This window comes from Amycolatopsis sacchari (assembly GCF_900114035.1).
Classification (GTDB): Bacteria; Actinomycetota; Actinomycetes; order Mycobacteriales; family Pseudonocardiaceae; genus Amycolatopsis_E; species Amycolatopsis_E sacchari.
The window spans coordinates 504,727-546,041 of record NZ_FORP01000002.1; the positions used below are offsets into that span (position 1 = coordinate 504,727).

The 41,315-nt window shown below is 71.0% G+C and carries 30 protein-coding genes and 1 pseudogene (1 of these 31 running past the window's edge); 14 read left to right on the forward strand and 17 right to left on the reverse strand.

Annotated features, from left to right (window positions below):
- Positions 1-424, forward strand: partial view of a TetR/AcrR family transcriptional regulator gene (locus BMZ92_RS06530; protein ID WP_091504784.1) — the 3' portion only. It extends 761 nt beyond the left edge of the window; only the last 424 of its 1,185 coding nucleotides appear in the window; its start codon lies off the left edge, out of view; the stop codon is at positions 422-424.
- On the opposite strand, the gene BMZ92_RS06535 is transcribed toward BMZ92_RS06530, so the two are convergent.
- Positions 417-1,316 carry a fumarylacetoacetate hydrolase family protein gene (locus BMZ92_RS06535; protein WP_091504785.1) on the reverse strand — a complete coding sequence of 300 codons (900 nt, stop codon included), beginning with the start codon at positions 1,314-1,316 and terminating at the stop codon, positions 417-419. The two genes, BMZ92_RS06530 and BMZ92_RS06535, sit on opposite strands and share 8 nt — an antisense overlap.
- 111 nt (positions 1,317-1,427) lie before the next feature.
- Between BMZ92_RS06535 and BMZ92_RS06540 the strand changes: the two genes are divergently transcribed.
- Both BMZ92_RS06540 and BMZ92_RS06545 read left to right on the forward strand, forming a co-directional pair.
- Entirely contained in the window at positions 1,428-2,717 is a 1,290-nt protein-coding gene (locus tag BMZ92_RS06540; protein ID WP_091504786.1) for an acyl-CoA dehydrogenase family protein, read from the forward strand.
- Between the two features lie 30 nt (positions 2,718-2,747).
- Positions 2,748-3,959, forward strand: a complete 1,212-nt coding sequence (locus tag BMZ92_RS06545) for an acyl-CoA dehydrogenase family protein (protein ID WP_091504787.1) — start codon at positions 2,748-2,750, stop codon at positions 3,957-3,959.
- Positions 3,960-4,210: 251 nt separating this feature from the next.
- Here the strand turns inward: BMZ92_RS06545 and BMZ92_RS38775 are convergent.
- A pseudogene (locus BMZ92_RS38775) lies at positions 4,211-4,630 on the reverse strand (DUF6924 domain-containing protein); the annotation flags it as partial.
- A 546-nt stretch (positions 4,631-5,176) separates the two neighbouring features.
- On the opposite strand from BMZ92_RS38775, the gene BMZ92_RS36780 reads away from it, so the two are divergent.
- On the forward strand, positions 5,177-6,841 hold the full coding sequence (locus tag BMZ92_RS36780) for a hypothetical protein (protein WP_143249807.1): 1,665 nt from the start codon (positions 5,177-5,179) through the stop codon (positions 6,839-6,841).
- Positions 6,842-7,302: 461 nt separating this feature from the next.
- Here BMZ92_RS36780 and BMZ92_RS06555 read toward each other — a convergent pair whose 3' ends face one another.
- The 3 genes from BMZ92_RS06555 to BMZ92_RS06565 are packed head-to-tail and all read right to left on the reverse strand — an operon-like array spanning position 7,303 to position 9,391.
- Complete coding sequence (locus tag BMZ92_RS06555) at positions 7,303-7,515, reverse strand: hypothetical protein (RefSeq protein WP_091504789.1); 213 nt, start codon at positions 7,513-7,515, stop codon at positions 7,303-7,305.
- On the reverse strand, positions 7,515-8,552 hold the full coding sequence (locus BMZ92_RS06560) for an alpha/beta fold hydrolase (RefSeq protein ID WP_245782939.1): 1,038 nt from the start codon (positions 8,550-8,552) through the stop codon (positions 7,515-7,517). Before BMZ92_RS06560 ends, BMZ92_RS06555 begins: the two co-directional genes overlap by 1 nt.
- Before the next feature lie 2 nt (positions 8,553-8,554).
- Positions 8,555-9,391 carry an SDR family oxidoreductase gene (locus BMZ92_RS06565; RefSeq protein ID WP_091504790.1) on the reverse strand — a complete coding sequence of 279 codons (837 nt, stop codon included), beginning with the start codon at positions 9,389-9,391 and terminating at the stop codon, positions 8,555-8,557.
- Positions 9,392-9,518: 127 nt separating this feature from the next.
- Here BMZ92_RS06565 and BMZ92_RS06570 point away from each other — a divergent pair, with 127 nt between their 5' ends.
- Positions 9,519-12,335, forward strand: coding sequence for an AfsR/SARP family transcriptional regulator (locus tag BMZ92_RS06570; RefSeq protein ID WP_177228556.1), 2,817 nt, complete (start codon positions 9,519-9,521; stop codon positions 12,333-12,335).
- 914 nt (positions 12,336-13,249) lie between these two features.
- Here BMZ92_RS06570 and BMZ92_RS06575 read toward each other — a convergent pair.
- The 5 genes from BMZ92_RS06575 to BMZ92_RS06595 all read right to left on the reverse strand — a co-directional run bounded on the left by BMZ92_RS06575 (position 13,250) and on the right by BMZ92_RS06595 (position 19,662).
- Positions 13,250-14,404, reverse strand: coding sequence for an acyl-CoA dehydrogenase family protein (locus tag BMZ92_RS06575; protein ID WP_091504792.1), 1,155 nt, complete (start codon positions 14,402-14,404; stop codon positions 13,250-13,252).
- Positions 14,401-16,332, reverse strand: a complete 1,932-nt coding sequence (locus BMZ92_RS06580) for an acetyl/propionyl/methylcrotonyl-CoA carboxylase subunit alpha (protein ID WP_091504793.1) — start codon at positions 16,330-16,332, stop codon at positions 14,401-14,403. The genes BMZ92_RS06575 and BMZ92_RS06580 overlap by 4 nt, the downstream gene beginning before the upstream one ends.
- 2 nt (positions 16,333-16,334) lie before the next feature.
- A complete protein-coding gene (locus tag BMZ92_RS06585; RefSeq protein ID WP_091504794.1) occupies positions 16,335-17,918 on the reverse strand; it encodes a carboxyl transferase domain-containing protein in 1,584 nt (527 codons plus the stop codon).
- A 69-nt stretch (positions 17,919-17,987) separates the two neighbouring features.
- Positions 17,988-18,776, reverse strand: a complete 789-nt coding sequence (locus BMZ92_RS06590; protein ID WP_091504795.1) for an SGNH/GDSL hydrolase family protein — start codon at positions 18,774-18,776, stop codon at positions 17,988-17,990.
- Positions 18,777-18,882: 106 nt separating this feature from the next.
- Positions 18,883-19,662: an SGNH/GDSL hydrolase family protein gene (locus tag BMZ92_RS06595; RefSeq protein WP_091504796.1), complete on the reverse strand. Its 780-nt coding sequence runs from the start codon at positions 19,660-19,662 to the stop codon at positions 18,883-18,885.
- Between the two features lie 135 nt (positions 19,663-19,797).
- Here BMZ92_RS06595 and BMZ92_RS06600 point away from each other — a divergent pair, with 135 nt between their 5' ends.
- Both BMZ92_RS06600 and BMZ92_RS06605 read left to right on the forward strand, forming a co-directional pair.
- Positions 19,798-20,385 carry an SACE_7040 family transcriptional regulator gene (locus tag BMZ92_RS06600; protein WP_091504797.1) on the forward strand — a complete coding sequence of 196 codons (588 nt, stop codon included), beginning with the start codon at positions 19,798-19,800 and terminating at the stop codon, positions 20,383-20,385.
- 106 nt (positions 20,386-20,491) lie between these two features.
- The gene (locus BMZ92_RS06605) at positions 20,492-20,905 is read left to right on the forward strand and encodes a hypothetical protein (protein ID WP_245782940.1); all 414 of its coding nucleotides are present in this window, start codon (positions 20,492-20,494) and stop codon (positions 20,903-20,905) included.
- A 9-nt stretch (positions 20,906-20,914) separates the two neighbouring features.
- On the opposite strand, the gene metX is transcribed toward BMZ92_RS06605, so the two are convergent.
- Positions 20,915-22,039, reverse strand: coding sequence for a homoserine O-acetyltransferase MetX (metX, locus tag BMZ92_RS06610; protein ID WP_091504799.1), 1,125 nt, complete (start codon positions 22,037-22,039; stop codon positions 20,915-20,917).
- Positions 22,036-23,340, reverse strand: coding sequence for a bifunctional o-acetylhomoserine/o-acetylserine sulfhydrylase (locus BMZ92_RS06615; protein ID WP_091504800.1), 1,305 nt, complete (start codon positions 23,338-23,340; stop codon positions 22,036-22,038). Before BMZ92_RS06615 ends, metX begins: the two co-directional genes overlap by 4 nt.
- Positions 23,341-23,472: 132 nt before the next feature.
- Here BMZ92_RS06615 and BMZ92_RS06620 point away from each other — a divergent pair, with 132 nt between their 5' ends.
- The 3 genes from BMZ92_RS06620 (at position 23,473) to BMZ92_RS06630 (ending at position 27,837) form a co-directional block, all read left to right on the forward strand.
- Positions 23,473-25,005 carry a PucR family transcriptional regulator gene (locus BMZ92_RS06620; protein ID WP_091504801.1) on the forward strand — a complete coding sequence of 511 codons (1,533 nt, stop codon included), beginning with the start codon at positions 23,473-23,475 and terminating at the stop codon, positions 25,003-25,005.
- Between the two features lie 19 nt (positions 25,006-25,024).
- Positions 25,025-25,738, forward strand: a complete 714-nt coding sequence (locus BMZ92_RS06625) for an MOSC domain-containing protein (protein ID WP_091504802.1) — start codon at positions 25,025-25,027, stop codon at positions 25,736-25,738.
- A gap of 71 nt (positions 25,739-25,809) precedes the next feature.
- A complete protein-coding gene (locus tag BMZ92_RS06630; protein ID WP_091504803.1) occupies positions 25,810-27,837 on the forward strand; it encodes a hypothetical protein in 2,028 nt (675 codons plus the stop codon).
- Positions 27,838-27,839: 2 nt separating this feature from the next.
- Here the strand turns inward: BMZ92_RS06630 and BMZ92_RS06635 are convergent, their stop codons facing one another.
- Positions 27,840-28,772 (reverse strand): zinc-binding dehydrogenase, encoded by a 933-nt coding sequence (locus BMZ92_RS06635; protein ID WP_091504868.1) that lies wholly within the window; start codon positions 28,770-28,772, stop codon positions 27,840-27,842.
- A 162-nt stretch (positions 28,773-28,934) separates the two neighbouring features.
- Here BMZ92_RS06635 and ald point away from each other — a divergent pair, with 162 nt between their 5' ends.
- From ald to BMZ92_RS06655, 4 genes are all read left to right on the forward strand, one after another.
- Positions 28,935-30,050: an alanine dehydrogenase gene (ald, locus tag BMZ92_RS06640; protein ID WP_091504804.1), complete on the forward strand. Its 1,116-nt coding sequence runs from the start codon at positions 28,935-28,937 to the stop codon at positions 30,048-30,050.
- 451 nt (positions 30,051-30,501) lie between these two features.
- Positions 30,502-34,236, forward strand: coding sequence for an ABC transporter ATP-binding protein (locus BMZ92_RS06645; RefSeq protein ID WP_245782931.1), 3,735 nt, complete (start codon positions 30,502-30,504; stop codon positions 34,234-34,236).
- A 74-nt stretch (positions 34,237-34,310) separates the two neighbouring features.
- Positions 34,311-34,823 carry a SigE family RNA polymerase sigma factor gene (locus BMZ92_RS06650; protein ID WP_091504805.1) on the forward strand — a complete coding sequence of 171 codons (513 nt, stop codon included), beginning with the start codon at positions 34,311-34,313 and terminating at the stop codon, positions 34,821-34,823.
- Positions 34,813-35,388 carry a hypothetical protein gene (locus BMZ92_RS06655; protein WP_091504806.1) on the forward strand — a complete coding sequence of 192 codons (576 nt, stop codon included), beginning with the start codon at positions 34,813-34,815 and terminating at the stop codon, positions 35,386-35,388. The genes BMZ92_RS06650 and BMZ92_RS06655 overlap by 11 nt, the downstream gene beginning before the upstream one ends.
- Here BMZ92_RS06655 and BMZ92_RS06660 read toward each other — a convergent pair.
- The 4 genes from BMZ92_RS06660 to BMZ92_RS06675 form a co-directional block, all read right to left on the reverse strand.
- Complete coding sequence (locus tag BMZ92_RS06660; protein ID WP_091504870.1) at positions 35,372-36,751, reverse strand: FAD-binding oxidoreductase; 1,380 nt, start codon at positions 36,749-36,751, stop codon at positions 35,372-35,374. The two genes, BMZ92_RS06655 and BMZ92_RS06660, sit on opposite strands and share 17 nt — an antisense overlap.
- Before the next feature lie 22 nt (positions 36,752-36,773).
- Positions 36,774-37,106: a hypothetical protein gene (locus BMZ92_RS06665; protein WP_143249810.1), complete on the reverse strand. Its 333-nt coding sequence runs from the start codon at positions 37,104-37,106 to the stop codon at positions 36,774-36,776.
- A complete protein-coding gene (locus tag BMZ92_RS06670; RefSeq protein WP_091504808.1) occupies positions 37,106-37,489 on the reverse strand; it encodes a hypothetical protein in 384 nt (127 codons plus the stop codon). The genes BMZ92_RS06665 and BMZ92_RS06670 overlap by 1 nt, the downstream gene beginning before the upstream one ends.
- Positions 37,486-41,315, reverse strand: a 3,830-nt coding sequence (locus BMZ92_RS06675; protein ID WP_091504809.1) for a DUF6531 domain-containing protein, incomplete at its 5' end; no start/stop codon positions are given. The genes BMZ92_RS06675 and BMZ92_RS06670, both read right to left, overlap by 4 nt.

Consider the following 41,315-nt stretch of genomic DNA (forward strand, 5'->3'; position numbering starts at 1 on the left):
CCCCAGCAAGGCGAGCCTGCTCCACGCGATCGCGCGCCGGGCGGCCGACCGCCTCGCGCTCGGCACGGAGGAGGCGCTGCGCGGGAGCTCGGACGAGGCGGAGGCGCTACGCCGGCTGGTGGACTCCTACGTGCGCGTGCTCACCGGATCGGCGGAGCTGAGCGTGTCGTTCTCCATCGACGGCGTGAACCTGGCCGAGCAGGAACGCGCCGAGCTCGTGCGTGTGCAGCGGGACTACGTCGCCCAGTGGGTGAACCTGCTGTGTGCCGCCCGGCCGGAACTCCCCCCGCGCGAAGCCAAGATCACCGTGCACGCGGCGCTCACGATCGCCAACGACCTCGCGCGCACGCGCCGCCTCAACGCCCGGCCCAACCTGCCCGCGGAGCTGGAGGTCCTGATGAAGACGGTGCTCGAGGTCAGCTGATCGGGTGTTCGATGGCGCCGACTCCCTCGATTTCGAGCCGGAGGGTGTCGCCCGGTCGCAGCCAGTGCCCGTTCTCCATCCCGCTCCCGCCCGGCAGCGTGCCGGTGGCGAACAGCTCCCCGGCGTACAGGTTCTCGCCGCGTGACGCGTGCGCGAGCAACTCGCCCAGCGAATAGCGGGCGTCCGCGCTGCGGGGCTCCGCCACGACCTCGCCGTTGATCCGGACGGCGCCGGTGAGCTCGCGCCAGCGCACGGCGTCCGCGGTGACGGCGGTGGCCGACAGCGAGTTGACGAAGTGCTTCGACTTCTGCGGGCCGAAACCACTGCGCATCTCCGGGATCTGCACGTCCCTGGCGCTGAAGTCGCACAGCACGACGAACGCCGCGATGGCCTGCTCGGCCTCCTCCGGCGTGGCGTCCCGCAGCGGACGGCCGAGCACGAAGCCCAGTTCGAGCTCGTAGTCCAGTGCCTGCGAGTACGGCGGGCAGGAGACCGGCGTGCCGCTCGGCACGAACGTCAGCGCGTTGCTCATGTAGTAGACGGGCTGGCGGTACCAGAGCTTGTTCGGCTGGAACGCGGGGAACACCCGCCTGGTCAACGCCTCGTACCCGCCCGCGAGGCGCGACACGGCTGGCAGGAAGCGGCGGGCGTAGCCGCGTCCGGCGTCGACCACGTGCTGCTCGTAGATCATGAAGTCGCGGAACGACAACGGCTGGAACGGCAGGACGACCGCGCCGTCCGCCGGGCGGAGGCGCTCGATCTCCCATTCGTCGCCGAACGGTGGCGGGTACCCGAGCGGGTTCTCGCCGGCAGGCTGCCACTCGTCCGCCGGGCCCTGGCGGGTCTGGAACTCGATGCGGCCAGGGGCGCGGTGCAGTCGTCGGATCTCCATGCGGGCCAAGCTACCGGGATCCGTGCTAACCTACTCGCGAGTAGGTAACGGCCGACCAAGGAGTGCCAGGTGGCAGCGCTCAACGGAACACCGCGGCGGAAGCGGGATGTCATGGGGGCGGGGCTCGCCGCGTTGACCAAGCTCGCGGGCAGCAGGACGCTCGAACGCGCGGGGCTGCGCGTGCCCGTGCAGAACCTCGTGGGCGCCGCGACGAAGAACGGGTTCCGCGCCGCGGGCGCCGCTTCGCGGGCGTTCAAGTCGGCACGGGTGACCGGGAAACCGGCACGTCCGGGCAGGCCCGAGGACAAGGGCCTGTTCGACGTCACGCCCACCGACGAGCAGCAGATGATCGCCGAGACGGTGCGCGAGTTCGCCGCCGAGCAGCTGCGGCCTGCCGCGCCGGAGGCGGACGCGAAGCTCGCCCCGCCGGACGGCCTGCTCGCGCGTGCCGCCGAACTGGGCGTGACGCTCATCGGCATCCCCGAGGAGCTGGGCGGCGCGGGCACGGAGCGTTCGGTCGTGACGAGCGCGCTGATCGCCGAAGCGCTCGCGCACGGCGACCTCGGGCTCGCGGTGGCGGTCCTGGCGCCGTCGGCGGTGAGCACGGCGCTCGTCCTGTGGGGCGACGCGCAGCAGCAGGCCGACTACCTGCCCGCGTTCGTCGGGGAGAACGTGCCGGCGGCGGCGCTCGCGCTGCAGGAGCCGCGCCCGCTGTTCGACCCGTTCAAGCCCGCCGTGAAGGCGCGCCGCACGCCGTCGGGGTACCAGCTGGACGGCGTGAAGTCCCTGGTGCCGCGTGCCGCGCAGGCGGAGTTGTTCATCGTGTCGGCCGACCTCGAAGGCCGCGGGCCGGCGTTGTTCCTCGTCGAGTCCTCGTCGCAGGGGTTGACGGTCGAGGCCGAGCCCGCGATGGGCCTGCGCGGCGCGGCGACCGGAAAACTGTTCCTGGACAAGGTGAAGCTGCCCGCGGGCGCGCTGCTCGGCTCGCCCGACGTGTTCGCCGACGTGGTGCGCCTGTCGCGGCTGGGCTGGGCCGCGCTGGCGACCGGGACCGCGAAGGCCGTGCTGGACTACGTGATCCCGTACGTCAACGAGCGCACGGCGTTCGGCGAACCGATCAGCCACCGGCAGGCGGTGGCGTTCTCGGTGGCCGACATCGCGATCGAGCTGGAGGGCATGCGGCTGGTGACGCTGCGGGCCGCCGCGCGGGCCGAGCAGGGCAAGCCGTACGCGCGTGAGGTCGCGCTGGCCCGGAAACTGGCCGCGGACAAGGGGATGCGGATCGGCAGCGCCGGGGTGCAGCTCCTCGGCGGGCACGGGTTCACGAAGGAACACCCCGTGGAGCGGTGGTACCGCGACCTGCGGGCGATCGGCATCGCCGAAGGCGTCGTCCTCCTCTAGCGCTCCTCCTGCTCCCAGAAAGGCTTTGCTGTGATCAACCTCGAGCCCCCGAAGAAGGCCGGCGCGCTGATCAACCAGGCGTACCAGGCGGCTTCCCAGGTGCTGCGCCCGATTTCGCGGAAGTACGACCGCGCGGAGCACGCCTACCCGAAAGAGCTGGACATGTTCGCCGCGGTCCTCGACGGTTTGAACTCTTCCGGGGAAGGTGGTGCCGGTGCAGCAGGCGTCCGGCGAGAATCTTCCGGGAAAGACTCTTCCGGTAACCGCAACGGCGGCAACCTGAGCACGGTCCTCGGCACGATCGAGATGTGCTGGGGCGATGTGGCGCTGCTGTTGTCGATGCCGCGGCAGGGCCTGGGCAACGCGGCGATCGCGTCGGTGGCGAACGAGGAGCAGCTGGCGCGGTTCGGCAGGCTGTGGGCGGCGATGGCGATCACGGAGCCCGACTGCGGTTCGGACTCGGCGGCCATCACGACAACGGCCGTCGAGGACGGCGATTCGTACGTGCTCAACGGCGAGAAGATCTTCGTGACGTCGGGCCAGCGCGCGGACGCCGTGGTCGTGTGGGCCACTTTGGACCGGTCGAAGGGTCGTGCGGCGATCAAGTCCTTCGTGGTGGAGAAGGGCACGCCGGGCTTCGAGGTCGTGCGCCTGGAGCACAAGCTGGGCATCCGGGCGTCGGACACGGCGGTGCTGCGGTTCGACAACTGCCGCGTGCCGAAGGAGAACCTGCTGGGCTCGCCGGAGATCGACACCAAGAAGGGTTTCGCGGGGGTCATGCAGACCTTCGACAACACCCGTCCCTTGGTGGCCGCCATGGCGGTCGGCCTCGCCCGCGCCGCGCTGGAGGAGACTGCGCGGATCCTGTCCGAAGCGGGCGTGGAGATCGACTACGACAAGCCGGCGAACCTCCAGCACGCCGCGGCGGCGGCGTACCTGGAGCTGGAGGCCGACTACGAGGCGGCGTACCTGCTGACGCTCGAATCGGCGTGGATGGCGGATAACCGCAAACCGAACTCACTGCAGGCCTCGATGGCGAAGGCCAAGGCGGGCCGTTCGGTCGTGGACATCACCCTGAAGTGCGTCGAACTGGCGGGGGCGTTCGGGTACACGGAGGAGTCCCTGCTGGAGAAGTGGGCCCGGGATTCGAAGATCCTGGACATCTTTGAGGGGACGCAGCAGATCCAGCAGTTGATCGTGGCTCGGCGGGTGCTGGGGAAGACGAGCGCGGAGCTGAAGTAGTTGGTGCACCGCCCGGTCGCTGCGAACAACGGCGGCCGGGCGGTGCCGCGTTCATGCCTCCGGCGGCACACTCCGCTGCGCCGGCTCCGCCCGCTGCCCCGGCTGCGGGGCTCCGCGCGGCGACCCGGCTGCGCGGGCTCCCCAACCGATCCGCTCCGGCCCAGGGCGACGGCACGGCTGGTGTCTACCGACGAAAAGCCACCGAGCGCCGCCAGTGCCTGGCGGTGCCGGTCCGAGAGCTGGTAGACGCCCGACGCGCCCGCGGAGTCGATGTAGTCGTCGAAGGTCCGATTCTGGATGCTCAGGTTGCTGATCATCGACCGCGCCCCCTCGGGGGTGGCGCGCAGCGTCCGGCCGGGTTCCTCCACCACGTCGACCAGCAGCACCGTGCGCTCGCCAGCGGAAAAGTCGTCGGCGATCACGAGCACCGGGTAGAGCCTGCTGTCCGGGACCAGTGCCACCAGGTCCGCCACGGACAAGCCCCGGTACGCGGGATCGTCCACCACGACCACCCAACCGTCCCCGATTTCGCCCAGCAACGCCTGCCACGCCGCGTCGTCGCTGAAGTCGGTGCGGACGAGCGGGGTGCGATCGCTTCCAGGCAAAACAGCCACGAAAACCTCCTGAAGCCGTCGAGGGGCGCCAGGATATCGGGACGGGTTCTCCGGCATACGCGCATCGTGGCACACGGTGGGAAAGCAAGGCGAGCGGCTGGCCCAGCGACAGAGCAACTCACCCTACTCAGGCGCGCACCAACAGCTCCGGTTCGAAGCCAACGGCAAGCACACCGTCACCGAAGGCGGCCTGGTCGTCGTCCGCGCCGAGGCACCGGGACGGCCGCGAACCGGGACCTGCCGGAGTGAACGACCTCGGTTTGGACACGCCTCAATGGCGAACCGTCAAGCGTTCGGCCGAACTCAGCCGACGACTCGGCCGGCTTCCGCGCCCAAGCACCTCGCGGCCCGGTCGACATGGCAGACGGTCCCGAACGCCTGCCGAATATTGGCTCTCGAAACACAATTGCCTCTGCTCCGAACGCCCGCCATGCGTCCGCTCGTCATGCCGCTGGTGAATGCACGGGTGACAAACAAGCGCAGGCAAGACCGCACAGCATCCGATGCACCGAAGAGGCGGGTCACCCGCCGTGGTAGTGTTACCCGAAATCTGCTCACCTAACCACCATATGCATGAACCGGGCTGGGCAGGAGCCGTCAAATATGATCAAGAAAATCGTCCGTTACTTGATCGTTCTGGGCGGCGTTGCAGTCTTCCTGACTGCCGCCATACTTCTTCCCGCAGGACTGAGCGGCGGAAGTATCGACTGGTTGTGGCTAGCGATCGTCATACTTGTCGGCATACCAGGGTTGGCCCTATATTCATATTTGTTTCATGCGAAGAAGTTTCGAGAGCAGCCACTCAAACCGTTCGAAAAGAATCGTCAAGTGGCCGCTAGCCGCTCACGAGAACTACAGAACTTGGCGAGCTTGTCGAAGCGGTTGACCCTGACACAGGCACAAGTCTTCGCAATCGGGATTGTTCGACCTGCGCAGATAAACCAACGCCTGGTTGAGCGCTATACGCCCGACAGGCGCACGCTGAGATGCTCGGTCTCGGTCGACGTGAACATTCCCAAGCGGTTGCTGCATTCGACAGAACCCCAACGGGTCTATCTGCCGGCGATCATCGCTAAGAAGGGCGAGTTGCACGACGACCTGATGATGAAAAACAAGGTCGGCGAACCCATAACCTGGCTTTCGTATCGCGAATACGTGACCTTTGTCGCCGAAGTGCTGCATCTTCTGCTTCTGGCTTCATACGGACTCGCCAGGGGGACCAACCTACCCGACGACGCCCGAACAGCCGAAGAAGTGTCCCTGCGCACGATCGTAAACCGCAATCTTGACAAAGAAACAGCGGATTACAGCGGTGTTGACCTACTATCCAAGCTGATTCCCAACAACAATAAACCTAGAGATCTCGCGATACTGCTCGTACGCAGACTCGTCACACATTATGCGATCACCGCGCTAATCGACATCAACCCGAGCACCCCCACACGGTACTCCTACGAGCACATTCTGATCCCCCGAGTGAAGATGACCGGCCCAAAGAACAAGCGCAAGTCGTGGTCACTCTTCGGCGCTTTACGAATCGGCCTCGGAGCACGTCCAGTCGAGATTACGATAGATATCGACAAGAGCGCGGCGTGCAAAAGTTATCACTTGCATCTGGACTGCCCCGACGACGTTTACCTAGCCCGCCAGCGAGTATTCGGTCTCGAGGCGGCGGTAAACCGGCGGGCAGAGGACTCGCCATCGCTTCCACAATGTCGTTTCAGAAGACGACTCGGTCAATCGCATGCCCATTTTTACTGTCGCTATATGCCACAATTCAAAGAAAACGAACAGCCGCAGATCAGATTTGACTACTTCGAGGTTCCGCCCGGTTCGATGCTTCGCGCCGCAATAGCTGCGGTGGCGTGCGCAGCAATCGTCTGGACAGTAGGTTTGCTAGTATCGCGATACGCAAACCCGGACACGGACGCCCCCGCCTTCTTCCTTGCTTTTCCGGCCCTTGCCGCGACCTGGCTCGGTTTCGATCCGCGGGGAAACCGCCTACTGGAAGGAACTCTGTCGGCGCGCGTTTGCCTGATCGCCACGGCGGTACTGTCGATCACGGCAAGCGGTCTGTTTATCGCCCACAAGAGTGCCCAAACCGACGACTGGGCCAAACTGCCGGAGGCGGTGTCCTTCCTGGGCATCCACTACGTCGATTGGGCGATCGTGACGGCAATCGCTTGCCTCAACGCGCTACAGAGCGTGTACAAGACATGCATCCGAACGTGGGAATACTCGATCCTTCTCACAAAGCCACATGGCTGAAAAGGAGACGTGCGTCTATCTTCGGGCAAGTGGAGGTGTTACCGTTGTCCCGAATCACCGCCCGCGTGATCAAAGAATGCGCTCCACTCAGGAAGGGGTCTACCGTGCAAGTGAAACCGGAAAATACCGATACCGAATATACCGGATACAGAGTCTACTCTTGTTCCGTTCGAGAATCGAAACAGGATCCGGAGATGTCGCTTGAAGATATTTACGAAGCTCTAGACGACCTGGCCGTACCGTTCAACAGCGAAAATTCGACTTCCGACAGCCAGCAGTCCATATGACGAGTCGACCCGCCACGCAATCCAGCGGGCAGGAGAAACGCCAAAACCCATGACATGCTCGCACTGCTAACCGCGATTTCCCCGGCCGCGCCCGGAGCCGAAACCGGCACGCTCACGCAGGCCGGCAATTCGGCCTCGACGGCGTAACGATATGTCGGCCGCATACCCTCGAACTCAGCGCTCCTCCGCCTCCTCGCGAGGAGAACCCAGCCGGTCGCTGGAGGTGTCCCAGGCGATCGGCGACATCCGGATCAGGCCCCGCGCCCGCCGGTCACCCCAGCGCGGCATCAGCACCTTCCGCTCACCGCCACGCCGCCGGTCCCGCAGGTCCACGACCAGCGCGATCCCGAGCAGCACCACGACCACCGCCCCCAAGCCGAGCGCCATCACGAGCCTCCCAGGAAAGCGTCGAGGTGAGCCCACGTGGTCGTCCGGGCCCGGCGCCCCGTGAGCACCCCCAAGTGTCCTCCCGGGGCCACCACGAAGTCCACCGAAGGCGCCGACGGCAGCAGGTCCGTCAGCCGCTCCACGGCCCGCCGCGGGGCGATCGTGTCCGACTCGCCCGCGACCACGAGCACCGGCACGCGCACGCCGCTCAGCGAGATGATCCGGCCGTTCAGGTCCAGTTCCCCGTCCGCGAGGTCGTTCGCGCGAAAGAACCGGTGGTACAGCTGGCCGAACGTCCGCCCCGGGTACGCGAGCATGTTGTCCATCAGGTGCTCCACGGCCTCGAGCTGCGCCAGGAAATCCCGGTCGTCGAGGTTGCGCAGGATCGCCAGCGGCTTCGTGATCTCCTTGTCTATCCCCGTCGCCCAGAACACGCGACCGACCACATAGGACGGTGCGCCGCCCAGCAGCCGGTAGAACGGCGTGAGCAGGTGCCCGCCCGTCGCCGCCACGAGCGGGCGGAACGGGGCGATCAGCGGGATCGCGGTGAAGTCCACCGGCGAGGCGATCGTGGCGATCGACGCGATCGGCAGCGACGGCCGGTCCGCCGCCGTGAGCAGCGAGAACAAGCCGCCGAGGCACCACGCGACCACCCGCACGTCCTGCCCGCCGGAGTCCTCGCTGACCTTCCGGATCGCCGTCGGCAGCACCTCGTCGATCCAGTGCTCCACGCCGAGCCGCCGGTCGGAGAACGCCACCGTGCCGTAGTCGACGAGGTACGTCCGCCGCCCCTGCTCGACCAGGTGCTCGGCGAGGCTGCACCCGCGCCGCAGGTCGAAGCACAACGCGGGCGCGGCCAGCGGCGGCACCAGCAGCACCGGCGGCCCGTCCCCGCCACCGTGCATCCGGTACACCGACCGGTTCGGCCCCTGGTCGATCAGCGTGCGCGGCACGGGGCGCAGGTCCGCCACCCCGCCCCGCAGCTTCCCCGCCACGTTCGCCGCCGCGGCCGCCAGGCTCACCGGAGACAGACTCAGACTCAAGACCGCCGCACCCTCGCCTCGTACTCGGCGCGCGCACCCGCGTGCGCGCGCAGGAACACCCTGTCCGCACCGACCGCCCGGAGGAACCACTCCGACGCCGCCCTCGGCACGAGCCGCCCGAGCCGGCCCGTCCAGTCCAGCGAACGCGGTACGTACACGTCGAACCGCGGCCGGCGCACGACGTCCACGATCGCACGCGCCACGTCCTCCGGCCGCAGCGACTTGAACAACTTCGTCTCGACCAGCCCGTCGGCCAGGTGGGTGCGCACCACCGCGGGCATCACGCACGCGATGTCCACACCGGACCCCCGCAGCTCGAGCCGCACCGCCTCGGACAACCCCACGACCGCGTGCTTCGTCGCGCAATACGTTGCGGCGCCGGGAAAACCGGCCTTGCCCGCCATCGACGCGACGTTCACGATCAGCCCCGCGGCACGCGGCCGCATCCGCTTGACCGCCTCGCGCGTCCCGTGGATGACGCCGTGCAGGTTGATCTCCAGCTGCCGCGTGGTCGCGTCGTCGTCCTCCTGCTCCAGCGGCGCGAGCAGCATGATCCCGGCGTTGTTGATCAGCACGTCGATCGGCCCGAGCCGTCGCTCGACCTCGTCGAGGAACTCGCCGAACGCGCGCCCGTCGGTCACGTCGAGTGGCAGGGCCAGCGTGTCACCACCCAGCTCGGCGGCGGTTTTCTCCGCGCCCACCTGGTCGATGTCGCCGATCGCCACGCGCGCGCCCAGCCGGACCAGCGCTCTGGCCGTGGTCGCGCCGATCCCCTGCGCACCTCCGGTGATCACGATGACCTTGCCCCGCAGCTCCGTTGCCATGGCGCTCATCCTGCCGGGCAGGAGACAGATTTTCCAGCAGTGTCACAGCGGGCCGCGGCCTCCGGGACGCGTGTGGCCCGCCTCCGACCTGCGCACGTATGGTCTTGGTGAACGCGATTCAAGGGAGATCACGACCGTGGCCAAGGCAGCGTGGCGCTTCCGCCTGCTCGGCCGGTTCTCCGTCTGCGCCGACGGGGAGCCGGTGCGCATCCGCTCGCGCCTGCACCAGACGCTCCTCGCCACGCTGCTCGCCCACCCCGACCAGGTCGTGCCCGCCGACGACCTCGTCGACGCCATCTGGCACCGCCGCCCGAAGAACGCCAGCAACAGCCTGCACGTGCTCGTCAAACGGCTGCGGGCCGCGCTCGGCGACCCGGACCGCGTTCGCGCCGAACCGGGTGGCTACCGGATCGTCGTCGCGGAGGACGAACTCGACCTGCTCGAGTTCACCACCCTCCTGGCGAAGGCGAGGGAGGCCGGAGATCCGGCCGCGGAACGCGCCCTGCTCGCCGAGGCGCTCGGCCTGTGGAGTGACGAGCCCGTCCCGCTGCCGCTGAGCGAGGCCGACCGCCGCGAGCTGGAGGAGCTGCGACTGACCGCGCTCAGCCGCGCCATCGCGCTCGACCTGGAGGCCGGCCGCGCGGCCGAGGCGATCCCCGAACTGCGGAGGCTCACCCAGCGCCACCCGCTGCGCGAGAGCTTCTGGGCCCAGCTCATGCGGGCCCTGCACCAGATCGGCGCGCAGGCGGAGGCGCTCGCGGTCTACGCCGAAGCGCGTGCCGTGCTGGCCGAGGAGCTGGGTGTGGAACCGGGTGCGGAGCTGCGGGACCTGCACGCCGCGGCGCTCTCCGGGGACTCCTCCGGCGAATGGGCGCCGGTGTGCCAGCTCCCGTCCCGCGCGGAAGACTTCGTCGGCCGCGAGGACGTGCTCGAACGGCTCGAACAGCTGCTGGAACCGGCCGAGGCGGCGCGGGTCGTGGTGGTGTGGGGGCAGCCCGGCGTAGGCAAGAGCACGCTCGCCGTCGAGGCCGCGCACCGGCTGCGTGAGCGCTACCCGGACGGGCAGTGGTTCGCGGCGCTCTACGACCGGCACGCCGGCCGGACCTCCGCGCACGAGCTGCTGGAACAGTTGCTGCTGGCCAGCGGCGTGCCCGCCGGGCAGATCCCGGCGCAGACCGGTGCCAGGGCGGCAGCGCTGCGGGCCCGGCTCGCCGACCGCCGGGTGCTGCTCGTGCTGGACGACGTGGCGGAATCCGCGCAGATCGCGCCCGCGCTGCCCGGCACCGGGCGGTGCGCCGTGCTCGTCACGTCCCGGCGGTCCCTGCTCGACCTGCCGAACGCCCGGCGCGTCCGGGTCGACCCCCTGCGCGGGGACGGCGGGATCGACCTGCTGACGCGGATGATCGGCGGCGCGCGGATCGCGGCGGAACGGGCGCACGCCGAGGAGCTGGTGCGGCTGTGCGGCGCGCTGCCGCTGGCGTTGCGCATCGCGGGTGCCAGGTTGTCGCTGCGGCCCGAGGCGCCGCTGGCCGCGCTGGCGCAGCGGCTGCGGGACGAACGGACCCGGCTCGACGAGCTGGCGGTCGAGGGGATGGAGGTGCGGGCGAGCCTGTCCCTCACCTACCGCGGTTTGAGCCCGGTGGCGCAGACCGCGTTGCGGCGCACGGCTTTGTTGCCGCGCACGGGTTTTCCGGCGTGGGCGCTCGGCGCGGTCACCGACGGCGGCGACGGGGACCGGCTGGTCGAGGCGCTCACCGCGTCGGCGCTGCTGGAACCGCGGGGCGGCGACCGGTACCGCACGCACGACCTCGTGGCGTTGTACGCGCGGGACCTGGCCGCGGAGGAGGATTCCCGGCCGGCGCTGCGGCGGTTGCTCGACGTGCTGCTGTCGCGGGGCGAGGAGGTCTACCGCGAGGCGGCGCGCTGGACCGAGGAGCTGCAGCCCTACCAGCCGCCCGGCACGACGCCCGTCCGGCTGGACCTGCCGCCCCTGGAGTGCCCGGCGGGGTGGGCGAGCGCGGAGCGGGACCTCCTGCTGGCGGCGATCGACCAGGCGTGCTCGGTGGGCTGGCACGCGGACGCGGCACGGCTGGCGGACCTGGTGATCCCCGCGCTGCACCTCGGGGGCGGGTTCGACCAGCTGGCGGCGGCGCGGCAGCGGATCGCCGAGGCGGCGCGGGCCGCGGGGGACGAGCTGGTGGCGTGGCGGGCGGACTACGGCAGGGCGGAGGCTTCGCTCGCCGAGGACGTGGCCGAGTCGGAACGCACGTTCGTCGCGTGCGCGGAGGCGTTCGACCGGCTGGGCGCGACGACCGAACTCGTGTACAGCCTCACCGGAGTGGCGTTCTGCCGGATGATGCGCAACGAGCCGGACCTGGAGACGGCGGAGCGGGCGGTGCGGATCGCCGAGACGGGTGAGGACCGGATCGCGTACTGCACGGCGAGCCGGACGCTGGCGCAGACGTTGCAGCAGCACGACCGCGTGCGCGAGGCGATGTGGGTGCTGAAGAAGACGACGCAGGAGGCGTTGAAACTGGACGTGCCGTCGTTGACGGCTGGGCTGTTCCGGGAGATGGCCAGGACCGCGCTGTTGCTGGGCGACACGGAGGCGGCGGCGTCGGCGTGTGCGGAGGCGGCGCCCCTGCTCAGCGGCAACCCGCACGACGAGGGCTGGCTGCTGCAGCTGCGCAGCCGTGTCGAGACGGCGCAGGGCAGGTTCGCCGAGGCGGCCGCCACGGCCCGGCGCTCACACGAGATCTTCACCGACCTGGGTGACCGCCGCGCGGCGGCGAGCTCACTCATCTGGCTGGCGGACGCCCTCTGGCACGGCGGCGAACGCACGGAGGCGGCGGCACTGGCCCGCCAGGCGCGGGACGCACTGGCGGCCATGGGCTCGACGATCCTGGCGCCCCAGGCGGAGCACATCCTCAACCGCGTGGGGCGCAGCGCCTGACGGGGTCGGAGTGGGGTGGGGTTGGAGTGGGGGTTGGGGCTGGTTCGTGAGGTCGGGTGGGGGCGATGGCCGGGTGGCGGTCGCGAGGCGGTCTCCGGGTGGGAGGTTCGTGGGCTGGAGGGTCGGGGCTGGGGCGAGGCGGGTGGCGGCGCACGGGGTGGGCCGCGCGGCGGTCGCGGCACGGCCCGGCGGTAACGGCACGCGTGGGCGAGCTTCCGCGAAGTAGCCTCCGACAGCTGGACTGGAAGGCCCACCGTCGGCGTGCGCGGACGCGGCGCTTCCGGCGACGCACTCTGGACAGAGGAAAGGGTGTGACAGTTCCCCGCTAGATGCCCCGCTCGGATGAGCCCGATGCACCTGGATGGAGGGTAAGCGCCGAACTGTCAGTGACGTGTCAGTGCCGCCCTGCCATCATCCCTACAGGGCTGGACCGCGAATGGGGGTCGGCCCAGCGACGTTGCGTCGGGCGGCGGCAGCCCCGTGCCGCCGCCGGACTCAACAGCCTCTTCAGACCGGTCATCTCAGCGGCCCTCGCAGCAGCCACCCGGGCGACCGCGAACCTCACGGCCATCCGCGACAGCCGCGGCCCAGCCATCGCGCCACCCAACCGCAGACCGCCTCGTCGTGAGGCCCCTGCCGCCCAGCCCGGCCGCCGCCCGCCCAGCAGCAGGCCGCCGGGCCGTGGGGCCCCTGCCGCCCGGCTCGGCCACCGGATCCCGGCCGCCTCACCAACCGGGCCACCCGCCAACCGACCCCGGCACCCGCCGTCCAGTCCCGCGCCGCCCGGTCCCGACTGCCGCAAGCCATGGGCCACTCCGCGACCGAGCACCGGGCACCGGGCACCGGGCACCGGGCACCGGGCCAGGGGAGCGCCCCCAGCCCCCAGCCGTCAGCGCAGGCCCGGCCCCCGGCCGTCAGCGGAGGCCCAGCTCCCTGGCGATCAGCATCCGCTGGATCTCGCTCGTGCCTTCGCCGATTTCCAGGATCTTCGCGTCGCGGTAGAACCTGCCTACCGGGTACTCGTTCATGAAGCCGTAGCCGCCGAAGATCTGCGTTGCGTCGCGGGCGTTGTCCATCGCCGCGTTCGACGACACCAGTTTCGCGATCGACGCCTCCTTCTTGAACGGCTCGCCGCGCAGCATCTTCGCCGCCGCCTGGTAGTACGCCAGGCGCGCCGTGTGCGCCCGCGTCTCCATGTCCGCGATCTTGAACTGGATCGCCTGGTACGTCCCGATCGCCGCGCCGAACGCCTGGCGCTCCCGCACGTACCGCAGGCACTCGTCGACACAACCCTGCGCCAGGCCCACGCTCAACGCGGAGATCGCCACCCGACCCTCGTCCAAAATGGACAGGAACTGCGCGTATCCCCGACCGCGCTCACCGACGAGGTTCTCCGCGGGCACCCGGCAGTCCGAAAAGGACAGACCGTGCGTGTCGGACGCGTTCCAGCCCACCTTGGAGTACTTCTGCTCCACCGTGAACCCGGGCGTGCCCGACGGCACGATGATCGCCGAGATCTCCTTGCCACCGTCCGGTTTCGTGCCCGTCACCGCCGTCACCGTGACCAGCCGCGTGATGTCCGTGCCCGAGTTGGTGATGAACGACTTGCTGCCGTTGATCACCCACGAGTCCCCGTCCAGCCGCGCCGTCGTGCGCGTGGCACCCGCGTCCGAACCGCCGCCCGGCTCGGTCAGCCCGAACCCGCCGAGCGCCTCCCCCGCGCACAACGCGGGCAGCCACTTCTCCTTCTGCGCCTGGCTGCCGAACCGGTGGATCGGCATCGCCCCCAGCGACACCCCGGCTTCGAGCGTCACGGCCAGCGAAGAGTCCACCCGGCCGAGCTCCTCCAGCGCGAGGCACAGCGCGAAATAATCACCGCCCATCCCGCCGAACTCCTCCGGGAACGGCAGCCCGAACAACCCCATCCGGCCCATCTGCGCGACCAGGTCGTACGGGAACTCCTCGCGCTCGTAGAAGCCGCCGATCACCGGAGCCACCTCGCTGCGCGCGAAGTCCTCCACCGTCTTCCGCAGCGACTCGTACTCTTCGTCCAGCCTGAAGTCGATCATTTCTCCGCCTCCGGGGTCACCACGGCCAGCACCTCGTCCAGCGCGACCTGTTGGCCCGCCTGGACACGCACCTCACGCACCACCCCGTCCACCGGCGCGACCAGGGTGTGCTCCATCTTCATCGCCTCGACCACGAGCAGCGGCGCCCCCGCCGCGACCCGCTCGCCGGGCGCCACCTTCACCACCAGGACCGTGCCGGGCATCGGGCTGACGACCGGGCCGCCCTCGTTCGACTCTCCGCGCGTCGCCAGCAGGTTGGGCCGCTCGCCGACCGCCACCGCGAAACCGTCACGCGCCAGCCATTCCCCCGCACGCCGGTACCGCCGGAACTCGCCCGCGTAGTGCACGTCGAGCCGGTTTCCCTCGCGCCGCGCGGAAACCCGCACCGGCTCCCCGTCGCCGACGACGACCGTCGCCGCGTCCGGCGAGCCCTCGACCCGCACCAGCGCCTCGGTCTCCCCGGCCTTGAGGCGCATCGTCACGCCCCCGCCGCCGCCCAGCCGCCAGCCGCTCGGCACGTCCCACGGGTCCACGACGTCGCCCGAGGGCTGCAGGTCGAGCACCCGGTCCAGCGCGGCGGCGACGAAGAACTCCTCCGGCACCTCCGAGGGCACGAGCGACTCCAGCCGCCGCTCCACCAACCCGGTGTCGATCTGTCCACTTCGGACATCCGGGTCCGCGAGCAGCGCACGCAGGAACGCGACGTTCGTGGTCAGGCCCAGCACAGCCGTGTCCGCCAGCGCGCAGTCGAGCCGGTGCAGCGCCGCCGCGCGGTCCGGCCCCCACGCGACCACCTTCGCGAGCATCGGGTCGTAGTTCGAGCTGACGACCGTGCCGGGGCTCAGCCACGAATCGACACGCACGTCGGTGGGCTCGTGCAGGTCGAGCACGGTGCCGCCGGTCGGGATGAAGCCCCTGGCCGCGTCCTCGGCGTAGACGCGGACCTCCACCGCGTGCCCGTCGAGCCGGATGTCCTCCTGCGTCAGGGAAAGCGCTTCCCCGGCGGCGACGCGCACCTGCCACTCGACGAGGTCGAGCCCGGTCACCAGCTCGGTGACCGGGTGCTCGACCTGCAGCCGCGTGTTCATCTCCATGAAGAAGAACTCGTCCGGCGCGTGTGCCGACACGATGAACTCGACCGTGCCCGCGCCGGTGTACCCCACGGACCGGGCCGCCTCCACCGCGGCCGCGCCCATCCTCGCGCGGGTCGCCTCGTCGAGGAGCACCGAGGGCGCCTCCTCGACAATCTTCTGGTGCCGCCGCTGGAGGCTGCACTCGCGCTCGCCGAGGTGCAGCACTGTGCCGTGCGTGTCGGCGAGCACCTGGATCTCGATGTGCCGCGGCGTGGTGACGAAGCGTTCGAGCAGCAGCCGGTCGTCCCCGAAGGCCGAACGCGCCTCGCGCTGCGCCGACTCCACCGCCGCCGCGAGGTCCGCCGGGTCGGTCACCAGCCGCATGCCCTTGCCGCCACCGCCCGCGGACGGCTTGAGCAGCAGCGGGTAACCGACCTCGGCGGCTGCCGCGGCGATCTCGTCCACTTCGGACACACCGGGCACCACCGGCACCCCGGCGGCCGACACCGTGGCCTTCGCCGCGATCTTGTCACCCATCGCCTCGATAGCTTCGGCGGGCGGGCCGATGAACACCAGCCCGGCCTCGGCGCAGGCGCGCGCGAACCGCGCGTTCTCCGCCAGGAAGCCGTAGCCGGGGTGCACCGCCTGCGCACCGGCGCGCTGCGCGGCTTCCACCATGTCCGAAATGGACAGGTAGTCCGAAACGCGCACCGCGGTGTCGGCCTCCCGCACCGCGCGCGTGCCGGCGTCCGCGTCCGTGTACACCGCCACCGAGCGGATTCCCATGCGCCGCAAGGTGTTCATCACCCGCACCGCGATCTCCCCGCGGTTCGCGACCAGCACCGTGTCGAACATGATCACATCCTGAATACGCCGTAGCCGACGGGTTCCAGCGGCGCGTTCGCCGCGACGGACAACGCGAGCCCGAGCACCGTGCGGGTGTCCGCCGGGTCGATCACGCCGTCGTCCCACAGCCGCGCGGTCGAGTAGTACGGGTTGCCCTGTTCCTCGTACTGCGCCCGGATGCGGTCCTTGAACTCCTCCTCGTCCCCGCCGTCACGCCGGACGGCCGAGAGCACCTGCGCCGCCTGCTCCCCGCCCATCACCGAAATCCGGGCGTTGGGCCACATCCACAGGAACCGGGGCGAGTACGCCCGCCCGCACATCGAGTAGTTCCCGGCGCCGAACGACCCGCCGATGATCACGGTCAGCTTCGGCACCCGCGCGCACGCCACGGCGGTCACCATCTTCGCGCCGTGCTTGGCGATGCCGCCCGCCTCGTACGCCTTGCCGACCATGAACCCGCTGATGTTCTGCAGGAACACCAACGGGATCGAACGCCTGTCGCACAGCTCGATGAAGTGCGCGCCCTTCATCGCCGACTCGGCGAACAACACGCCGTTGTTCGCGACGATGCCGACCGGGTGCCCGTGGATGCGGGCGAACCCGGTGACGAGGGTCGCCCCGTACTCCTTCTTGAACTCGGCGAACCGGCTGCCGTCGACGATCCGCGCGATCACCTCGCGCACGTCGTACGGCGTGCGGGAATCCACCGGCACCGCGCCGTAGAGCTGCTTCGGGTCCACCACCGGCTCCTCGACCGGCGCGACGTCCCACGGGCGCGGCGCGCGCGGGCCGAGCGTGGAGACGATGGACCGGACGATCCGCAGCGCGTGCCCGTCGTCGTCGGCGAGGTGGTCGGTGACGCCGGACTGCCGGGCGTGCACGTCCCCGCCGCCCAGCTCCTCCGCCGTGACGACCTCACCGGTCGCCGCCTTCACCAGCGGCGGGCCGCCGAGGAAGATCGTGCCCTGGTTCCGCACGATCACCGCTTCGTCGCTCATCGCCGGGACGTACGCGCCGCCGGCGGTGCACGAGCCGAGCACCGCGGCGATCTGCGGGATACCGCGTGCGGACATCGTCGCCTGGTTGTAGAAGATGCGGCCGAAGTGCTCGCGGTCGGGGAACACCTCGTCCTGCCGGGGCAGGAACGCGCCGCCGGAGTCGACGAGGTAGAGGCACGGCAGGTTGTTGTGCAGCGCCACTTCCTGCGCCCGCAGGTGCTTCTTGACGGTCATCGGGTAGTAGGTGCCGCCCTTGACCGTGGCGTCGTTCGCGACGATCACGCACTCGCGGCCCGACACGCGGCCGATCCCGGTGATGATCCCGGCGGCCGGCGCCTCGTCGTCGTAGAGGCCGTTCGCGGCGAGCGGGGACAGCTCCAGGAAGGGGGAACCGGGGTCGAGCAGCGCGTCGACCCTGTCCCGCGGCAGCAGCTTGCCGCGCTCGACGTGCCGGGCGCGGGCCTTCTCCGGGCCGCCGAGCCGCGCGGCCGCGAGCCGCTTGTGCAGGTCCTCGACCAGTTCGGCGTGCGCCGTCGCGTTGCGCGCGTAACTCTCGCTCCGCGGATCCACCGCGGTGGTCAACGTCGGTGTGTCCATGCCAGCCCAGGTTAGTCGTCGTTAACTACTGCCCCGATGTTAACGACGACTAACCACGCTGTCCAGCGGTCAGAACGCGGCGGTGAACGTCGGGTAGTAGCCGCTCGCCTGACCGGTCGCGGTCGGGTGGTACGACTCGTCGATCGGCAGGGTCACGCTGTGCAGCCACGCCGAACCGGAGCAGATCTCGTGCCCGGTGAAGGCGGGCCGGACGTCGGCGAAGGTGAACCCGGCGTTGGCCGCCTCCTTCTCGATCACCGTGTCCAGCGCGTCCGCCCCGCCGTTGATGTAGCCGCGGGAGGTGTCCGACAGCCCGACCGAGCAGGACCCGCCGATCTTGTAGAAGTGCGGGTAGCCGAGCACCACGACCTTGGCGTTGGGCGCCTTGCTCCGGATGGTCCGGTACACGGTGTCGAGCAGGCCCGGCAGGGTGGTGTTGACGTAGTCGGTGGCGTTCGCGATCGCGGTCTTGCAGCCCGAGTCCCCGCCGAGGATGCAGTCCTGCATCACGCTGCTGAACCCGGCGTCGTTGCCGCCCACGCTGATCGACACGAGCGTCGTGCTCGCGCTCAGCGCGCCCACCTGGTTGTTGAGCACGTCCGAGGTCTTCGCCCCCGAGCACGCCTGGAAGCTCAGCGACGCCCCGCTGCTGCTCGCGTAGAGCGACGGGTACGCCTTCGAACTGCGCTTGCAGCTGCTCGAGTCGATGTAGGACCCGGCGCCGACTCCCGAGGAGTAGGAATCGCCGAGCGCGACGTAGTTGATCGTGGCGGCCTGGGCGGCCGTGGTGAGTCCCAGCGTGGCCAGTACCACGGCGACGATGACGGTGACGGTTCTGCGGGCTGCGGGGACGGACATGGGTCGAACGCCCTTCTCTGAAGTGACAGACCTCCTTTAGATGTAGCAGGGTTGTTTCTCACAGGGACCCGCAATTAGTTGGAAAGTGGTAACGAGACGGCGAACGTCAGAGTGCGCCGGTGAACGCCGGGTAGTAGCCGCTCGCCTGGCCGGTGACGTTCGGGTGGAACGACTCGTCGAGCGGGAAAACCACGTTGTTGAGCCAAGCCTCGCTCGCGCAGGCTTCGTGTCCGGTGAAGGCGGGACGCACGTCGGCGAACGCGAAACCGGCGTTGGCGGCCGCCTTGCCGATCACCGCATCGAGTTCGTCGGCGGCACCGTTGATCAGCCCGCGGGAGCCGTCGGACGGGGCGAACGCGCAGGACGTGCCGAGCTGGTAGATGTGCGGGTAGCCGAGCACCACGACCTTCGCCTGCGGCGCCTTCACGCGGATGGCCGAGTAGAGGCCATCGAGCTGACCCGGCAACGTGTTGTGCACGTAGTCCACGGCCTTGTCCACCGCGGCCTGGCACGCGGCGTCGCCGCCGAGCACGCACTCCTGCATCACGTCGGTGAACCCGGCGTCACTGCCGCCGACGCTGATCGAGACGAGCGCCGTGCTCGCGCTCAGCGCGTCGAGCTGCTTGGCCGTCACGTCGGTGGTGGTGGCACCCGTGCAGGCCTGGAAGTTCAGCTTCGCACCGCTGTTCTGCGCGTACAGCTCCGGGTACGCGACCGCGCTGCGCTTGCAGTCGGCGTTCGTGTAGGACCCGGCGCCGACCCCGGCGGAGTAGGAGTCGCCGAGCGCGACGTAGTCGACGGTGTCCGCCTGTGCGGCCGTGGTGAACCCGAGCGCGACCAGTACGGCGGCGGTGAGCGCGGCGAACGTTCTGCGTGCGGTGGTCATGGAGCTCCTTTCGTGGAAGAGGGCCCACGCTGGCACCCGGCTCCCGCCTACCGGCGGGTTTCTGCCCTGACGTCCCCGCGAATCCGCCCCGGGCAGACGTTAGCGGTCGCTAACTTGACCCGATAGCATGAAGGAATGTCCAGCTCCACCCCCCTGGTCAACGGCGAGAAGGCGAGCCGCCGCGAGCAGATCCTGACCGCCGCGGCCGAACTGTTCGCGCGGCACGGGTTCCACGGGGTGGGCATCGACGACATCGGCGCCGCGGTCGGCATCTCCGGTCCCGCGCTGTACCGCCACTTCCGCAGCAAGGACGCGATGCTGGGCGAGATGCTCAGCTCGATCAGCCACTACCTGCTCGACGGCGGCACCGCGCGGGCGGAGCGGGCCGAGGACCCGGAGCACGTGCTCGCCGAACTGGTCGACTTCCACGTGGACTTCGCGTTGAGCCAGCCGTCGTTGATCACCGTGCAGGAGCGCAACCTGGCGAACCTGACCGACGAGGACCGCAAACAGGTGCGCGCGTTGCAGCGCCGCTACGTCGAGGTGTGGGTGAAGGCGATCAGGGACGCGGTGCCGGGCGTCAGCGAGCGGCGCGCGCGCTCGGCCGCACACGCCGTGTTCGGTCTGATCAACTCGACGCCGTACAACCGCTATCTGGCTGACGAAGAACTCGCCGCGCTGCTGCGCCGGCTCGCGCTCGGTGCACTGCGCGCACTCGCGTGAGTCACCCGTTCTTCGCACTGGCGCGAACCCCCGATCTCTGGTGTTTGATAGGCGGGTGAGCAGCGAGCAGAAGATCGTGGCGAAGGCACAGCGTGCACTCGTCGCGATGCGGCTCGGCCGGGACGACGACGCGCTCGACGAGGTGGCGCCGTCCTCCACGGCCGAGATGCGCGAACTGGTGCTGTTGCTGTTCGGCGAGTGCAGCACGATGGTGTCCGCGCTGGGCGACGGCGGCAGCGCGCCGGTGAAGGTGCAGGTGTTCGACGAGGCGGGCGAAGAGGTCCCGATCGACGAGGCCGACCCGCCGGTGCGCACGGCCGTGCGCACGCTGCTCGCGGAGGTGCACGGCAACACCGAGGCCGCCGAGGAGCAGGTGGAGATCGCCCTGTCGAGCGCGGCGCCGGACGAGGTGAACAGCCTGGTGCTGCAGGCACTGCGCTGGACCATCCGGCTGTCCGCCGAGTGCCTCGACCGGGACCTGCCGGTCACCGACTGGGTGCACGAGGCACTGGCGGACTGAGCCGGTGTCCTAACCCAGCAGGGACTTCACCAGTGCGGAGAGCTGCGGCGTCTCGATGAGGAACGAGTCGTGCCCGTACGGGGACGAGATCACCGCCGCCTCACCGGCCGTCGGGATCCCGGCCGCGAGGTCGCGTGACTGGTACGGCGGATACAGCCGGTCGCTGTCCACGCCCGCCACCACCGTCCGCGCCGTCACGCGGGACAGCGCCTGCCCCACGCCGCCGCGGTCCCTGCCGACGTCGTGGTCGTTCATCGACTCGGTCAGCAGCAGGTAGCTGTTCGCGTCGAAGCGGCGGACCAGCTTGTCCGCGTGGTGGTCCAAATAGGACTCCACGGCGTACCGGTCATCGCCGGGGGCCTGGCGGTGCCGGCCGAACCGCTGGGACAGCTCGGGTTCGCTGCGGTACGTCACGTGCGCGATCCGCCGGGCGATGCCCAGCCCCACGTGCGGGCCCTCGCCGGGGGCGGCGTCGTAGTAGTCGCCGCCGCGCCAGCCCGGGTCCGACCGGATCGCGTGCAGCTGCGGCGCCGCCCACGCGATCTGCTCCGCCGAGGCGGCGGCCGTGGAGGCGACCACGAGCAACGCGTCCACGCGCGCGGGCAGGCCCACCGCCCACTCCAGCGCACGCATGCCGCCCATCGACCCGCCGAGCACGAGCGCCCACCGCTCGATCCCCAGCGCGTCGGCGAGCGCGGCCTCGGCCACCACTTGGTCCCGCACGGTCAGCCGCGGAAACCTGCTGCCCCACGGCTTCCCGTCCGGATCCGGCGACGACGGGCCCGTCGTGCCCTGGCAGCCACCCAGGATGTTGGGCACGACGACGAACACCTCGTCGGTGTCGAGCGCGCGGCCAGGCCCGATCAGCCCGTCCCACCAGCCAGGCGATGGGTGCCCTGGCCCGGCCGGCCCCGCCGCGTGCGAATCCCCGGTGAGGGCGTGCTCGATCAACACGGCGTTGGACGCGTCCGAGTTCAGCTTTCCCCAGGTCTCGTAGGCGACGCGGTACCCGGGCAGGCTGCCGCCCGCCTCCAGCCGCAACTCCCCTGGCACCGTCAGGAACTGCCGGTGCCCGGGTGGATCCCCCTCCCGCCACGCACCCGTGGCGGGAGGGAGGTCCCGCGCTGGGCTCACAGAGCCGCCTTGGCCGCCCGGAAACCGGCCTCCAGGTCGGCCTTGAGGTCCTCGATGCCCTCGATGCCGACCGCGAGCCGCACCAGGCCCGGCGTGACACCGCTGGACAGCTGCTCCTCGGGGTTGAGCTGGCTGTGCGTCGTGCTCGCCGGGTGCACGATCAGGCTGCGCACGTCGCCGATGTTGACCAGCTGGCTGTGCAGCTCGGTGCCGTCCACGAACTTGCGGCCCGCTTCGACGCCGCCACGCAGCTCGAACGACAGCACCGCGCCCGCGCCCTTGGGCAGGTACTTCTGCGCGAGCTGGTAGTGCGGGCTCGACGGCAGTCCGGCGTAGTAGACCTTCTCGACCTCGTCACGCTGCTCCAGCCACTCGGCCAGCGCCTGCGCGTTCGCGACGTGGCGCTCCAGCCGCAGCGACAGCGTCTCGATGCCCTGGATGATGAGGAAGCTGTTGAGCGGCGAGATCGCGGCGCCGGTGTCCCGCAGCACCTGCACGCGGGCCTTCGCGGCGAACGCGCCGGGGCCGAGCGCCTCCCAGTACCGCAGGCCGTGGTAGCTGGGGTCGGGCTCGTTGAAACCGGGGAAGCGCTGCGGGTCGGCACCGAAGTCGAAGGTGCCGCCGTCGACGAGCACGCCGGCGATCGTCGTGCCGTGGCCGCCCAGGTACTTGGTCGCCGAGTGGATCACGACGTCGGCGCCGTGCTCGATCGGGCGCAGCAGGTACGGGGTGGGCACGGTGTTGTCGACGAACAGCGGGACACCCGCCTCGTGCGCCACGTCGGCGACCGCGCGGATGTCCAGCACGTCGCCACCCGGGTTCGCCAGTGTCTCGCCGAAGAACAGCTTGGTGTTCGGGCGGACCGCGGCGCGCCACTGGTCGAGGTCGTTCTGGTCCTCGACGAAGCTGACCTCGATGCCCAGCTTCGGCAGGGTGTAGTGGAAGAGGTTGTACGTGCCGCCGTAGAGCTTCGGGCTCGACACGAGGTGGTCACCCGCCTGCGCCACGGTCAGCACCGCGGCGGTGAGGGCCGCGGAACCCGACGCGAACGCGAGCCCGGCGACACCGCCTTCCAGCGCGGCGACGCGCTGCTCCAGCACGTCCTGCGTCGGGTTCATGATCCGCGTGTAGATGTTGCCGGGCTCGGCGAGGCTGAACAGGTCTGCGCCGTGCTGGGTGTCCCGGAACACGTAGGACGTGGTCTGGTAGATCGGCGTCGCGCGGGCGCCGGTCGCGCTGTCCGGGTTCGCACCCGAGTGGATCTGTTTGGTCTCGAAGGACCAGGCCTCGTTGCTCGTCATGGTCTCGGACGCTAGCCATTCCGGCCGTTCCCGACCAACCGGTTCCAGTGGCTGGGCACCCTTGTGGGCAGTGCTCCCGGCGTGCTGGGCAACCTGGCCTCCGGCGGCCCGAACGCGCCGTATGCTGCGCGAATGGTGTCCGTTCGCGAGGTCGTCGAGCGCGTCGGCCCCACCCTGCTGCGTGACGTGTGGGTCCCGGAGGCGTGTCCCGCGGTGGCGGACGTGGTGATCGCCGAACCGGGGGTCGCGACGTCGGTCGCGGCAGGCGATCTCGTGCTCGGTGTGGCCGCCGCCGACGTCGAGGACGCGGTCGCGCTCGTGGCGCACAGCGCCGGGCGCAAGGCCGCCGCCGTGTTGCTCAAACCCCCGCTGGCGGGCAAGCAGGCCGTGCGGCGCGCGGCGAAGGACGCGGAGATCGCGCTCGTCGAGGTGCGGGCGGCGACGGCGTGGGCGCAACTGGTGTGGCTGCTGCGGACCGTGCTCGACGCGGCCGACTCCGAGGCGATCGACGACAGCGACGCCGGCGCGGGCGACCTGTTCCGGCTCGCCGACGTCATCGCGTCGGTGGTGGACGCGCCGGTGACGATCGAGGACGTCAACTCCCGCGTGCTCGCCTACTCCGCCAGGCAGGACCTCACCGACCCCGCACGCGTGTCCACGATCATGGGCCGCCGCATCCCCGACGACGTGCTCGCCCGGTTCCGCTCGCGTGGCGTGTTCCGCGAGCTGTCCCGCGGGCGGCAGACGGTTTTCGTGCCCGCGCAGAAGGACGGCACGCTGCCACGGCTGATCGTGCCGATCCGGATGGGCGGCGAGCTGCTCGGCTCGATGTGGGCCGTCGTACGGGGCCCGGTCCCGGAGGAACGCGCGGCCGCGTTCGCCCACACCGCCCCGATCGTCGCCCTGCACCTGCTGCGCCGCCGCGCGCACGAGGACGCGCGGCGCCGTGCGTCGGCGGGGGTGCTGCGGGCGTTGCTGGAGGGGAAGGTGGGCCCGCGCAAGGCGATCGAGGAGCTGGACCTCGGCGAGGGCCCGCACCGCGTCGTCGTGGTCGACACGCCCGGCGGCGACAGCGCGGACGGCGAGGGGCTGCGGCTGGCGCTGCTGGAACGGATCTCCCACGGCATCGGCCGCCGTCCGGTCGCGACCGAGCTCGGCGGGCTGCTGTACGCCGTGGTGCCCGACGGGCACGGGCCGGGCTCGTGGGCCGAGCTGCGGAAGGCGCTGGCGGACCTGCGGCTGGCGGCAGGCAGCGCCGTGGACGTCGGCGAGCTGACCCGGTCACGCGCCGAGGCGGAGGAGACGCTGGGGCTGCTGCGAGCGGGGCTGCTGCGGGACAACGCCGGCAGCTACGACGAGGTGTGGACCGCGCTGGTCCTGCACCGCACGGCCGCCGCGGCCGCCGCCGCGCGCGTCACGGAGTTCGGGCCGCTGGAGTCCCTGCGCGAGCACGACCGCGTCCACCGCACCGAATACCTCGCCACGCTGTACGAGTGGCTGCGGTTCCCCGGCGATCCCCGCGCCGCGGCTGCGGCGCTGCGGATCCACCCCAACACCCTGCGCTACCGCATGCGGCGGTTGCTCGAACTCGTACCCCTGGACCTCGACGATCCCGACGTCCGGCTGGCGCTGCTCACGCAGCTCGTGGTCCTGCGCTGGTCCTGAGCCCGGATACGATGAACGGGTGTTCTCCGGTTCCGTGGCCCAGCTCAACCGCTGGCCGGTCAAATCCCTGCGGGGCGAGCAGCCCTCCGCCGCCCTGTTCGACCACCGCGGCATGGCGGGCGACCGCGCGCACGCGCTGATCGACCTCCGCGAGAAGCGCGCCGGCCGCGTGCTCACGGTCCGGCAGAACCCCGAGCTGCTGTCGTGGCGCAGCGAGTACCGCGGCGACGTCGGGGAACCGCCCACGCTGTACGGCCCGGACGGCGCGGAGTGGTCGTGGACCGATCCCGGGCTGCCCGCCGCGCTGACCGGATCCCTCGGTATGCCACTGGAACTGCGCACGGCGGACGGCCAGCAGGACCGCGGTCCGACGGTGCTCGTGACGGTCGAGGCGTCGCGGGCGGCGCTGGAGGACGAGCTGGGCGCGCCCGTCGCGCTGGAACGCTTCCGCCCCAACGTGCACCTGACGCTCGACGCCCCCGCCTTCGCGGAGGAGGACTGGGGCGAGGGCACGGCGATCACCATCGGCGACGTGGTGCTGGAGGCCGTCGGCGAGCGCTCCGGCCCGTGCATCCGGTGTGCCGTGCCCAGCTGGGACCCGCAGGGCCGGGAACGCTGGCCGAAGCTGCAGACCTGGCTGATCGAGCAGCACGACAACAAGTTCGGCCTGATCATGCGGGTGACCCAGCCGGGCACGATTTCCACCGGGGACGCCGTCCGCGTGGACTTCTGAGCGAAGGTCCGCCCAGGGCCGAACGAGTGAACGCTGTTCAACTCCTCGCCCGTTCTGGTCACACTGGGGCTGTGCCGTCGCCGTCCGAGCAGCAGCCCACCGCCCAGCCGCCCCACGCGCCGGCCGGGAACAAGATCCACGGCGACATCCACGGCTCGGTCGCGCAGACGGGCGAAGTCCACGGCGACATCACCGTCCAGACCATCGTGCAGGAGATCAAGTCCCCCGACGGCGAACTCTTCGAGTGGCAGGTCAACGAGGACGAGCTCGCCGAGGTCGCCGGGCAGTTCGTGGAGCCGGACGGCTACGCGCAGGCCGCGAAGATCCTCGCGGAACGGTCGGTCGTGGTGCTGCACAACACCGGCACCGGGAGGAACTTCGCCGGCCTCCGCCTGCTCGCCGGCAGCAGGCGGATCGTCCGCCTCAACAGCGGACGACGGCTGGGCGGCATCAAAGAGGACGAACTGCACGCCGACGACGGCTACCTCTGGCACGCGACCGGCCCCGGGGCCGCGGTGCTGACGGAGTTCGACCTCACCAAGGCCGCTGGGCTCGCCAGGACCCGGCACTGCCGGCTGGTGATCATCGTCGACCAGCCCGGCGACGTGCCGCATTCCGCCAACGCCCAGGCCGTTCCCCTCAAACCGCCCGACCCCGTGCAGGTGGCGCTGGCCCGGATGCGGCACCGCGCACCCGGCCGCTTCGAGGAGGCCCGGGCGGTCTTCGACCGTGTGCTCGCCGGGAAACTCACGGTCGGCGATCCACCGCACAAGGCCGCGCACGCCGCGGACATGGCCATCACGCTCACGACGGAAGGCGGCGACGAGGCGGAGTTCGCCAGGAAACTCGACGAGGACGTGGACCGCGCGGTCAAGGACATCATCCACGACGGGTGGGCTTCGGAGGAGTTCACCATGCTCATGGCGGTCGCGCTGCTGGAGGGCAAACCCTTCGACGAGGTCGCCGAACACGCGGTGCGGCTCGACCGCCTCGCCCGCGCGGCGGAGCTGCCGCAGGACCGGACGCCCCGTCCGCGGCGGGTGTTCAGCAAGCCCAAGGACCGGCTGTTGCGGGACATCCGCGCGACCACCGACCTGCGGAGCCACTCCAGCCACCCCGGCCTGCGCGAACAGACCGTGCGGTTCGAGCGGCCGGACTGGGCGAACGCGGTCCTGCGGCGGTTCTGGCAGCAGTACCACCTCGACCACAAGATCCTGCTCGACTGGATGTGCGGTTCGGACGAGCCGGAGGCCGCGGTGCAGGCGTTGTGCACCATCATCACCGAGGTCCCGGCCCACAAACCCCTGCGGCCCGTGGAATACCTGGCAGGGCACAACGGTCTGCGGCAACGCCACCTCGCCGGGAAGACGCTCACCCGCCTCGCCGGCAAACACAACCTCCGCGGTCTGGTGGAGGACATCCTGGACTCCTGGATCGCGGGCACGTCGGTCAACCGGAAGTACACGGCCGCGCTCGTCTGCGGCGCCTTCTTCGAGACAGACCGGGAACGCGCACTGGAACGGCTGGCCGAGATCGCCCGCACCGACTCCGCCAGGGCGGGCGACGCGGTCATCGCGGCCGTTCTGGTCTCGCTCGCCGACAACGCGAACGCCCCCGTCATCCTGCGCACGGTGCAGGATTGGCTCGCGGACAAGAAATCCCTCCGCACCCGCGACGGTCTGCGCCGGGTCGCGCTCGAACTGGCCATGTGGCTGCTCGGTGTCTGGACCGAGGACGACGTCCCGCTCGTCGACGCGGCGGAGCTGAGCCTGCGGCACCCCGAGGAGATGCGGGCCCTCGCCTGGACGATCGCCATGGACCGCTCCTACGGGCCGGGCTACCTCCGCAGGCTCGTCTCGCTCTGCGACCAGGGCACGCTCCGCGGAACCAGTGCGAAGGCACGGGCCGACCGCGCCGAGTTCCTCCGCCTGGCGCGGCTGCTCTGCCCCGATCTGCGCTGGCGATCCCGGCTGGAGACGACGTTGTTGTGGGGCCTGTGCCACCCCACTCGCCGCCGCCAGATGAGGTACCTGTTCCGGGCGGCGAGCAGGGTGAGCCGGGTCGACGAGGGCGCGGAACGCCCCGCCGACTCCGGTTGAGTTCAGACCACCAGCAGCGTCTTTCCCACCGTGGCGCGGTTTTCGATGGCCCGGTGCGCGTCTGCCGCCTGCTCCAGCGGGAAGCGCTGCCCGATGAGCGGGGTCAGCTTCCCGGCGGCGCCGTCCGCGAGCGCGGCTTCGGTGAACGCACGCAGTTCGTCCGGCTGGTACGAAAGGCCGCGGTGGAGCGTGACGCCCTTCGCGGCCGCGTCGTCGTCGGAGACGGGGGTCCACGCGCCGCTCGCCAGGCCGTACATCACGAGCCGCCCGCCGCGGCGCAGCAGCGAGAACGCCGTCGCGCCGGTTTCGCCGCCCACGCCGTCGAAAACGACGTCGACCTCCCCGGCTTCCTCCGCCCAGCCGGGCCGGGAGTAGTCGACCGCCACGTCCGCCCCCAGCTCCCGCGCCACATCGACCTTGCCCGGTCCCGTCGCGGCGACCACCGTGGCACCCGCGTTCTTCGCCAGCTGCACGAGCAGGCTGCCGACACCGCCCGCCGCCGCTTCGACGAGGACCCGCTGCCCCGGCTCCAGCGCGGCGGTGTGGGCCAGCGCCTTGGCCGTGCGGCCGTCCGCCAGCAGGGCGACCGCGGCGTCGAGCGCGAGCCCGTCGGGCACCAGGAACGGGTCGCGTGCGGGCACGGCGACGCGCTCGGCGTAACCCCCGGTGCCGCCGGTCGAAGTCACCACCTGCCTGCCCACGAGGTTCCCGTCCGCCCCGGCCGTCACCACGCCGCCGACGCCGTTGCCGGGGATGACCGGTGGCCGCACCCCGAACGGGTTCATCCCGCCCGCGCGGAACTGCGTCTCGACGAAGGTGGTGTTGGCGAACGCCACCGTGATCAGCACCTGCCCCGGCTCCGGCACCGGATCGGGCGCCTCGCCCGCCCGCAGCACCTCTGGACCACCGAACTCCCGCAACCACACCGCTCTCATGACCTCCACCCTGCATCCTCCAGTTAGGTGGAGGTCAACTCCGCTGTCGTGCGGGAACCATCCCCTGGCGCGAGGATTGTCGCGGGCGGACGATGACACCGCGGGCCGGGTGCAGCACCGTGGTCAACACCGACGCCGCAGGAGCACAAGCAGGAGGATCCCGTGCGTATCGCCGTCCCCCGTGAGATCAAGAAGCACGAGTACCGGGTGGCGCTGACCCCGGCGGGCGTGCACGAGCTGACCCGCCGCGGTCACGAGGTGTTCGTCGAGACGGAGGCCGGGGTGGGCTCCGCCATCAGTGACGACGACTACACCGCGGCCGGCGCGAAGGTCCTCGCGACCGCGGACGAGGTGTGGGCCGAGGGCGAACTGGTGCTCAAGGTGAAGGAGCCCATCGCCGAGGAGTACCCGCGCCTGCGGTCGGGCCAGGTCCTGTTCACCTACCTGCACCTGGCGGCGGACCGCCCGCTGACGCAGGCGCTGCTGGACTCGGGCACCACGGCGATCGCGTACGAAACGGTCCAGACCGACAACGGCGCGCTCCCGTTGCTGGCCCCGATGTCGGAGGTGGCGGGCCGCCTCGCCCCGCAGGTGGGTGCCTACGCGCTGATGAAGCCCTCGGGTGGCCGGGGTGTGCTGCCAGGCGGGGTGCCCGGGGTGCGCCCGGCGAAGGTCGTCGTGATCGGCGGTGGCGTGGCGGGCCTGAACGCCGCTCGCGTCGCGCTGGGGCTGGGATCCGATGTGGAGGTCCTCGACACCAATGTGGACCGTCTGCGTCAGATCGACCAGGAGTTCGGTGGCCGGATCCGCACGGTGACGTCGACGGCGTTCGCGATCCAGGAGTCGGTGGTCCAGGCGGACATGGTGGTCGGCGCGGTGCTGATCCCGGGCGCGAAGGCCCCGAAGCTGGTCTCGAACGACCTGGTGGCGCGGATGAAGCCGGGCAGTGTGCTGGTGGACATCGCGATCGACCAGGGCGGCTGTTTCGCCGACTCGCACCCCACCACGCACGACGACCCGACCTACCAGGTGCACGGTTCGCTCTTCTACTGCGTGGCCAACATGCCGGGCGCGGTCCCCACCACGTCGACGCAGGCCCTGACGAACGTCACGCTCCCCTACGCGCTGGCACTGGCGGACCAAGGCTGGCACCAGGCCTTGACGACGAACACCGCACTGGCCAAAGGCCTGAACACCCACCAAGGCCACCTGACAAACGCCCCAGTAGCCACAGCCCACACCCTCCCCCACACCCCCCACACAACTTTCCTGAAATAAACACCGTTCAACCGTCGGCCAGACCGGCACCGCGGGATGGGTCACCCAGGCACACGACGCGCCCAGCGGTATGGGGGTCCAGGGGGCGAAGCCCCCTGGCGGGGGTTTGGGGGTCCGACCCCCAAAAAGGTCGCGACGTTGAGCGCCAGATGGGAAGCGCGACAGCGCGAACAGGGGCGGCCCGCTCAACCAGCCTGGGGGTCACTGGGAGCGGGCCGCCAACAACAGCTTAGGTGGTCGGCGGCGAGTTCGCTGCACGGGGTCGGCGTTTTGGCGGAAATACTTCTTCACACCCCGCGGCGGGACGTCGTGATTCCCCGACGAAGTGCGGTTTTGCGTCCCGCGGCGGTCGGCGGCGGGCCGGTTTTCACCCGTTCGCCGGAGTCGTCGCGGGCCTGTCCGATGTGGAGCCGCCGCCACGGGGCGGCGAGCACGCATAGTCTGGAGCCTTGTGACCGTTGCTCCTCCTGAACCGAAGACCGGCTGGATCCGCAGACTGGGTGCCGCGTGCTGGCGGCACCCGTGGCTGGTTGTGCTGTCGCTCACCGCGGCCGTGGTGAGCGTCGGCTTCCAGGCGGTGAGCCCGCTGTTCGTGCGGGCGGCGGTGGACGACGCCGTGAGCGGGCGCACGGGGAACCTGGGGCTGCTCGCGGGCGGGCTCGTCGGGGTGCAGGTGCTGATGTTCGCGACGGCGTTCGTGCGCCGGTACGTGGGCGGCCGGCTGGCGCTGGACGTGCAGCACGACCTGCGGCGCGCGGTGTTCGGCGCGGTGTCGCGTTTGGACGGTGGCAAGCAGGATTCGCTGCGCACGGGGCAGGTGGTGTCGCGCGCGATCACGGACCTGCAGCTGGTGGTGTCGCTGCTGATGATGGTCCCGCTGTCGGCGGGTTCGGTGGTGTTCGCGGTGTTCTCGCTGGCCGCGATGCTGTGGATGTCGCCGCTGTTGACGGTGATCGCGCTGGTGGTGGTGCCCGCGGTGGCGTTCGTGGCGGCGCGGTCGCGGAAGCGGTTGTTCCCGGCGACGTGGTCGGCGCAGCAGCGGGCCGCGGATGTGGCGCAGCACGTCGAGGAGACCGTCACCGGGGTGCGCGTGGTGAAGGGCTTCGGCCAGGAGGCGCGGGAGGTTTCGCGGCTGGAGCGGGCGGCGAAACGGCTGTTCGCGGAGCGGTTGCGGGCGGCGAGGCTGTCGGCGGTGCCGACGGCGACGACGTCGGCGTTGCCCGCGGCGGGTCAGGTCGCCGTGCTGGCGCTGGGCGGCATCCTCGCGCTGCGGGGCGAGGTCACGCTCGGAACTTTTCTCGCGTTCGCCAGTTACGTGTCGGGCCTGGTGGGCCCGGCGCGGATGCTGTCCTCGGTGGTGGTGCAGGCGCAGCTGACGCGCGCGGGCGCGGACCGCGTGTACGAGCTGATCGACGCCCAGCCCGAGGTCCGCGACAAGCCGGACGCGCGGCCGCTGCCGGAGGGGCCGCTCGGGGTGGAGCTGACGGACGTGAAGTTCGGGTACACCCGTGCCGAACCGGTGCTCGACGGCCTGACGCTGGCGGCGGAACCGGGTGAGACGCTGGCGCTGGTGGGCACTGCCGGGTCCGGCAAGTCGACGATCTCGCTGCTGCTGCCCCGGTTCTACGACGTGCACTCGGGTTCGGTCCGGCTCGGCGGGTACGACGTGCGGGACGTGCGCCTGGCCGATCTGCGCCGCGCGATCGGCGTGGTGTTCGAGGAGGCGTTCCTGTTCTCCTCCTCCGTGCGCGACAACATCGCGTACGGGCGCCCGGACGCCAGCGACGAGGAGGTCATCGCGGCGGCGAAGGCCGCCGAGGCGCACGAGTTCATCGAGCAGCTGCCCCAGGGCTACGCCACGCTCGTCGGCGAGCGCGGGCTGACGTTGTCCGGCGGGCAGCGGCAGCGGCTCGGGCTGGCCAGGGCGTTGCTGACCGATCCGCGGGTGCTGATCCTCGACGACGCGACCTCGGCGGTGGACACCGTGACCGAGGCCGCGATCCACGACACGCTGCGTGCCGTCACCGCGAGCCGCACGACGTTGCTCATCGCGCACCGGCGGTCGACGCTCGCGCTGGCGGACCGCATCGCCGTGCTGGACGCGGGCCGCGTCGTCGACGTGGGTACGGCGGAGGAGCTGGAAGAGCGCTGCGAACTGTTCCGGGAGCTGGTGTCCGGGCCCGGCGAGGGTGTGGACCAGAAGCACCGCCGCGAATGCGTGCGCCACCCGGACACCGGGATCACCCCGGAGCTGTGGCCCGAGCCCGCCGAGCAGGACGACGCCGCGCAGCTCGCGGACGCGGCCCAGCAACGCACCGCCGCCGCGCCTTCGGGCGGTGGGATGGGCGGTATGCGCGGCGCGTTCGACGTGCCGCCGACGGAGGAACTCCTCGAAGGCGTCCGGAAACTGCCGCCCGCCACGGACGTCCCGGCCCTGGACGCCGACGAGGTCACGAAGCCGGATCCGCGGTTCCGGCTCGCCGGACTGCTGCGGCCCGTGCGGGCGCTGCTCACCGCGGTGGTCGTGCTCGTCGGGCTGGACGCGGCCGCCTCGATCGCGCTGCCCGCGCTGTACCAGCAGGGGGTGGACCACGGCGTGCGGCCGGGCGTGGAGTCGGTGATCTGGCTGACGGCGGCCATCGGCGCCGTGATCATCGCGCTGGACTGGCTCGTCATCGCCACGCAAACCCGGCTCACCGCGAAGGCGGGCGAGACCGTGCTGTACTCGCTGCGCGTGCGCAGCTACGCCCACCTGCAGCGGCTCGGGCTCGACTACTACGAGCGCGAGCTGTCCGGGAAGATCATGACCCGGATGACGACGGACGTGGACGCGCTGTCGACGTTCCTGCAGACCGGGGTCGCGCAGGCGGTGATCAGCGCGCTCACCCTGGTCGGCATCTCGGCGGCGCTGCTCGTCACCGACGCTTCGCTGGCGCTGTACGCGTTGTCGGTGCTGCCGATCCTGGTCGTCGCGACGGTCGTCTTCCGCAAGCTCGCGACCGCCGCGTACAACGAGGCGCGCGAGCGCGTCAGCGTCGTCAACGCCGACATGCAGGAGAACGTGAGCGGGCTTCGTGTCGCGCAGGCGTACAGCCGCGAGGAGCGCTCGGCGGAGGACTTCGCGTCCCGCAGCGACGCCTACCGCCGGTCGCGGCTGCGGGCGCAGCGGTACGTCGCGACGTACTTCCCGTTCGTCACCATGCTTTCCGGGGTCGCGGAGGCGGTGGTGCTGGTGGCGGGCGCGAACCGGGTCGCGGACGGCACGCTGCCGGTCGGGGTGCTGCTCGGGTTCCTGTTGTACCTAAACCTGTTCTTCTCGCCCATCCAGCAGCTGTCGTCGGTGTTCGACGGGTACCAGCAGGCGAAGGTGGGCCTGCGCCGCATCGGCGAACTGCTGCGCACGCCCACGTCCGTCCCGCCGCCCGAGCACCCCGTGCCCGTGCCGGAGCGGTTGCGTGGCGAGGTCACGTTCGACGCCGTGGACTTCGCCTACGCGGGCACGGAAACCCGGGCGCTGGCGGACATCTCGCTCAAGGTGGCGCCGGGTGAGACGGTCGCGCTGGTGGGCGCCACGGGTGCCGGCAAGTCGACCGCGGTGAAGCTCGTCGCGCGGTTCTACGACGCGACGAGCGGCAAGGTCGGCATCGACGGCGTGGACGTGCGGGACTACGACCTGCCCGGGCTGCGGCACCGGATGGGTGTCGTGCCGCAGGAGGCGCACTTGTTCTCCGGCACGGTCGCCGACAACGTGCGGTACGGCCGCCCGTCGGCGAGCGACGCGGAGGTGGAGGCCGCCGTGCGCGCGGTCGGGGCGCTCGACGGGGTGGCCGCTCTGCCGTCGGGTTTCCGGCAATCGGTCGGCGAACGCGGGAAGTCGTTGTCGGCGGGGCAACGGCAGCTGATCGCGCTGGCGCGGGCCGAACTGGTGGACCCGGACGTCCTGCTGCTCGACGAGGCGACCGCGGCACTCGACCCGTCCACGGAGGGCGCGGTCCTGCGGGCGACGGAGAACCTGGCCCGCCGCCGCACGACCTTCGTGGTGGCCCACCGCCTCGCGACGGCCGCCCGCGCCGACCGCATCGTCGTGCTCGACCATGGCCGCGTCGTCGAGCAGGGCACCCATGAGGAACTCCTCGCGGCAGGTGGCCACTACGCCCAGCTGTGGCGGACGGGCAACCACGGGTAGTTCTCCCGCACACCGTGCAACCCCCGCCGCCGGTTCCGCGTCTGTGCGGTGACATCGGCGGCGGGGGGACTTCCGTGGCACAACAGGACGACTTCGCCGAGTTCTACACGGCCTCCTTCGAATGGGCCCGACGCGTCGCGTACGCCCTGTGCGGCGACTGGAGCCAGGCCGAGGAACTCGCGCAGGCGGCGTTCGTGCGGGTGTACGCGCAGTGGCGCCGCATCCGGCACGAGACCGGGAAGGCCTACCTGCGCACGGTGCTGACCAGGACCTTCCTGGACACCCGCCGCCGGGGCCGGGAACGCGAACACCCCGTCGCCGAACCACCGCCGGGGGAACCGGGGCCGAACGAGATCGCCCGCAGTGACGACCGGGCCGCCCTGCGGCAGGCGTTGCTGGCGGTGCCGCCCCGGCAACGCGCCGTCCTGGTGCTGCGGTTCGTGTACGACCTGACCGTCGAGGACGTCGCCGAGACGCTGAACTGTTCCGAAGGCACGGTGAAGAGCCAGACCGCACGCGGCCTCACGGCGCTCCGGCGCGAGTACGCGCGACAGGCCGAGACCCTCGAGGACCAAAATGTGGGCTGACGAGCAAGAGCTGGGCCTGGCGTTGAAGGAGGCCGTCGCCGGGGAGGGACCGCCGCCCGGTGACCACCTGGAGGACGTCCTGCGCCGCGGCCGCCGCCGCGTCCTGCTGCGCCGCGGCGGCACGATCGCCGCGTGCGTACTCCTCGTGTGCGGGCTGTGTGCGGGCGGGTTCGCCCTGCGGGGGTTCACCGCCGGCCCGCCCCCGGTCGGCGAGGTCCCGCGCCCGCCCGTCGTGACGGCCCCGCCCACGACGACGACTTCCAGCGTGGACACGGGCAGCACGACCACGAACTCCGCCCCCGCGGGCGGCACCGGAAGCGCGCCGCCGTCCAGCACGGCGGGGCACACCAGCGTCCGGTCCAGCGACGTCGGCGTCACGAGCACGCCGTCAACCAGCCCGTCCTCCCGGCCGCGGTGCACCGACGTGATCGACTACGGCTCGGACCCGCGCAGCAACGCCGAAATCAACAGCATCGGCGAGGAGACGGGGAACTGCCCGAGCCCGATCTGGCTGCCGCCGTCGTCGCCGTCGTACGAGTCGTCCTCGGCTACGCCGTCGTCGTGAAGACCTTGCCGGGGTTGAGGATTCCCAGCGGGTCGAGCGCTGTCTTGACCGCGTGGTGCAGGTCCAGCACCGCGGGGCTCACCTCGCGGCGCAGGCCGCCGCGCTTGAGCAGGCCGACGCCGTGCTCGCCGGTCACGGTGCCGCCGAGCTCGATGGCGTCGGCGATGATGTCCTCGAACGCCGCCTGCGCACGGCGTTTCGCGTCCTCGTCGCCGATCGGCGTGATCAGCAGCGGGTGCAGGTTGCCGTCACCGGCGTGCGCGATGTTCGCGATGAGCGTGTCGTGCGCGGCGGCCGTCTTTTCGATGCGCGCCAGCATTTCCGGCACCAGCGCCTTGGGTACGCACACGTCCTCGGTCAGCACCGGGCCGAGCCGCTCCAGCGCCGGGTACGCCAGGCGCCGCGCGTCGAACAACGCCTCGGCCTCCTGCTCGTCGGAGGACAGCGCGGCCCACGTGGCACCGGCTTCCTCGAAGCAACGCAACACTGTGCGCGCCTCGTCCTCGCCCGCCTGGCCCGGCGTGTCGACGCGGCCGAGCAGCACCACGTTCGCTTCGGTGGACAGGCCCATGTTCTTCCACGCGTCGACCGCTTCGAGGCACCGCTTGTCGACCAGCTCCAGCGCCGACGGGATCACCCCGGACGCCGACACCGCACTGACGGCCTCGCCCGCCGCGACAACGGAGTCGAAGTACCCGGCGATGGTGCGCTCCACGGGACGTTTCGGTCGCAGCCGCACGGTGATCTCGGTGATGATGCCGAGCGTGCCCTCGGAGCCGACCATCAGCCCGCACAGGTCGTACCCGGCGACGCCCTTGGCCGTGCGGCGCCCGAGCCGGACCACCTCGCCGCGCCCGGTGACGACCTCCAGCGCCAGCACGTAGTCCCGCGTCACGCCGTACTTCACGCAGCAGAGGCCGCCCGCGTTGGTCGCGACGTTGCCGCCGATGGTGGACCACGGCGCGCTCGCCGGGTCCGGCGGGTACCACAGGTCCTGCGCCGCGCAGGCGGCACGCAGGTCGTCGTTCACCACGCCCGGCTGCACGACGGCGAGCCGTTCGGCGGGGTTGATCTCCAGCACCTGGTCCATCGCCTCGAAGGACAGCACAATGCAGCCCTCGATCGCGTTGGCGCCACCGGAAAGCCCGGTCCCGGCGCCGCGCGGCACGACGGGCACGCGGTGCTCGCCCGCGAACCGGACGACCGCCTGGACCTCCTCCGTGCCGCGGGGCCGCACCACCGCGAGGGCCTTGCCGTACTCGGCCCACTCGGCGTGGTCCTGCAGGTACCCCTCGACCACGTCCGGGTCGTCCAGCACGTGCTCGGCGGGCACCACCGTCCGCAGCTGCGCCACCAGGTCCATCGCCACCTCCCGGAGGTCCAGGCTACGCGGATGGCGCCTCCGCTCCGCCCCGATCTCCGCCAGGTGAGACGTGCCGCACGTACTCCTCCACGCGCCCGGCGACCGCTCGCACCCGCTCGACCAGCTGCGGGCCCGACAACTCGCCGGGATCGCGCAGTTCCGGCTGCGGCACGTAGTCCTCGACGGCGAAGAACACTTCGTCGAGCAGCCGCTCGAGCGGCAACGGCACGCGCTCGCCCGCCTCGAGCGCACGGCGTCGCGCCGCGAGCCAGCGGCCCGCGAACTCCTCCGGGCCGAGATCCCCCGCCACGAGCCGCCGGATCAGCTCCACCTGCTCGGCCAAGCCAGGAGCCATCAGACCGTCCGGACGAACCAGCCGTCACGGAAGTCGAGCACCAGCCGGTCGCCGACGCCGTACGCCTCACCCACCGCGAGGGCCGCCGCGGCGCGGACCGCGCTCTCCTCGATGTCCTTCAGGTCCAGCTGCGCGTGCACGACCTCCACCCGCTCGCCGACGTCCACCCCCAGCGAGCGCACGAGTTCGACCCCGTCACGCGCCCCGGCGAGCGCGGCCTCGACGAACTCCGCGTCCTCGCGGGGTTGCAGGGAGGTCCGGTCCTCGGGCGGCGCGGTCCAGACCACGTCGGCCGGCCCCGGTACGACGCGCACCCGGACCTGGCCGAAGTAGCCGACGCCGCCCTTCTGCCGCTGCAGGCGGAACTCGCCGGTGCGGGTCATCCGGAACTCCTCGTGCTCTGGAACAGGTGGTAGACGCTGCTCCGGAAGTAGTGCTCTGGCCCGAACCTACCGGTGACGCGCCGGATGTGGTCGTAGTCGTGGTTGCCTTCGGACAGCCACAGCTCGGTGGCGGCGTCGTCGTCCATCGTGCTCATGTCCGCCGAGCGCAGCCGGTCGAAGTCCTCACCGCGGATGCGGTGCTCGACAATTTCCATCGTGGGTGCACCCTCCCGGCGGCTGATCACGTCGAGGTACCGCTCCGCCTGTTCCCTCGTCTCCCACGCGTAAAGCCCCTCGCCCAGCTCCGCGCGCGGCCTGCCGTTCGAGTCCACCCCGGACGGCCAGGGCTCGCCCCCGTTGTCGATCAGCCGGTCAGCGTCCTGCCTGCTCTGCACGCTGTAGAACGTCTGGCACGGCGTGAGGCCGCTCGGGTCGATGGCGGCGGTCGGGTTCGGCACGTACGCCTGCGGGTTCGGCGCGGGCGCCAGCCCCAGCGGGTCGATCGCGGTGTAGCGGCCGGTGGCCGGGTCGTAGTACCGGAAGTGGTTGTAGTGCAGGCCTGATTCGCGGTCGTAGTACTGCCCGGGGAACCGGAGCGGGGTGTCCGCGCCGTCCCCGCCGCCCGGCAGGTCCAGCCCCCACAGCGTGGACCGCCGGCGCCACGCGAGCGCGCCGTCGGGGGTGACCAGCTCGGTCGGGGTGCCGACGAGGTCGGTGACGATGGAGTAGAACTCCCGGTCGAACCACTGCTGGTCGCGCGCGCTCCGCTCGACCTGCGAGACGGGGCGGAACGTGCCCGGCTCCCAGTTCCAGGTCGTGGCCGTGCCGTCGGAGTGGATCTGCTCGGCGAGCACCATGCCGTCCCAGCAGAAGTCGATCCGCTCCGCCACCACGCCACCGGCGAGCCGCAGCTTCGCGATCCGCCTGCCGAGGGGGTCGTACAGGTAGCGCCAGCGCGTGCCGTCCGGCGTGACCACCTCGACCAGCCGGTCGTCGGCGTTCCAGGTGTAGTGCCACGTCTCCGGTTTGGCCGACAAGCGCTTGCGGGAGCGCATGATCACGCGGCCCTGCGCGTCGTACCGGTAGCGCACGTTGCCCGCCTGCGTGACGGCACAACCGGAGTACTGGCGCGGCCCCTGCGCGTCACCGGACGGGTCCGGCCAGCTGGCGGAGGTGACGTTGCCCGCCGCGTCGTAGGCGTAGCGCTCGGTCCAGCCCGTGCCCGTCACCGCGGTGATCCTGGCCGCCGGGTCGAGCGTGAACGACCGGTTGCCCGCGAGCAGGTCGTCGATCCCGGCCAGGTGCCCGTCGGGCCGGTAGTGGTAGCGGCGCTGCTGGATGACCCGCGACTGGTGCCGCGCGCTGCCCACCACGGACACGGTCTGGCTCCCCAGCCGCCCGCCCGGCTCCCAGGACTGCGCGATCACGGTGCCGCTGTCGAGGAGGCGCTCGGTCTCCCGCCCCGCGCCGTCGTAGCCGAACGTCATGGTGTGCCCGGCGGTGCGCAGGGCGTCGGGCCGCCCGCCGATCCCGTACTGCCACACGGTTTCGGCACCGGTCGGCGTGCGCCGCAGTGTGCGACGGCCGATCCGGTCGTACTCGGACGTGACCACCCGGCCGTTGCTGCCTTCGGCGAGCACCCGGCCCACGGCATCGCGGACGAGCACGAGGTCCGCGTCCGCGTTGCGCGCCCGGACGAGGCGGCCCACCGGGTCGTGTTCGAAGGTCTCGACCACGTCCCCGTAGCCGCGTTCGACGACGTTGCCCAGCGGGTCCCGCCGGTAGGTGATCTCCTCCTGGTTGCCGTTCGTGCGTGCGACGAGCTGGCCCGCCGCGTCGTGCCGGTAGCGCACGGTGCGCCCGTTGAAATCGGTTTCCGAGACGAGGCGGCCGGCGGCGTCGTACTCGTAGCGCCAGACCTGGCCTCGGGAATCCGTGACCGACTTCAGCCGCAGCGCCGGGTCGTAGGCGAAGGTGAGGCTGCTGCCGTCGGGCCGGAGGTGCGCGGCGGGCAGGTCGAAATGCGTGCTGCGGATCCGGGTGACCTGACCCAGCGCGTCGACGTACTCGACCTGGTTGCCCTCACCGTCGTACCGCCACCGCTCGACGCCGCCGTCGGCGTTCACGCGCGAAAGCAGGCGGCCCTCGACGGTCCACGTCATCGTCGTCGTCGCGCCGGTGGGGTCGGTGATCTCGACGATCCGCCCGAACTGGTCGCGCCGGTAGCGGGTGACGTTGCCGTGCACGTCGATCTCGGCGACCGGCAGGCCGGCGGCGTCGGTCTCCGTGCGGTGCACGCGGCCCAGCTCGTCGGTCACCTTGACGAGCTGCCCCGTGCCGTCGTACTCGCAGTGCGTGGTGGCCCCGGTGGGGTCGGTGACCGACGTGACGCGTCCCGCCGCGTCGTACGTCCGCCGCCACACCGCGCCGTCCGGGTCGATCGTGCCGACCGGCCGCCCCGCTTCGCCGTACTCGGCGAGTGCCTGGGTGCCGTCGGGGCGGGTGATGGTGGTGAGGTTGCCTTCCTCGTCGTAGCGGTACGTCGTCGTGCGGCCCAGTGGGTCGGTGCGGGACAGCAGGCGGTCGAACTCGTCCCACTCCTGCGTGGTCCGGTGGCCCAACGGGTCGGTTTCGGCGACGACCTGCCGCCGCGCGTTCACCTCGTAGACGGTGGTGTGGCCCAGCGCGTCGGTGAAGCGGGTGACGCCGTCCTCGTACTCGAACGTGCCGTCGAGGAAGCCGCCCGAGCCCTCGTTCGCCACGCAGCGGCCGCGTTCGTCGTAGCGGTAGCGGTACCACTCGCCGTTGCGGTCGGTCCACTGCGTGATCCGCCCCGCGAGGTCGTAGTCGAACCGCAGCGGCGCGCCGGACGAGTTGAGCACCTCGGTCAGGCGCCCGGCGTCGTCGTAGCGGTAGCGCACCACCGGGATGTCCTCGCCGTGCGGGTTGCGCAGGGACAGCGCGGTGATCAGCCCGGCCGACGTGTCGACGGCCAGCTCGTAACCACCCGAGTGCCGGACCGCGGTGAGCGTCCCGGCGGCGTCACGGTCGAAGGTGATCCGGTTTCCGTTGCGGTCGGCCACCTCCCGCAGCAGCCCGGTGCCGGGAGCGAAATGCAGGCGCCGCCCCGATTCCCGCCGCTCCACGGTGAACCCGCCGTCTTCGCTCCGCGACAGCGGCCAGCGCGGCCCCAGTTCGGGCAGCACCACACCGTCGGCGGGCGGCGCCGGGTACACCAGCAGCATCCCGTCCTCGGCGACGTACACGACGCCCGCCGAATCGACCTCCACGCGCTGGTCCACCGTCGACGCCCAGCTGCGCCCGAACGACCGGCCCGCGCGGTACGACGAGACGTGGGTGCGGCGCAGCACCAGCGGCAGCACGGCGGGCAGCTCCACGTCGGTCTGCCCCAGCACCATCTCGCCGGTCGCGACGTCGATCGGGTCGTTCTCGCAGACCCGCGCGTTCTCCGGCGTCTTCGTGTCCGCCGGATCGCTGGGACGGCTCGACGGCGTGTCGGCGGAACCGGGCGTCGTGCCGTCGCCGGCGTGGGTGCCCGGCAGGTCGGCGTCCGGGGTGTGTGGGGTGTGTGGCGCGTCCGGGGCGTGCAACTCCGGCGTGTCGATCGACTTCGCGCCCGAGGGCAACGTCGCCCCATCCGCACGCCGGGCGAACTTGCGGCCCAGCTTCGACAACTTCTCGATGATCTCACCGAGCTTGTCCACGATCTTGCGGATCTTCGGCGTCACGTTCCCGATCGTCTTGACCAGCTTCCGGATCAGATCCGACACCTTGCTGATCGCGTTCGTGATCGCCGTCGTCGCCT

Excerpts from the sequence above, each read along its gene's own strand:
- BMZ92_RS06535 (WP_091504785.1), bottom strand. The coding sequence starts at position 1,316 with ATGGAGATCCGACGACTGCACCGCGCCCCTGGCCGCATCGAGTTCCAG.
- BMZ92_RS06540 (WP_091504786.1), top strand. The coding sequence starts at position 1,428 with ATGGGGGCGGGGCTCGCCGCGTTGACCAAGCTCGCGGGCAGCAGGACG.
- BMZ92_RS36780 (WP_143249807.1), top strand. The coding sequence starts at position 5,177 with ATGATCAAGAAAATCGTCCGTTACTTGATCGTTCTGGGCGGCGTTGCA.
- BMZ92_RS06555 (WP_091504789.1), bottom strand. The coding sequence starts at position 7,515 with ATGGCGCTCGGCTTGGGGGCGGTGGTCGTGGTGCTGCTCGGGATCGCG.
- BMZ92_RS06565 (WP_091504790.1), bottom strand. The coding sequence starts at position 9,391 with ATGAGCGCCATGGCAACGGAGCTGCGGGGCAAGGTCATCGTGATCACC.
- BMZ92_RS06575 (WP_091504792.1), bottom strand. The coding sequence starts at position 14,404 with ATGATCGACTTCAGGCTGGACGAAGAGTACGAGTCGCTGCGGAAGACG.
- BMZ92_RS06580 (WP_091504793.1), bottom strand. The coding sequence starts at position 16,332 with ATGTTCGACACGGTGCTGGTCGCGAACCGCGGGGAGATCGCGGTGCGG.
- BMZ92_RS06585 (WP_091504794.1), bottom strand. The coding sequence starts at position 17,918 with ATGGACACACCGACGTTGACCACCGCGGTGGATCCGCGGAGCGAGAGT.
- BMZ92_RS06590 (WP_091504795.1), bottom strand. The coding sequence starts at position 18,776 with ATGTCCGTCCCCGCAGCCCGCAGAACCGTCACCGTCATCGTCGCCGTG.
- BMZ92_RS06595 (WP_091504796.1), bottom strand. The coding sequence starts at position 19,662 with ATGACCACCGCACGCAGAACGTTCGCCGCGCTCACCGCCGCCGTACTG.
- BMZ92_RS06600 (WP_091504797.1), top strand. The coding sequence starts at position 19,798 with ATGTCCAGCTCCACCCCCCTGGTCAACGGCGAGAAGGCGAGCCGCCGC.
- BMZ92_RS06605 (WP_245782940.1), top strand. The coding sequence starts at position 20,492 with ATGCGGCTCGGCCGGGACGACGACGCGCTCGACGAGGTGGCGCCGTCC.
- BMZ92_RS06615 (WP_091504800.1), bottom strand. The coding sequence starts at position 23,340 with ATGACGAGCAACGAGGCCTGGTCCTTCGAGACCAAACAGATCCACTCG.
- BMZ92_RS06620 (WP_091504801.1), top strand. The coding sequence starts at position 23,473 with ATGGTGTCCGTTCGCGAGGTCGTCGAGCGCGTCGGCCCCACCCTGCTG.
- BMZ92_RS06635 (WP_091504868.1), bottom strand. The coding sequence starts at position 28,772 with ATGAGAGCGGTGTGGTTGCGGGAGTTCGGTGGTCCAGAGGTGCTGCGG.
- BMZ92_RS06655 (WP_091504806.1), top strand. The coding sequence starts at position 34,813 with ATGTGGGCTGACGAGCAAGAGCTGGGCCTGGCGTTGAAGGAGGCCGTC.
- BMZ92_RS06660 (WP_091504870.1), bottom strand. The coding sequence starts at position 36,751 with ATGGACCTGGTGGCGCAGCTGCGGACGGTGGTGCCCGCCGAGCACGTG.
- BMZ92_RS06665 (WP_143249810.1), bottom strand. The coding sequence starts at position 37,106 with ATGGCTCCTGGCTTGGCCGAGCAGGTGGAGCTGATCCGGCGGCTCGTG.
- BMZ92_RS06670 (WP_091504808.1), bottom strand. The coding sequence starts at position 37,489 with ATGACCCGCACCGGCGAGTTCCGCCTGCAGCGGCAGAAGGGCGGCGTC.